Raw genomic sequence first — 50,398 nt, 5'->3', positions numbered from 1 at the left:
GGTCTAGTTTTCGTGTATTTCTCCCTCCCCTCCCGGGGGAGGGCCGGGGTGGGGGTACGACGGCCTCACCCCATTCTCAACGCTCGTTGGGCACTGCCCCCATCCCCGCCTTCCCTCGGGAGGGGAAAGAGCAAAAGCCATCGCTCAAGTATCGGCAGGCTCCATGCCGAAGCGGCGCTTTGCCGCTTCGCTTTCTCTTGAGCGCATGTAGGCGAGCAGGTCAGTCACAGCGTCGTGTTGCGACGTACCCGTGCCGGGCGCGGCACAGAAAGTCGTCGTGATCTGAATCTCCGCCGGCAGCGGCCCCAGCAATGCGATGCCCTCGACCCCCATCAACTCGCTCAGCTGCTGGAACCCCAGCGCGGCCTCTCCTCGCGCGATGAGCGATCCCACCGGCACGCCGGCCGGTGCCTGCACCAATCGTTCCCTGACAGTGTCGGCAATACCCCAGCGTTCGAACAGCGCCATCAGCGCCACGCCGCTCGGCCCGGTCGAGCAGGCGATGCGTTCGGCCTCCAGCACCGCCCGCCGCACCGCGTCTTCGCTGGAGATGTCGGGCCGCGCCGCATTCGCATGCACCGCCACGGCAACGCCGCAGCGGACCACATCGACCTTGCGCGACGCATCCACCTTGCCGTCGGCCGCAAGCTTGTCGATCGCATCCGATGCCAGCACCACCAGATCGAATGACTCGCCCGATGACACGCGACGCGCGGCCTCGACGCCGCCGACCGACTCGAAGGTAACCGCCACGCCGCTCGAGCGCGTGTACGCCGCCGTCAGTTCCAGCATCAGGCCACGCGTGGCCATCGAGCCGATTACCCGGATTGTCCTGCTCATGTGCATCTACCGGAAGGTCAGGCGGCACGGCTTGCCGGCAGAAGAGCGGCCGCTGCTGCCGCAAGGCAGGCCTGGCGACGGGTGATGCTGGTGGACATGGCGTTCGTCAATCGGGCTTGATGCCGGCTTCGCGGATCAGCTTGCCGTAGCGCGCCACGTCGGTTTTCAGCAGCTTGGTGAACTGCTCGGTCGGCCCCGGCAGCGGAATGCCGCCGGCCGCCGCGAGTTGCGCCCGCACCTCTGGCGAGTCGATGGCCTTCTGCACGGCGTCGTGCAGCTTGTCGACCACGGCCCTGGGCATGCCGGCCGGACCGACGAAGCCATACCAGACGCTGGCCTCGAAACCCGGGTAGCCCGACTCGGCCACCGTCGGTACGCCCGGCAGTACGGCGGAGCGCTCGGCGCTCATCACCGCGAGCACGCGCAACTTGCCCGACTTGGCGAGCGGCAGCGCCTCGAGCGCATTCACCGCGACCACGTCGACATGGCCGCCGAGCACGTCGGTGAGCGCCTGTGCGCCGCCCTTGTAGGGCACGTGCCGCAGTTGCAGGCCGGCAGTGTGCTGGAACAGCTCCATGGCCAGGTGCGGCGTCGATCCGTTGCCCGGCGTGGCGACGGTCAGGCCGCCAGGCTTCGCTTTTGCCGCCGCGACCAGCTCGGGCAGCGTCTTGATGGCCGACTCTTCTCGCACGGTGAAAACCACAGGCACGCGGCCGACCGATGCCACCGGTGTCAGTTCGCGCTCCAGGTCGTAGGGCGCGGGCTGGAACAGCGACGGGTTCACCGCCAGCGCATTGGCGGCCAGCAGCAGCGTGTAGCCGTCGGGCGGGCTGGTGATGACCGACTTGATCGCGATGTTGGTGCCCGCGCCGGGCTTGTTCTCGACGATCACCGGCTGCCCGAGGATGGCCGACATCTTCAGGCCCACCGAACGCGCGATGGCATCGACCGCGCCGCCGGCGCTGTAGCCCACGAGCACCTTGACTGGCTTGGACGGGAACGCGTCGGCCGCGCCGGCAGTGCCGAAGTGGCTGGACATGGCCAGCGCGGCCACGCCGAGGAAGAGGCGTCGGGAAAATAATTTCATTGCTTGTTGTCTCCGGATTCGAAATCGGGCGGGGCTCAGCGCCCCGGGCGGTGCGCTGCGTCGTCGTTGTTCCAGGCTTGCGGGGGCGCGTCCTTGCCGGCCACCGAATAAAGCGCGCCGGGCGCGTTGCGGGTCTGCTGGAAATCTTCGAGCGACTGGCCGCGCATGGCGGCATAGATGTGCAGGTTCGACACGCCCACCACCGCGCCCAGCTTCTCCAGCATGAAGAAGATCACGCCGTACTGGATCAGGCTGCGCCAGTCGCGGTGGCGCACCATGTCGCGTTCCTCCGCGGTCAGCGCCGCGGCCTCGAAGGCGGCTTCCTCGTCGGCCAGGAAAGCGGCGCGATGCGCCGGGCGCGTCATGCCGTGCAGGAACTTGTTGAGGCGGTAGGCGCGCACGCTGGTCTCCAGCGTGAACGGATAGGTGCCGCGCAGCGCTTCCACGCCCGCCAGTTCCTCGTCGATGTGGCGGCGATGCCGCTCGACCTCGCCGGCAACCGGCGGGCTCGCCAGGTTCTCGTAGATGGCCGTGGCAATGCCTGTCATCGAGGGCAGGTAGTAGCTCTGGTGCGTCTTGCGCACGTTGGACGACAGCGCGCCGCGCATCACCAGCCACATGATGACTTCGGCGCCTTCCATGCCGCCGAGCGTGGCCAGTTCGGCCTGCGTCATCTCGGTCAGCCGCACCGGGTCGTTCTCGATCAGGTCCAGAAACTGCGCGTCCCATGCGGTGTTGTTGAAGCCCGCGCGTTCGCCATGTACCTGATGCGACAGGCCGCCGGTAGCGACGATCGCCACTTCGATGTCGTCCGGGTAGCTTTCGATCGCGCGGCGCAGCGCCTGGCCGAGCCTGTAGCAGCGGCGCGCCGACGGCACCGGCGACTGCAGCACGCCCACCTGAAGCGGCACCACTGGAATCGGCCATGCCGGCTCGTGCGGGCACAGCAGCGACATCGGCGAGAACACGCCGTGGTCCAGCGCCCGGTCCTGGAAGAAGGACATGTCGAACTCGTCCGCCACCAGCGAGCGTCCGATGTGCCGCGCCAGCGCCGGATGGCCTGCCAGAGCAGGAAGGTCGCGCGCGCCGCCGCCTTCGTCGGCCACCTCGTGCAGTTCGCCCACGCCGAGGGAAAAGGCCGAGTAGTGGTCGAAGAAGAAGGAGCTGACGTGGTCGTTGTAGATGAAGAACAGCACGTCGGGCTTCTTGTCGGCCAGCCATTGCTGCACCGGCGCGAAGGCCTCGAAGATGGGCGCCCAGACCGGGTCCTGCTGCTTGTTCTTGTCGAACGCGAAGCCGATGGTGGGCGTGTGCGAGCAGGCGACGGCGCCGATGATGCGAGCCATGGGTTGTTCCCTCGCTCAGTCGATGTAGCGCAGGCCGGCCTTGGCGAGCGGCTCGCGCATGGCGTACATGTCCAGCCCCAGTTCGCCCGCCGCGAAGCGCGCGCGCTTGCCGGCTTCATTGGCCTCGCGGGCCTGCGCGGCGTCTGCCACGCGCGCTGCAAGCGGCGCCGGCACCACCACCACGCCATCGATGTCGGCCACCACCACGTCGCCGGGCTGCACCAGCGCGCCGGCGCAGACCACAGGCACGTTGACCGAACCCAGCGTGGCCTTGATCGTGCCTTTCGAGTGGATGGCGCGGCTGAACACGGGGAAGTCCATGGCGATGAGGTCGCGCACGTCGCGCACGCCGCCGTCGATCACCAGGCCCTTGCAGCCGCGTGCCTTGAGCGACGTGGCCAGCAGATCGCCGAAGAAGCCGTCGGTGCAGTCGCTGGTGCAGGCGGCCACCACCACGTCGCCCGGCTGCACCTGCTCGGCCGCGACATGCAGCATCCAGTTGTCGCCGGGTTGCAGCAGCACGGTGACGGCGGTGCCGCACAGGCGCGCCTCGGGGTGGATGGGGCGGATGCGCGGCGCCATCAGGCCCAGCCGGCCCAGCGCCTCGTGCACGGTGGACACGCTGAAGCGCGACAGCTTCTCGACGGCGGCCGCATCGGCGCGCGCCACACGGCGATGCACCACGCCGAGTTCCTGCAGTACGGGAGCGGTCGTCATGTTCAGAGTCCTTTTTGCGAGAGGGCGCGGTCCAGGCGCGGATACACGCGGCGCGCGTTGCCTTCGTAGATCTGGCGGCGGGCCTTGTCGTCGAGCATGGGCGTGGCGTCGATGTAGCGGCGCGTGTCGTCGTAGTTGAAGCCGGTCTCGGGGTCGATGCCGCGCACCGCGCCGATCATTTCGCTCGCGAAGAGCACGTTGTCGACCGGGATCACGCGCGTGAGCAGGTCGATGCCCGGCTGGTGGTACACGCAGGTATCGAAGAAGATGTTGTTGAGCAGGTGGTCCTTCAGCAGCGGCTTCTTCATCTCCTGTGCCAGCCCGCGAAAACGGCCCCAGTGGTAGGGCACCGCGCCGCCGCCGTGCGGAATGACGAAGCGCAGCGCTGGGAAGTCCTTGAACAGGTCCGATGCAAGGCACTGCATGAAGGCCGTGGTGTCGGCGTTCAGGTAGTGCGCGCCGGTGGTGTGGAAGCAGGCGTTGCAGCTGGTGCTGACATGCACCATCGCGGGAATGTCGAGCTCCACCATCTTTTCGTAGATCGGATACCAGTGCCGGTCGGACAGCGGCGGGCTGGTCCAGTGGCCGCCCGACGGATCGGGGTTGAGGTTGATGCCCACGAAGCCGTATTCGTTCACGCAGCGCTCCAACTCGGGGATGCAGCTGGCCGGATCGACGCCCGGCGATTGCGGCAGCATGGCCGCGCCGATGAAATGGTCGGGGAACAACTCGCTCACGCGGAAGCACAGCTCGTTGCAGACGGCGGCCCAGGTCGATGAGACCTCGAAGTCGCCGATGTGGTGCGCCATGAAGCTCGCGCGCGGGCTGAAGATCGTGAGGTCGCTGCCGCGCTCCTTCATGAGGCGCAGCTGGTTGCTCTCGATGGACTCGCGCAGTTCGTCGTCGCTGATCTTCAGCTCGGACACCTTGGGCCTCTCCGATGGCGCCGTGATGCCGGCGATCTGCCGGTTGCGCCACGCCTCCAGGGCCTTGGGGGCGGTCGTGTAGTGGCCGTGACAGTCGATGATCATTCGCAGCGCTCCGGGCGGTGTGCAGTGGTGGCTTCAGGCATGAGAGAAGTCTGCGCGGACGCGGCGTCGCGTGGCGTGAGTAAGCGTTGCGCTGCCATCATTCTTTTTTATCGAAAAGGGTTAACCCTCGGAGTGAAAAAGGCATGATCCAGGCGAAAGAGGCAGTCCTTGGACACACCAGCCGCACATCACAAAGTTATCGGGCATGCCGACAGCGTGGCGCTCGGCATCAACCTGCGGCACCTGCGTGCGTTCTCCGCCGTGGCCGCGGCGGGGAGCGTGGCGGCCGCCGCGGAAGCGCTGTACCGGGTGGCGTCGGCGGTGACGCGATCGGTGCTGGACCTGGAAGCCGCGCTCGGCCGGCCGCTGTTCGACCGGCGCGCGCGGGGCATGGCGCTCAACGCCTACGGAGAACTGGTGCAGGTGCGCGCGCTGCGCATCGAGCGTGAGTTCGAGGAGGCGCGCACGCAGCTTGTGGCGCGCGGCGGAATGGACGGCGGCGCGGACGTCCATTCGCTCTTCACCTCGATCCTGAACGGTCGCCGCCTCGCTGTGGTCGCCAGCCTTGCGCAGAAGCGCAACATGCCCGCCGTCGCGCGCGAGTTCGGCATCACGCAGCCGGCCATCAGCAGCGCGCTCAAGGACCTGGAGAGCGGACTGGGCGTGGCGCTCTTCACACGAAAGGCCAGGGGGCTGTCGCCGACGCCGGCCGGCGAGATCGTCGCCTTCTATTTCAAGCGCGTGCTGTCGGAGCTGCGGCACATCGGGCCGGACATCGCGGCCAGCGAAGGCAGCCTGCAGGGCAGCGTGACCGTGGGGGCACTGCCGCTCGGGCGCACGCAGATCCTGCCGCTGTCGATCGCTTCCCTGCTGGCGCGGCACCCGCAGCTGCATGTTTCAACGGTCGAGAGCCCCTACGACGCGCTGGCGGCGTCGCTGCGCAGCGGCGACATCGACTTCATCCTCGGCGCGCTGCGCCACAACCCCGGCGAGGTGAAAGACCTGCAGCAGCAGCCGCTGTTCGAAGACCGCATCTCCGTGATCGCCCGCGCCGGCCATCCGCTGGCCCGCGAAAAGTGCATCGATTTCAGGATGCTGCGCGAAGCGCGGTGGACGCTCTCGCGGCAGGGCTCGCCGTCGCGCGAGCTGCTGGAGCGCTTCTTCTCGAATGCGCGGCAGGCGCCGCCGTTGCCGGCGGTAGAGACGGGCGACCTCGCGGTGCTGCGCGGGCTGCTGCTGGAGAGCGACATGCTGACCGCGATCTCGCCGCACCAGCTTCGCTACGAGATCCGCGACGGGAGCCTGGTGGTGCTGGATTTTCCACTCGAGGAGACGCGCCGCGAGATCGGGCTGACGCAGCGCCTGGGCGCATTTCCGTCACCGGGCGCGCGTGCCCTGATGGAGGAAATCGGCAAGGTGGTGGCGGGGTCCGCGGACTTTCGCTGAGCCCAGCTACGCGGGGTGCGCCCTGGCCACGAAGGCCTGCTTGCCGTGGCGGTCGAAGCCCGCGCCCTCATAGAACCTGAGCGTTGCCTCGTCCTTGCGGCCAGTCATCAGCATGGCCTTGTAGCAGCGCTGCGCCCACGCGAAGGCGAGCGCCTCGTGCAGCACCGCCTTCGCATGGCCATTCTTCCGGTGGTCGGCATGCGTCACCACGTTCTCGATGAGGCCATAAGGCCTGCAGCCCCGCGTGAGATTCGGGATCACGGTGATGGTGCAGCTGCAGACCAGTTGATCGCCGACGTAGCCGCCGAAGTAGCGGCAGCGCGGGTTGCCGAGCAGTTCTCTCCAGACGGCGGCCACATGCGCTTCGTCGGGAAGCGCGTCGTCGGCTTCGTGAAGATGGCGGTAGAGCGCCATCAACGCCGGGAGTTCGGATTCGGAGATCTGGCGTATCTGCATCCCGCCATTCTGAGGGGAGCAGGCCCGGGGCGCGGCTCGGTCTCCCCGAATCCCTGGGCAGGGCCTTACTGGAACCCCAGCTCCGGCATCGCCAGCCCGCGCGAAGCCTTCTTCTGCTCGCCGGCGATGGCGCGAAGGCCCTTGTCCGCCGCGGGCGCGCCTTGACCGCCTTCCAGCCTGAACCGGCCGACGATCTCCGCGAGGCTTCCCGCCTGCTCCTGCAGCGATTGCGCCGCCGCCGAGGCTTGCTCGACCAGCGCCGCGTTCTGCTGCGTGACCTGGTCCATCTGCGTGATGGCCTGGTTGATCTGTTCGATGCCCGAGGTCTGCTCCTGGCTCGCGGCGCTGATCTCGCCCATGATGTCCGTCACTCGCTTCACGCTGCCGACGATCTCGTCCATGGTGCGGCCGGCGTCGGCCACCTGGCGGCTGCCTTCCTCGACCTTCTCGACGGAGTTTCCGATGAGCGTCTTGATTTCCTTGGCCGCCGCCGCCGAGCGTTGCGCGAGGTTGCGGACCTCCGAAGCCACCACCGCGAAGCCGCGTCCCTGGTCGCCCGCGCGGGCTGCTTCCACCGCCGCGTTCAGCGCCAGGATGTTGGTCTGGAACGCGATGCCGTCGATCACGCTGATGATGTCGACGATCTTCTTCGACGACGCATTGATCGAGCCCATGGTCTCCACCACCTGGAACACGACGCTGCCGCCCCGCATGGCCACTTCCGATGCCGAGGTGGCCAGCTGGTTGGCCTGGCGGGCGTTGTCGGCGTTCTGCTTCACGGTCGAGGTGAGCTCCTCGATCGACGCTGCGGTTTCTTCCAGCGAGCTGGCCTGTTGCTCGGTGCGCGACGACAGGTCCTGGTTGCCGCTGGCGATCTGCGTGCTGGCGGTCGACACGTTCATCACCACGCCGTGCACCTGCGTCAGCGAGCCCTGCAGGGCGTCGCGCATCAGGTCGAGGGCGCGCAGGAGGTGGCCGGTTTCGTCGTTGGCGTAGCTCTGCTGGGGCTTGCCGGTGAGGTCCATGGCGGCGATCGACTGGGCGATGGTCTCGGCGTTGTGCAGCGGGCGGGTGATGCTGCGAGCCAGGAACCAGGCCAGCAGCGCACCCAGCACCAGGCTCACCGTGGAACACACGATGAGCAGCGTGCTGGTCTGCGCGCGCAGGTCGTTGGCGCGCGCCGCGGCGGCGTCGAGCTGCTCGCGCTGCTGGTTCACGACCTGTTGCACGCCTTCGATGTAGCTGACCGACGTGGGCTGGAACTGCGAGTCGAAAAGGCGGTTGGCGCCTTCGAGGTCGCCGCTGATCTTTGCCTTGCTCACCGCCTCGCGTGATGCGAGGTAGCTTTTGCGCAGGGCGGCGACCTTGTCGAGCAATTGCTTCTCCTCGGGCCTGACCAGCTTGCTCTCGACGAACTTCTGCAGCTCGTTGGTGTCCTTGATCGAGGCGGCCGTGGCCGGGGCGAAGTAGTCGATCAGGCTGGAGTCGCTGCTCTTGGCGATGGCGGCCGCGCGCTGGACGCCCGCCGTGGTGTGGCGCAGCCAGTCGGCCCCCGCGCGTTCGGTCCTGACGTTGTCCTCGATCATCGTGTCGATCTCGACGCTCAACTGGCGAAGCTTGAATATCGCGGCCACGCTGGTGGCGAGGAAGAGCGCCAGGATGAGGCCCAGCACGATGGCCAGGCGTTTGCCTATTGAGATGTTGCTCAGGAACATGGTCGGTCTCCAATACTCGGGAAATGGCAAGGCGGCCCCGTTGGTCGTGGCGGGCAGCCTTGAAAGGGCAGAAGGGCGGCGGTCGCCGCGCTCCACTTCCGGTTATCGGCAGTCCAATTGCAAACTTTAGGTAAACGATGCGCCCGGCAATGCGATTCAGGCGGCTTCCGAGCTCGGGAGGATGGCCGTGAGGGCGAAATCGATCAGGTAGAGCCAGGTCGCCTCCAGGCCCATGATGTTGTGATGGTCGGAGTCGGGCACCGTCTGCACGCTGATCGGCGTGGGCCAGGCCGCAATGAGCTTCTGCGAGCGCTCGGGCAGCACCACGTCGTCTTTCGCGGCCAGCAGCACCTGGGTCTTGGCCGCCACTTCCTTGCAATGCTCGAGCGAATTGAACTGGTGGCGCAGCAGCAGCGACAGCGGCACCAGCGGAAAGCGGCGCTTGGCGACTTCCAGCATGGAGTCGTAGGGCGTGACCAGCTGCAGGCTCGCGAAGTCCTGCCGCGCCACGAGCTGGATGGCCACGCCGGTGCCCAGGCTGCGGCCGACCACGTGCAGGCGGGCCTGCGGGTAGGCGCGGCGCAGGTGCCTGGCGAACTGGCTCGCGTCTTCCACCGACGCGATTTCCGACGGATGCCCTTGCGAGTCGGCCACGCCGCGGTAGTTGAGCGCCGCGAAGCCGAAGCCTTCCGGCAGCCAGTGCAGCATCTGCGCGGTGGCGCGCACGTCTTCGCCCCGGCCGGCGAAATAGACGAACAGGTCCTGCAGCGCGGCTTCGCCCTGCGGGTGGTACACGTAGCCGCGGACCATGCCGCCGGGCACCGTGTGCGAGTAGGTGGAGAAGTCGTCCGAGAGATGGACGACCGGCAGCTTGCGGGCATTGAAGAGGATCTGGCCCTGGCGCGTGGCCAGCAGGGTCCAGTACGCCGCGATGCTGCCGATGGCCGCGGCAGAAGCCGAGAGCGCGATGCGGGAGACTTTGGATGGCAAGTGATGTGCTCCGAGAGAGGGTGCGAGGTCCGAGTTTCGCTGTTCTTCTAAAGTGTTAACTTGTGTGCTCAAAAATTGAACTGCTGGCCGGTACCCGCGTTGCGTTTTACGATGTGATGCAATTTAAAACAGCCAGGAGGTACCCATGTCATCCGCCGAAGTCATCTCGCCGGCGCAACTGCTGCGCGCGCTCGAATTACAGAGCCACGCGCCCGTCGCGCGAATCGGCGAGGCCTTGGTCTCGCTGGGCATGGTCAGCGATGAGCAACTGCGCGCCGGCCTGTCCCGACAGCGGCGCGAACCTCAGGTGCCGCTGGGCGAGATGCTGGTGCGCATGGGTGTGGTGAGCCGTGCCCAGCTTCAGATCGCGCTGGTGCGCAAGATGGGTTATCCGCTGGTGAACCTGCATCACTTTCCGGCGACGGCCGAAGCGCTGCGCAAGGTCGGCCACGGCGTGGCGCGGCGCCTGCAGGTCATGCCTCTCATGTTGCACGACGGCCGGCTGGTGGTCGCTATCGACGACCCGAGCAGCCGGCACTCGGCGCTGGACGAGATCGAGTTCATCGCGCAGGTCAAGGTGACCCCGGTGGTGGGACAGTGCCTGGACCTCGACGGCGTGCTGAACGCCGCCTACGAAAAGATCGGCGACACCTCCACCAACCCCTTCGCCATCAGCACGGACCCGGGGCGTCCGCTGGAGTTCGACCTGGCCGGCACCAGCGAACTGCTTCAGACCCTCGAGAAAGAAGGTCCCGCCGCGTCTGCGCCCGCGCCCGAGGCTTCCAGCGAGCAGTCCGACAACTCGCTGGTGCGCATGATCAACAGCATGATCCAGGAGGCCCACCGCGAGGGCGCTTCCGACATCCACATCGAAAGCTACCCCGGCCAGGAAAAGACCCGCATCCGGTTTCGCCGCGACGGCCAGCTCTACACCCACCTGGAGCTGCCGCCGAGCTACCGCAACGCGATCGTCGCGCGCGTGAAGATCATGTGCGACCTCGACATCAGCGAGAAGCGCAACCCGCAGGACGGCAAGATCAACTTCGCCAAGTATTCACCGCAGCACCGCATCGAGCTGCGCGTGGCGACCATCCCGACCAACAACGGCCTGGAAGACGTGGTGATGCGCATCCTGGCGTCGTCCAATCCGATTCCCCTGAGCGAACTGGGCCTGTCGCCGAACAACCTCGCGCAGCTGACCAAGGCCGTCGAGCGGCCCTACGGCATGGTGCTGTGCGTCGGCCCCACGGGCTCGGGCAAGACCACCACGCTGCACTCGGCGCTGATGCACATCAACACGCCCGAGCGAAAGATCTGGACCGCGGAAGACCCGGTCGAAATCACCCAGCCCGGCCTGCGGCAGGTGCAGATCAATCCCCGCATCGACTGGACCTTTGCCAAGGCGCTGCGCGCGTTCGTGCGCGCGGACCCGGACGTCATCATGGTCGGCGAAATCCGAGACGGGGAAACCGCCAGGACCGCGATCGAGGCCTCCCTGACAGGCCACCTGGTGCTGTCGACCCTGCACACCAACAGCGCGCCCGAGACCGTGACGCGCCTGCTCGACATGGGCATGGACCCGTTCAATTTCGCGGACTCGCTGCTGGCCGTGCTGGCACAGCGGCTGGTGCGGCGCCTGTGCAGCCGCTGCACCAGCAGCAGCCCGGCAAGCCCCGAGACGGTCGAGGAACTGCTGGACGACTACCTGCATGCCTTCGGCACCCGCGAGGACGACGCCGGCCGGCAGCGCGACGCGGTGCGCGACGTCTGGCTGCGCCGCTTCGGGCGTGAGGGCCAGCTGCACGCCTACGTCAGCGTCGGCTGCAAGCACTGTTCGGGCACGGGCTTCAAGGGGCGCGTGGGCATCCATGAGCTGATGGTGATGTCGAAGACGCTGCGCCGGCTTGTGCAGACCGGCGCGCGCGCCGAAGAACTCCAGCAGGCGGCGCTGCAGGAGGGCATGCGCACGCTGCGCCAGGACGGCATCGAGAAAGTGCTTGCGGGGCACACCACCATCGAGGAGGTGCGCGCGACCAGCAACGTGTGATGGCGTCGCTTGGCCGGGCGGCCTACCGGAATCCGTAGAAATTACAGATTCGCACCGAATCGGCGTTGACCGGGCGGGGTACTGGAGCAAAATCTTTTGCATACATACAACGAGGCAACACCGCCCAAGCGCCATGACACTCGACGAACTGTTCGCCAATGACGAGTCGCTCCCTACCGTCCCCAGGGTGGTGTCCGACCTCATAGAGATGCTGCGCGACGACGACGTGCCCTTCGCGGCCATCGCGCATCGCATCGAGCTCGACCAGGTGCTTGCGGCCAGGGTGCTGCAGATGGTCAATTCGCCGTTCTTCGGGCTGCCGCGCAAGATTTCGTCCATCCAGGGCGCGATCCTGATGCTCGGGCTCTCGGCCATCCGGTCGTTGGTGGTGAGCTCGGGCCTGTCGGGCTCCTTCAGGAAGGTGGAAGGCGTCAATCTGCCGGAGTTCTGGGCCCACAGCCTGCGCGTGGCGTCGGTCTCCCGGTATCTCGCTTCCAAGACCCGCCGCGTCGACCCCAACCTGGCATTCACCGCGGGCAGCATGCATGCCATCGGCCACCTCATCATGGCGCAGGCCATGCCCGGGCGCATGGCCGAACTGAACACCGTCCACCCGTTCGATGCACTGGGGCGCGCCCAGCTCGAACTCGTCGAATTCGGCTACCACTACGGCGACGTGAGCGCCTCGCTGGCGCGGCGCTGGGAGTTCGCGCCCGAGCTGGTCGGTGCGCTCTCCAGCTTCGTGACCCAGGCGAAGGCAGAGCGGCCCGATGCGCTCGGCGGCATTCTTCACATGGCCGTGTGGCGCGTGGCGCTGGAGCGCCAGGGCATGGACCTGGGCAACTTCGGTGCCTTCTGGCCGGCCCAGTCGGCGATGGCCGTGGGCATCACCGAGGACATCGTCCAGGGCATGCCGGCACCGCGCGTGCTGGCCGCCGACCTCGAATCGATGATCGCCTGAGCGGCCGCGTCCTCAGATATCCAGAGGCGCGAACGACTTGACCAAGTCGTCCAGCGCCTTGATCTGCGTCAGGAACGGCTCCAGCTTGTCGAGCGGCAAGGCGCTGGGGCCGTCGCACTTGGCTTGCGCCGGGTCCGGATGCGCTTCCAGGAAGAGCCCCGCCAGCCCCACCGCCATGCCGGCGCGCGCCAGGTCGGCCACCTGCTCGCGGCGGCCGCCCGACGCCGCGGCGCCGGCTTCGCGCTGCTGCAGCGCATGGGTCACGTCGAAGATGATGGGCAGGTTCTGCGTGACCTTCTTCATGACGCCGAAGCCCAGCATGTCCACCACCAGGTTGTCGTAGCCGAAGCAGGTGCCGCGGTCGCACAGGATGAGCCTGTCGTTGCCGGCCTCCTTGAACTTCTCGACGATGTTGAGCATCTGCGGCGGGCTCAGGAACTGCGGCTTCTTGATGTTGATGGCCCGGCCGGTCTTGGCCAGCGCCACCACCAGGTCGGTCTGGCGCGCGAGGAACGCGGGCAACTGCAGAACGTCGACCACCTCGGCCACCGGCGCGGCCTGCGCCACCTCGTGCACGTCGGTGATCACCGGGACGCCGAACGCGTCCTTCACGGCCTGGAGGATCTTCAGCCCCTCGTCGAGGCCCGGGCCGCGGTAGGAGTGGATCGACGAGCGGTTGGCCTTGTCGAAGCTGCCCTTGAAGACGTAGGGAATGCCCAGCTTGCCGGTGACGCGCACGTACTCTTCGGCGCTGCTCAGGGCCAGGTCTCTGGACTCGAGGACGTTGACGCCGCCGAACAGGACGAAGGGGCCGTCGTTGCGGGCGTGGACGTTGGGGGTGATGGTGACAGTGGTCAAGTTTTTCTCCTGGCTAGATGCCGATTGTCGGTCGGGCCGGGCTTTGGCCGTCCCGCCGATTCTCCGGCAGGCATCAACCGCCGGGCGTCACCGTCAGGTAAAGCGTCGTCAGGGTGCCCGCCACGGGCCGCAGCAGCTTCAGCAGCAGCGGCCGCCCGTAGCCTTCGCCGGCCAGCCGCTTCAGCAGGTCCGACAGCTGCGCGAGCGGCGTGCCGTCGCAGCCGATCAGGATGTCGCCGCTGCGCAATCCGTCGCGTGCCGCCGCCGAGCCGGCCACCACCTCCACCACACGCACGCCGGTGGCGACGGGCCATTCGTTCTCGCGCACCCAGCGCCTGGGCAGGGCCATCGCGGCGCACTGCACGCCCAGCTTTCCGCGCCGCACCGCGCCGTGGCGCATCAGCTCGCCGGCCACCCAGCGCGCGGTGTCGATGGCCACCGCGAAGCTCAGGCCCTGGGCCGATGGAATCACCGCCGTGTTCACGCCGATGACCTGCGCGCCGCTGTCGAGCAGCGGGCCGCCCGAGTTGCCGGGGTTCAGCGCCACGTCGGTCTGGATCACGTCCTCGATCATCCGACCGCCGCGCGAGGGCAGGCTGCGGCCCAGCGCGCTCACGATGCCGGCGGTCACGGTGAAGTCGAAACCCAGCGGGTTGCCGACCGCCACCGCCAGCTGGCCGGGCTGCAGCGCCGCCGAGCTGCCCAGCGGCAGGAAGGCGCTGGGGTGCGACTCGATGCGCAGCACCGCCACGTCGGTGGAGGCGTCGATGCCGACCAGGCGCGCCACGCTCTCGGTGCCGTCAGCGAAGGCCGCGCGCAGTTCGCTCGCGCCTTCGACCACGTGGGCGTTGGTGATGGTGAAGCCGTCCGGCGTGAAGAGAAAGCCCGAGCCGCTGCCCAGGCCGCCCGCGTTGCCGCGCTGCGGCTGCTTGCGCACCTTGATGTGCGCGACCGCCGCGCTGGCGGTGTGTGCCACGCGGGTGACGGTGTTGGAGTAGGAATCGAGCAGGAATTCGTCTTCGCGCGCGCCCATGTGAGCACCTCTTTCAGTCGCCGGCATCTCCGGGAATCCAGCAGAAATGGCGGCGCGAAAGAGCTTTTCAAGCGCCCGGGCCGGGGCTCGGGCAGGCTCAGGCGGCCCCTGGGCGCTCCGCGGCCTGCGCAGTCGGCGAATGCTGCAGCGCGGCCGGCAGGCGGTCGTCCAGCCAGTTCATGCGCCAGGCCAGCAGCGTCACCGCGAGCACCAGCACCGCCAGCGCGGCCACGCCCGTCGCGCCGTGGCGGTCGCGGTACGGGTCGCGCACGATGCGCCGTGCGCCCGGCGGCACCCGCGCGGTCTGCGAGAGCATGCCGCCCAGCCGCACATTCACCTTCATGCGCCCGTTGATGGCCCAGCCGCTCGCGTCGAGGATCGGCCCCAGGCTGCGCTGGCGCAATTTGAGCCACGCGATCAGCATGCTCGGCCCCGAGATGGCGAGCACGATGCCCAGCAGGGCCACCGGTATCCATTGGCCCAGGTCGATGAATTTGCCGAAGATGGCCACCAGCACCGCGCTGATGCTCCCCAGCGCCACGCCGATGGCGGCCACCGTGCCCACGTCGACGCGGCCTGTGGGGCGGGTCGCCGTGGCCGGTGCCTTGGCCGCGTTCGCGGCCTGGTCGGCGGTGGTGAGCTTTGTCGCGAAGCTGGTCAGGCTGCCCTGGCCGGCGGCGTCCTGCGCGGCGGCGCGCTTGGCCACCTGTTCCTCGATCACGCGCACGAACTTCTTGTACGGCGCGAAGAAGGCCTGTGCCACGCTCGTCGGGTTCTCGATCAGCTTGGTGATGGTGGCGTCCCAGTCGCGGCCCTGGCGGTCGTAGAACACGCCGTTGCGACCCACGAAAAGGAAGTCGACGTCGCCGGCCGTGAAGGCTGCGGCAATGCTCATCTTCGCGCCCTGGCGCGTGCAGTCGCAGTAGGCCAGGCAGGTCTTGGCCAGGCCCGCGAGCACCGCGTGCCTGGCCGTGTCCTGCACCTGCACCGTCAGCTCGCAGCTGCGGCCGTCGAGGTACAGCGTGCCCGCCTGGAAGATCGCGCCCTCGCGCCGGTAGAAGGCCTTGAACGACACGAAGTTGTCGAGCAGCACCACCAGGTCGCGCTGCAGGCGGATCAGTTTTTCCAGGTCGACCAGCAGCGCGTTATGTTCCTCGGCGGCTTCGTCGTCGCGGATCAGCCCGAGCAGCGCATCGCGCGTCTGCAGCAGCGCGTCGAGCTTGTCGAGCGGGAGCGCGGCGGCCCAGTTGTCGGGCCGCCTGGCCATCAGGGCCTGCAGCGGCGCGAGCTTGCGGCGAATCGCGAGCCAGTCGGCCTCCGCGAGTTCTTCGCGCGCGCCGAGCAGCGGCGCCACGCTGCGTTCGGCAAAGGCAGCCACGGCATCGGCCCACGCGGGATTGAGCGAGGTGCCGCTCAGCGGCAGCACGCAGCGCGGCGTGACCGGGGCCAGCGGCAGTTCGGCGATGGGTTCCGCATGCAGGTCGAGGCTGTTTGCGGCGAGCGCGTCGTAGGCCTTGGCGGAAGGGTTGAGCGCGGTCACGGCCTGGGCGTCGAAAGCGGCCACGCGGCAGCGCGCGAAGAAATCGTCGAGCTTGGCCTGCACCTTGAGCGCCGCGTCGGCGGCCGCCAGCGTGGGCTCGCCCAGCGGCATCAACTCGGCATTGCCGGCGTCGGCCTGGGCATGCCAGTCGCGCGCGGTCTGCACTTCGGCGAAGAAGGCGTCCACGCGGGCGCGGTCCACGCCGGGCGTCTGCTTGTGGCGGTCGGGCACGCTGCCGTGCAGCCGGATGACTTCTGCGATGGTGGCGCGCACGGCCTCGTCCTGCGCCGTGTCGGGCGTGACCACGCCGTCGCCGTTGAAGCGCATGGCGGCCAGCAGCTCGCCCCGGTCGGCGATGTCGGCGAGGGTGAGCGTGTCGGCATCGGGCCTGCCCTTGATCTGCAGCAGGCGGCGCGCTTCTTCCAGCAGCCGCGCGCCGGCGGGGTTGCGGTCGTCAAGGTCGCCCAGCGTCAGCACGTCGCTGCCTTGCAGCAGCACGTCGGGGTTGCGCAGGCGCGCGCAGACCCATTCGCAGGCCGCGACCACTTCGGGCGGGCGCACGCGGCCGTCGCGGTCGGTGTCGATCAGGTCGAGCGTGCGGGTGTCGAAGTCGATGCCACGCGTCGGGCAGGCGAGCGCCACCCAGAGCTTCTGGTCGAGCTCCGCAATGCGGGCGATGTCCTCGCCGGTGCGAAAGATCACTTGGTCGGCGCCGCCCGTGCGGATGAACTGCCAGCGGTGCGGCGTGTGCGAGGGAAGGGCGTCGGGGCTCGATGGATGGGGTAGATTGCTGGGGCTGTTGCGCATGGGCAGCACCCTAAGGGAGCACGCGTGGCGCTTTTGAGGACGCACGGCGCACAGCCATGTCGTCCGAGGCCGACATGGCTGTGCGCGCATGCGGCAGGCGCCGTAGGTCTTGTCTGTCCCGAGGAGGCGGCATTCCCTTTGAATCCGCCGCGCGCGCCCTCTATAACTTGAGGGTCGACGGTTGTACCGTCCCTCGTATTCCTCCCTTTGCGAGGGCTTCGCTGCGTGACAGCAACGAGGCTTGGACCCGGCTCCTGCCGGGTTCTTTTTTGTGAGCCGGCCCGATGCAGGCGGCCGCGCGCGTTAACGAAGGCTTCAGGGGCTGTTTAGGCTTTCTTCAGGCGGGGTGCACACACTGCGCTGCACCCACAACACGAAGAAGTCCGCCCCTTGAAAAACATCCTCATCCTGATTGCCATCGCCACCGTGATTGCGGGCTGCGGCCACGACCACCACCGGCGCGATCGCGACCGCGACCACAACGGAATTCCCGATCGCTACGAGCGCAACCGCGACAGCGACGGTGACGGCGTGCCCGACCGCTATGACCGCCGGCCCTACGACCCCCGCAGGAACTAGCCGCAGCCTGTCGCCGCGAAGGGATCAGGGCGCCTTGGCGGCCTGCGCCGGTCCCTTCGGCCGCGACGACGGCTCCCACGAATCAGGCGTGGTGGCCACCAGCGACTTGAAGTCCTTCCACGGCCGCGCGCCCGGCATGGTGCGTCCGCCGACGATCACCGTCTTCGCGAACAGCACCATGCGCTCGCGCAGGTAGTCGCGGTCGGACGCGGGCCAGGTCTCGATGGAGTGCGGCCCGCGAGCCAGCACGATCTCCTTCACGCCGCGAATGCGGTTGTAGGCGGCCACTGTTCCTTCGAGCGTTTCCGCGCGGTCCCACAGGCCCTTGCCGAAGAACGCGGCCGGCCACCGGTCCATGCCCGCCAGGGTGGACGAGTTAGGATAGAAGACGATGTGATGGTCCGCCGCCATGCCGCCCAGGAACAGGTTGCGGTCGGCCAGGTCGGGCGAGTCGCCCACGTAGCCCGCGCCGCTGGCAAACGACGACAGCAGGATGGCGCCGTGGATATTCTTCAGCCCCTTGGGCGGCGTGCAGTTGGGCTGCGGCATGTCGAAGGTGCATTCGGCCACGTAGTTCTTGGTCATGGCCCAGGCGGTGGACATCGAGCCGCGCGAATAGCCGCCGAGCACCAGCGGGATCTCGTTGGCCTTCATGCCCGCCAGCAGCCGGCCGCGCGCGGTCTCGCCTTCGAACAGTTCGCCCGAGGGCGAGAGCAGCCGCAGGCCGCGTCCGCCTTCCAGCGCCGCCAGCGCGCGGAACACGTCCTCGCCCTGTTCCAGCGTGTTGGTGTCGCTGAAGCCGCCCGACAGGCCTTCGCCGCGCCGGTCGTAGGCCAGCACGTCGAAGCCGGCCTGGTTCAGCGCATGCAGGTTCTCGCGCCACCAGCGCTGGCCCATGGTTTCTGTGGTCGCGTTGGGAAAGCTGACCGGAACGGTCTTGCCGGTCTTCTCGTCGATGCGGTAGGCCGCTTCGTCCGGATGCTGGATGGCCGTGAGCTGGCCGCCGCCGCCCGGCGCCATGATGGCCAGCGCGCGCACCTTCTTGCCCTTGCCGTCGTCGATGCCGGCGCCCTCGATGTACCAGCCGCGCAGCTTGATGTCGCCGGTCATCTTCAGGTCGATGCGCTCGAAGGCGTCGCGCGGCGCGGTGAACTCCACGATCCAGGTGCGGGCGTCGGCCTCGGCGATGCCTTCGCGGTAGGGCGCCTTGGCAAAGAAGGCGGGCCGGCGGATCTGCTTCAGGTCGACGTTGCCGTCCGGATCGATCCTGCCCGACGGGTCGACCACGCCGGTCGAGCGCGTGGCGCGTTCCTTGTTGGGCGGCAGCCAGCGCTGCATCTGCGCGTCGATGCGCTTGAAGCACGCGGGGTCTTCCTTGCAGGCGCGCCAGCGGGCCTTGAGCTTGTCGTCGGTGAATTCGCTGATGTAGTAGTCGCCGCCCGCATAGTCGGGGGGCGGGTGGTTGGCCGTCATGAGCACCGGCACGCACTCCTTGGCGCCGGTTCCCTTGGGACCTTGCCCCAGCAGGTAGCCGCCCATCATGGCGTTGCGGTCGGTGCCGACCCAGGCGGTGCAATCGGTGGGCGGCGGGGCGCTGGCGGTGGCCTGCCTCTGGGCCTCGGTGGGACCGGTGCAGGCGCCCAGCAGCAGCGCGCCGGCGGCCAGGGTGAAGGCCGCGGCGCGGCGATGCATGAGCAGGGTGCTCGGAATCTTCTGTGCAGTCATCGAGGCGGATGTTCCAGGGAAGGTGCGGGAGCGCAGCCTGATCTTCGCCGCATCCGCGCCCGAAAGCCACGGCCCAAGCCGCGTCCGGCTGCAAGCGAAGGCCGCCCTTTCTGTAGGAGATTTCCTGCATGCGCATGCGCGGAATTCCGCTCTTCTTCGGCCTGCGCCGCGCGCTCAATCTGCGCCGAATTAAAGGAGACAAGACAGATGAACTTCGAAGGCATCTACTGCTTCGACATGGCGAGCGTGCGCTTCGCCTTCTATCCCGAGGGCCCCGGCGGCCCGCGCGTGCTTGCGCAGATCTCCGAGGAAACGCTGCACGACAAGTTCGGCGCGCGCGAAATCGGCGAGCGTTTGCTGGAAGCTTGCCGCAAACACTTCCACGCCATCGAGCCCGCCGCCATCGCGCGCTACCGCAACGCGCCGCGCCGGCCGATCACGCTGACCACAGAAGACTTCGCGCTGCACGCCTGAGCCGGCGCGGCGCCTGAAGGGACACGGGCAACTCTCCGACAAGGCGAGGCGGCTCAGGCCGTAACCACGGCCACCGGCATCCCAGCAAATTGGCGTTCAAGCCAAGCGAGAACCGCAGTCGTTCCCCGCGTGGCCGTCGCCCCGACGGCCATGAGCCACTGCCTCGCTGGCCTTCAATCAAGGAATGCCGGTGCCTTTGAACCATTCACTCCCAGGCGAGCGAGACGCCTATCTTTTCCACGAAGGAACGCACGCGCGGCTCTACGACTTGCTGGGATGCCACGTGCAGCCGGAAGGCGGCGCGCGCTTCGCCGTATGGGCGCCCAATGCCGAGTCGGTCTCGGTGGTGGGCGACTGGAACTATTGGTCGGGCGATGCCGACCCGCTGGCGCCCAGCCCCGACCAGACCGGCATCTGGATCGGCCACGTGCCCAACGCGGTGCCCGGGCAGGCCTACAAGTACCGCATCCGTTCGCGCCAGGGCGGCTACACCGTCGACAAGGCCGACCCCGTGGCCTTCAGCGCGGAGCATCCGCCGGCCACCGGCTCGCGCATCTGCGAACTCGCCTACGAATGGGGTGACGACGAATGGATGGCCACGCGCGGCATGCACAACTCGCTCGAGGCGCCGATGTCGGTGTACGAGGTGCACCTGGGCTCCTGGCGCCGGCATGACGGACAGTTCCTCGGCTACCGCGAGATCGCGCACGAGCTGGCCGCATACGTCAGGAAGATGGGTTTCACGCACGTCGAGCTGATGCCCGTGACCGAGCATCCGTTCTACGGCTCGTGGGGCTACCAGACCACCGGCTATTTCGCGCCCACCGCGCGCTACGGGTCGCCGCAGGACTTCATGTACCTCGTCGACCACCTGCACCAGCAGGGCATCGGCGTGCTGCTCGACTGGGTGCCTTCGCACTTCCCCACCGACGAGCACGGCCTTTCTTTCTTCGACGGGACGCACCTCTTCGAGCATGCCGACCCGCGCCAGGGCTTCCACCCGGAGTGGAACTCCAGCATCTTCAACTACGGCCGGCCAGAGGTGCGCAGCTTCCTGGTGTCGTCGGGCCTGTTCTGGCTCGACCTGTACCACCTGGACGGACTGCGCGTGGACGCCGTGGCATCCATGCTGTACCTCGACTACGCCCGCAAGCATGGCGAGTGGATCCCCAACCGTCACGGCGGCCGCGAGAACCTGGAGGCCATCGATTTCCTGCAGACGCTCAACCGTGCCGTCTACCGCGAGTTTCCGGACACGCTCACCGTGGCGGAGGAGTCCACCGCGTGGCCGCGCGTTTCGCGCCCCACCGACATGGACGGCCTGGGCTTCGGCGAGAAATGGAACATGGGCTGGATGCACGACACGCTCGCCTACATGAAGGAAGACCCGGTCAATCGCAAGTACCACCACCACAAGCTGACTTTCTCGCTGGTGTATGCCTTCAACGAGAACTTCGTGCTGCCTTACTCGCATGACGAGGTGGTGCACGGCAAGGGCTCGCTCATCAACAAGATGCCCGGCGACAGCTGGCAGCAGTTCGCCAACCTGCGTGCGCTGTTCGGCTTCATGTGGGCGCACCCGGGCAAGAAGCTGCTCTTCATGGGCGACGAGTTCGGCCAGCGCCGCGAATGGACGCACGACGGCGAGCTCGAATGGTGGGTCACCCAGCAGCAGGGCCATGGCGGCCTGCAGCGGCTGGTGGCGCAGCTCAACCGGGTGTACCGCGAATCGCCCGCGCTGCACCAGCTCGACTTCTCAGCGGCCGGCTTCGAATGGATCGCGGCCGACGACGCCGAGCGCAGCGTGTTCGCCTTCCTGCGCAAGGCGCGCGACGGCAGTCCGCCGCTGCTGGTGGTCAGCAACATGACGCCCGTGCCGCGCACCAACTACCTGCTGGGCGTGCCCGGCGGCGTGGGCAGCGGATTCTGGCGCGAACTGATCAACACCGACGCGGCCGAGTTCGGTGGCGCCGGCTGGGGCAACTTCGGCGGCGTGGAAGCCGCGCCGGTGCGCTCGCACGGGCGCATGCAGTCGGTGTCCCTGACGCTGCCGCCGCTGTCGACCCTGATCCTGGAACAACGCCCGTCACCATGAAGAACATCTTCTCCACCCGTCACGCGGCCAGCGTGGCTCCCGACATTGCAACCGGCACCGACAACCCCGGCGGCGACGTCCGTGCCGTGATCGATGCCGTGCTGCCCGCCGTCGACAACGGCCGCTTCGCCGTGAAATGCGTGGCCGGCGAGCGGGTGTGCGTGCGCGCGCACTGCTTCACCGACGGCCACGACGTGCTTCGCGTGCAGCTGTGCTGGCGCGCGCACGACCAGGCCGAGTTCCGCGAAGTGCCGATGAAGCCGCTGGGCAACGACGTGTGGGAGGCCGGCTTCTCGCCGCCCGCGATAGGCCGCTACGTTTACACCGCCGTGGCCTGGGTCGACCCGTTCGAGTCGTGGCGCAGCGAGATGACGCGCCGCGTCGACCCCGACGACGTGCGCATCGCCTCGGAAGTCGGCGCGGCCGAAGTGGCTGCCGCCGCCGCGCGCGCCGAGGGTGCCGACCGCATCGCGCTGCAGCGCTGGGCCACCGAGCTCCAGGCCTCGGCCGCCGCGCCGGGCACCGATGCGGTGTCGCTCAAGGCATTGGCGCTCGACGAGGAACTGGCCGAACTCGCGCGCCGCCACCCCGACCGGCGCCACCAGGTGCGCCACCCGGTCGAGCTGCCGCTGGTGGCCGACCGCGAGCGCGCCCGCTTCAGCACCTGGTATGAGCTGTTCCCGCGCTCGGCCGGCACCGAGCCGGGGGTGCACGGCACTTTCAAGGACGTGGAAGCGCGCCTGCCGGCCATCGCCGAGATGGGTTTCGACGTGCTGTACTTTCCGCCGATCCACCCCATCGGCCGCGTGCAGCGCAAGGGCCCCAACAACAAGCTGGTGAGCGGACCCGAAGACGTGGGCAGCCCCTGGGCCATCGGCGCCGCGGAAGGCGGCCACAAGGACATCCTGCCCGCGCTCGGCACCGCGCAGGACTTCCGCCGCCTGCTGGCGCGCGCGGCCGACCACGGGCTGGAGATCGCGCTGGACATCGCCTTCCAGTGCGCGCCCGACCACCCCTACGTGAAGGCGCACCCCGAATGGTTCCGCTGGCGCCCCGACGGCACCGTGCAGTACGCGGAGAACCCGCCCAAGAAGTACCAGGACATCTATCCCTTCAACTTCGAGAGCGAAGACTGGCGTGGCCTGTGGGCCGAACTCAAGAGCGTGATCGACCACTGGGTGGGCGAGGGCGTGCGCATCTTCCGCGTCGACAACCCGCACACCAAGGCCTTCCCGTTCTGGGAGTGGGCCATCGGCGAGGTCAAGCGCGAGCACCCCGACGTGATCTTCCTGGCCGAGGCCTTCACCCGGCCCAAGGTGATGCACCGGCTGGCCAAGCTGGGCTTTTCGCAGAGCTACACCTACTTCACCTGGCGCAACACCAAGGAAGAACTGGTCGAGTACTTCACCGAGCTGTCCACCGCGCCGGGCATCGACTACTTCCGCCCCAACGTGTGGCCCAACACGCCCGACATCCTGCACGAGCAGCTGCAGCACGGCGACGCCGCGACCTACATGGCGCGGCTGGTGCTGGCGGCCACGCTGTCGGCCAGCTACGGCATCTACGGCCCCGCCTACGAACTGCGCGAGCACCTGCCGCGCGAGCCGGGCAGCGAGGAATACCTCGATTCCGAGAAATACCAGCTGCGCCACTGGAACCACGACAACCCCGAAAGCCTGGCGCCCTTCATCGCGCGGGTGAACCGCATCCGCCGCGAGAACCCCGCGCTGCACCAGGACCGCACGCTGCGCTTTTTGCACATCGACAACCCGCAGCTGCTGGCCTACGCCAAGGCCTCGGCCGACGGGGCCAACGTGATCGTGACCGTGGTCAACCTCGATCCGCACAACGCCCAGTGGGGCTGGCTGGGGCTCGAACCCGGCAGCGTGGGTGTGAACCCGCCCTCGCGCGTGTTCCAGATGCACGACCTGCTCAGCGGCCAGCGCTTCCAGTGGCAGGGCGACTGGCACTACGTGCGCCTGGATCCGCAAAGCTGCCCCGCGCACGTCTTCGTCGTTCGTCGGCGTCATGGCGACGAGCGCGACTTCGATTATTTCCTCTGAGAGGTCGCCCGCCCATGAATGCACCCGTTTCGCACATCGCACTGGAAACCGTAGAGATCGACAACAGCGACGACCCCCTGTGGTACCGCGACGCGGTCATCTACCAGCTCAACGTCAAGGCCTTCTTCGATTCGAACAACGACGGCATGGGCGACTTCCAGGGCGTGACCGCCAAGCTCGACTACGTGAAGGACCTGGGCGTCAACACGATCTGGCTGATGCCGTTCTATCCCTCGCCGCTGCGCGACGACGGCTACGACATCTCCGAATACGAAGACGTCCACCCGCAGTACGGTTCGCTCGCCGACTTCCGCCAGATGCTGGCCGAGGCGCACAAGCGCGGCCTGCGCGTCATCACCGAGCTGGTCATCAACCACACCTCGAGCGAGCACCCGTGGTTCAAGGCCGCGCGGCTGGCGCCGCCGGGCTCCCCCGAGCGCGACTTCTACGTGTGGAGCGACACCGACCAGCTCTACCAGGGCACGCGCATCATCTTCACCGACACCGAGACCTCGAACTGGACCTGGGACCCGGTGGCCAAGCAGTACTACTGGCACCGCTTCTTCAGCCACCAGCCCGACCTGAACTTCGACAACCCGGCGGTGCTGGAGGCCATCTTCAAGACCATGCGCTTCTGGCTGGACATGGGCGTGGACGGCTTCCGCCTCGACGCCATTCCCTACCTGGTGGAGCGCGACGGCACCAGCAACGAGAACCTGCCCGAGACGCACGCGGTGATCAAGCGGCTGCGCGCGGCCATCGACGCGCAGTACAAGAACCGCTTCCTGCTGGCCGAGGCCAACATGTGGCCTGAGGACGTGCGCGAGTACTTCGGCGACGGCGACGAATGCCACATGGCCTACCACTTCCCGCTGATGCCGCGCATGTACATGGCCATCGCGCAGGAAGACCGCCACCCGATCGTGGAAATCATGGCGCAGACGCCCGACATTCCCGAAGGCTGCCAGTGGGCCATCTTCCTGCGCAACCACGACGAGCTCACGCTCGAGATGGTGACCAGCAAGGAGCGCGACTACATGTACAACATGTACGCCGCCGACATGCGCGCGCGCATCAACCTGGGCATCCGCCGGCGCCTGGCGCCGCTGATGGAGAACGACCTGGACCGCGTGAAGCTCATGAACGGCATGCTGCTGTCGATGCCGGGCTCGCCCATCATCTACTACGGCGACGAGATCGGCATGGGCGACAACGTGTTCGTGGGCGACCGCAACGGCGTGCGCACGCCCATGCAGTGGAGCCCCGACCGCAACGCCGGCTTCTCGCGCGCCGACCCGCAGCGCCTGTACCTGCAGCCCATCATGGACCCGATGTACGGCTACGAGGCGCTCAACGTCGAGACGCAGGCGCGCGACGCCAGCTCGCTGCTCAACTGGACCAAGCGCATGCTGGCCGTGCGCAAGACCAGCCACGCCTTCGGGCGCGGCAAGCGGCGCTTCCTGAAGCCGGGCAACCGCAAGATCCTGGCCTACCTGAGCGAGTACGAAGGCGACGTGATCCTCGCCGTGTTCAACCTCTCGCGCGCGGCCCAGCCGGTGGAGCTGGACCTGTCGGAGTTCCGCGGCTTCGTGCCCATCGAGATGCTGGGCCGCTCCCCGTTCCCGCCCATCGGCGAGCTGCCTTACCTGCTCACGCTGTCTTCGTACGGCTTCTACTGGTTCAAGCTCACCGCGGAGGCCGACGCGCCGAGCTGGCACGAACAGGGCGTCGCGCTGCAGGAGTGGCCCACGCTGGTGCTGTTCGACGGCTGGACCAGCTTCTTCCGCGACCGCGTGATGCCGTGGCGCATCGGCATGTCCGAGCGCATGCGCAACCAGTTCGAGCTGGAAACGCTGCCGCGCCACATCGAGATCCAGCGCTGGTACGCCTCCAAGGGCACCGCCATCGAGCGTGCGCGCATCGTCGACCACGCGGTGTGGGAAGTGAACGGCCTGAGCTGGATGCTGCCGCTGCTCGCGCTCGACGGCCCGCCCGGCGGCGCCACCTATTTCATGCCCCTGGCCCTTGCCTGGGAGGAGCGCGACGAAGAGCGCATGGCCGGCGTGGCGCAGGCCGCGCTTGCCAAGGTGCGCCAGCAGGCGCAGGTCGGCCTGATGGGCGACGCCTTCTATGACGAGGCCTTCTGCCGCGAACTGGTCCGCGCCATCGGAAAGGGCGCCGAACTGCCCACGGCCGGCGGCAAGCTGGTGTTCACGCCGACGGCGGCGTTCGCCCAGCTCGGCATCGATGTGGACGCGCTGCCGGTCGGGCGGCCCAGCGGCGTGAGCAGCAACACGGTGGTCACGCTCAACGAGACGCTGTTCCTCAAGGGCTACCGCAACGTGCGCGAAGGCATCAACCCCGAGCTCGAGATGGGCCGCTTCCTCACCGAAGTGGCGCACTACCCGCACTGCGTGCCGGTGCTCGGCGCACTCGAATACATGGGCGCCGACGGCCGCACCATGACGCTCGCCCTGGTGCAGAGCTACGTCGCCAACCAGGGCGACGGCTGGGACTACACCCTGGGCTATCTCGAACGCTTCCTGCGCGACGTGGCCACCACCGACGGTGCCGTCGACGCGCCCGACGTGCTGGCGGTGCACGGCGGCTTCCTCGCGCTGATCGGCACGCTGGGCCGCCGCACCGCCGAGCTGCACCGCGCGCTGGCCACCCGCACCGGCGCGGCGGCCTTCGACCCCGAGCCGCTGTCGGCCGAAGACGTGGCGGGCTACCGCACCCATGCCGCCGGCGATGCCACGGCCACGCTGGCACTGCTGCGCGAACGCCTCGGCGCGCTGCCTCCCGGCGCGCAGGCCGACGCCGAGAGCCTGCTGCGCGCCGCCGACACGCTGCAGGCCAGCATCGCCGAGCGCCGTTTCGTGGGCGAGGGCGGCAGCGGCGCCGCGCTCAAGAGCCGCTACCACGGCGACTACCACCTGGGCCAGGTGCTGGTGAAGGACAACGACTTCGTCATCATCGACTTCGAGGGCGAGCCCGCGCGCAGCTTCGAGGAGCGCCGCGCCAAGAGCTCGCCGCTGCGCGACGTGGCGGGCATGCTGCGCTCCTTCAACTATGCGCGCTGGTCGGCCTTGCGGCGCGTGGCGCAGAGCCCGGAAGAAGCCGAGAAGCTGGCCGCGCCCGCAGTCGCCTGGGAGCAGGCCACGCGCAACGCCTTCATGAAGGGCTACGCCGGCACGCTCGCGCAGCCGGACGGCGCGCCCATCGACGCCGAACTGCTCGCGCTGTTCGAGCTGGAGAAGGCGCTCTACGAACTTCGCTACGAACTCAACAACCGCGCCGACTGGGTACAGGTGCCGCTGCACGGCGTGCTCGCGCTCATCCAGCCGAACGGGGCCTGAGGCCGCCGTCGTCATTCACTCGGGGAAATACACATGGAAAACTTCGGCATTCACCTGGAGCCACTGCGCGCCATCCTCTACCAGGTGGGGGCGTTCGTTCCGCGCCTGCTGGTGGCGCTGGTGGTGGTGTTCGTGGGCTGGCTCATCGCCAAGGCGGCGCGCTTCGCCGTGACCAAGGCCTTGCGCGCCATCAACTTCAACGTGCTGACCGAGCGCGCGGGGCTCGACAACTTCCTGCGCCAGGGCGGCCTGGCGGGCGACACCAGCAGCCTGTTCGGCATCCTGGCTTACTGGCTGGTGATACTGGCGTCGCTGCTCATCGCCTTCAACGGCATGGGGCTGAGCTACATCGCCGACCTGCTGGGGCGCATCGTCTGGTTCGTGCCCAACGTGTTCGTCGCCTTGCTGGTGCTGGCCTTCGGCTCGTACTTCGCCAAGTTCGTGGGCGATGCCGTGGGCAGCTATTTCCGCGGCGTGAAGATGCAGGACGCCACGCTTTTCGCCAAGGTGGCGCAGTACGCGGTGATGGCTTTCGTGATCCTGATCGCGCTGGACCAGATCAAGGTGGGCGGCGACATCGTGCGCGAAAGCTTCCTGGTGATCCTGGCGGGCGTGGTTTTTGCGTTGGCCCTGGCATTCGGGCTGGCCGGCAAGGACTGGGCGAAGGCGCAGATCGAGCGCTGGTGGCCCCGGCAGCAGCAACTGACGAAGACGGGCACCGGCAGGGAAGTGCCGGGCGTGCCCATGCCACCGCCGCCGCCAGCATCGCGTTTCGACGACCGCCCACCCCGCTGACCTGCATTTCTCCCAACGCAAGCAACCGCCCGACGCCTGAATGACAAGAAAAACCAACCCGACCATCACCGCCGTCTGGCCCGGACGCCCTTACCCGCGCGGCGCCACCTGGGACGGTGAAGGCGTCAATTTCGCGCTTTTCTCGCAGCATGCCGACAAGGTCGAGCTGTGCCTTTTCGACGAGCGCGGCCGCCACGAGCTGCAGCGCATCGTGCTGCGCGAGCGCACCGACGGTGTGTGGCACTGCTACCTGCCCGAAGCCCGGCCCGGCCAGGCCTACGGCTTTCGGGTGCACGGCGCGTACAAGCCCGAGGAGGGGCACCGCTTCAACCCCAACAAGCTGCTGGTCGACCCCTACGCCAAGGACCTGGTGGGCCAGTTGCGCTGGGGCGACGCACTCTATGGCTACACGGTCGGCAGCAAGCGCGAAGACCTTTCCTTCGACCGCCGCGACAGCGCGCCGCTGATGCCCAAGGGCCGCGTGCTCGAAACCGCCTTCACCTGGGGCGACGACCGCCGCCCCTCGGTACCCTGGCAGGACATGGTCATCTACGAGATGCACGTGCGCGGCTTCACCATGAACCATCCCGACGTGCCGCCCGAGCTGCGCGGCACCTACGCCGGCCTGGCCAGCGCGCCGGTGGTCGACTACCTCAAGCGCCTGGGCGTGACCACCGTCGAGCTGCTGCCGGTGCACAGCTTCCTCAACGACCGGCACCTGGCCGAGAAGGGGCTGCAGAACTACTGGGGCTACAACACGCTGGCCTTCTTCGCCCCCGAGATGCGCTACAGCGCCTCGGGCAAGGTGAAGGAGTTCAAGACCATGGTCAAGACGCTGCACTCCGCGGGCATCGAGGTGATCCTGGACGTGGTCTACAACCACACCTGCGAGGGCAACCAGCTCGGCCCCACGCTGTCGATGCGCGGCGTGGACAACGCCTCCTACTACATCGTGAACTCCGACAACCGGCGCTACTACGACGACTTCACCGGCTGCGGCAACACCGTGAACCTGGAGCATCCGCATGCGCTGCAACTGGTGATGGACTCGCTGCGCTACTGGGCCGAGGAGATGCACGTCGACGGCTTCCGCTTCGACCTGGCATCGGCCCTGGCGCGCGAGGCGGGCAAGGTGGAAAACCTCGGCGGCTTCTTCGACGCCATCCGGCAGGACCCGACGCTCAACCGCGTCAAGCTCATCGCCGAGCCCTGGGACCTGGGCCACGGCGGCTACCAGGTGGGCAACTTTCCGCTGGGCTGGGCCGAATGGAACGACCAGTACCGCGACGGCATGCGCGGCTTCTGGAAGGGCGACGGCGGGCTCATCGGCGAAGTGGCCAAGCGCGTCACCGGCTCCGAAGACCTGTACGGCTGGTCGGGCAAGCAGCCCAGCGCGAGCATCAACTTCGTCACGGCGCACGACGGCTTCACGCTGCACGACCTGGTTTCCTACAACGACAAGCACAACGAGGCCAACGGCGAGGACAACCGCGACGGCAACAGCCACAACGTGTCGTGGAACTGCGGCGTCGAAGGCCCCACCGACGACCCCGAGGTGGTGAGCCTGCGCGAGCGCCAGAAGCGCAACCTGCTGGCCACGCTGCTGCTGTCGCAGGGCGTGCCGATGCTGCTGGCGGGCGACGAGCGCGGCCATACGCAGCAGGGCAACAACAACGTCTACTGCCAGGACAACGCGCTGGGCTGGCTCGACTGGACGCCCACGCCCGAGCGGCTGGCGCTGGTCACCTTCGTCGAGCGCATGGTCGCGCTGCGCCGCGCGCATCCGTCGTTCCGCCGCCGCACCTTCTTCGCCGGCAAGCCGGCCGAGGGCGAGACCGTGACCGACGTCTATTGGCTCAAGCCCGACGGCGCCGAGATGCGCACGGAAGACTGGAACGACACCAACGCACGCTGCATCGCGATGTACATCCCCGGCGGCGGCATCGCCGACCGCGGGCCGCGCGGCGAGCACCAGCACGACGACGACTTCCTGATCCTGATGAACGCCCACCACGACGAAATTCCTTTCACGCTGCCGGCCATGCCGCACGGTGCCTGGCGCCTGCTGGTCGACACCGCCAGCACCACCCCGCCCCCCACCACCGAGGACGCCGCCGCGCTGGCGCCCGCATGGTCGGAGCCGGCCTATCCGCTGCAATGCCGCTCGCTGGTGGTGTTGAGCCGGCCGGACGTGCGGCCATGAACCGCGCGCACCGCATGCCCTTCGGTGCCACCGTCCTTGAGGACGGCGGCGTGGCCTTCGCACTGTGGGCGCCCTCGGGCGGCGACGTGCGGCTGGAACACCGCCCGGTCGGCGGCGAGAACACCACGCACCCGATGGCCCGTGACGCGCAGGGCTGGCACACGCTCACGCTGCCCGAGGCCGCCCATGGCGACGGCTACCGCTTCCACCTGCCCGACGGCACCGCCGTGCCCGATCCGGCCTCGCGCTTCAACCCCGAGGACGTGCACGGCCCCAGCGTGGTGATCGATCCGCGCCGCCATCAATGGCGCGACGACGCCTGGCGCGGCCGCCCGTGGGAAGAGGCCGTGGTGTACGAACTGCACATCGGCGCCTTCACCGCCGAAGGCACCTTCAACGCCGCGCGCGAGCGGCTCGGAGACCTGGCCGAGCTGGGCGTGACCGCCATCGAGCTGATGCCGCTCGCCGACTTTCCGGGGCGCCGCAACTGGGGCTACGACGGCGTGCTGCAGTTCGCGCCCGACGCCTCCTACGGCACGCCCGACGAACTGAAGGCGCTGGTCGACGCGGCGCACGGGCTGGGGCTGATGGTGCTGATCGACGTGGTCTACAACCACTTCGGGCCGGAAGGCAACTACCTGCATGCGTACTGCCAGGAGTTCTTCAATCCGGCGCATCGCACGCCCTGGGGCTCGGCCATCAACTTCGACGGGCCGGGGGCGCGCACGGTGCGCGACTTCTTCAGCCACAACGCGCTGTACTGGGTGGAGGAATATCGCTTCGACGGGCTGCGCATGGACGCGATCCACGCCATTCGCGACGACTCGCATCCGCACATCGTGCAGGAGATCCGCGACGCGCTGCAGGCCGGCCCTGGCCGCGAGCGCCACATCCACATCGTGCTGGAGAACGACACCAACCAGGCCTCGATGCTCGCGCGCGACGGCCACGGCGTGCCGGTGGCGGGCACCGCGCAATGGAACGACGACCTGCACCATGCGGTGCATGTGCTGGCGACCGGCGAGCGCGACGGCTACTACGCCGACTACGCGGACGACCCCGTGTGCAGCTTCGCGTGCGCGCTGGCCGAAGGCTTCGTGTACCAGGGGCAGCCATCGGCCTTCCGCAACGGCGAGCGGCGCGGCGAGCCCAGCACGCGGCTGCCGTCGCAGGCCTTCGTGTCCTTCCTGCAGACGCACGACCAGGTCGGCAACCGCGCCTTCGGCGAGCGCCTGCATGCGCTCGGCGACCCGGTGCTCACGCGCGCGGCCATGGCCTGCCTGCTGCTGTCGCCGCATGTGCCGATGCTGTTCATGGGCGACGAGTTCGCGGCGTCGACGCCATTCCTTTACTTCTGCGACTTCGGGCCTGAACTGGCGAAGGCGGTGTCGGACGGACGGCGCTCCGAGTTCGGCGGCTTCGCGGCGTTCAAGGACGAGGCGGCGCGTGCGCGCATTCCCGATCCGAATGCCGAGTCGACCTTCCTGGCGTCCAAGCTGAACTGGCGTGAGCGGGGCTCGCGTGCCCACTTCGCGCGGTTCAGCGAGGTGCAGCAGTTGCTCGAACTACGCCACCGGCTCATCGTGCCGCACCTGGCCGGCTCGACCGGCGCGGGCGTGTTCCTGTGCGAGAACGGCACGCTGCGGGTGCACTGGGACCTGGGGCCGCCGCGCGAGGGGCACGAAGGGCGCACCGCAACGCGCCTGCACCTGCTCGCGCACTTCGGCGACGGGCCCGATGCAGCGGCGGTGTCGCCGCCCGGCACGCTGGTCTACAGCAGCGGCGCGCGGCAGGCCGAGCCCGGCGCCTTGCTGCTCGAACGCGGCGCGGTGCACGCGACGCTGGAGGACATGCGCGGTGGATGAGGTTTTTCATCACGACACGGCGGGCGTGCTGGCGGCGCTGTGCGAACACTACGGCATTGCCACCGCCTACCACGACGCCTTCGGCACGCGCCGGCAGGCCACGACGCAGAGCATGCTCGCGCTGCTGGCGGAATTCGGCGTGCGCATCGGCACCGCGCAGGACGCCCACCGCGCCCTCGAAGCGGCGCATGCCATGCGCTGGACGGAAGCCCTGCCTCATGTGCGGGTGGTCGATGCATCGGCCACCGAATGGAGCGTGCCCCTGCGCCTGCCGCTGGCCATGCGCTCGCTGCGCTGGCAGCTCACCGACGAAGCCGGTCGCACGCGGCACGGCGAGGCCGATGCCTCCACGCTGCACGAGACGGCGCGCAGCGAGCGCGACGGCATCTGGCTGAGCGAACGCGTGCTGCCGATGACGCTCGCGCTCGACGCGGGCTACCACCGGCTGCGCATCGACGGGCTGGCTGGCGAGACGCTGGTGCTTGCGTCGCCGGGCCGCTGCTACAGGCCGCCCGCGGTGCGGGACGGCGGCCGCGTCTGGGGGCCGGCGGTGCAGCTGTACAGCCTGCGCTCGCAGCACAACTGGGGCATCGGCGACTTCAGCGACCTGCAGGATCTGGCAGCCCGCATGGCCGCGCAGGGCGCCGACATCGTCGGCGTGAACCCGCTGCATGCGCTGTTCGCGGCCAATCCGGCGCATGCGAGCCCGTACAGCCCGTCGTCGCGCCAGCAGCTGAACGCGCTCTACATCGACGTCGAGGCGGTGGATGAATTCGCGCAGTGCGAGGCCGCGCGAAAGCTGGTCGATTCGCCCGCGTTCCAGGCGCGCCTGGCGGCCCTGCGCGCCGAACCGCTGGTGGACCATGCGGGCGTTGCATCCGCCAAGTTCGAAGTACTGGAGCTGCTGTTCGCGCACTTCCGCGAGCGCCATCTGCCGGAAGACGGCGCGCCGGACGAAGAGGGCCTGGCGTTCCTGTCATTCGTGGCGGAGCGCGGCGAGGGCTTGCGGCAGCATGCGCTGTTCGAGACGCTGCATGCGCACTTTCTGGCGGCAGACTCCGCGATGTGGGGCTGGCCCGTGTGGCCCGCCGCATACCGAGACCCCGATTCGGCCGAGGTCACCGCATTCGCCGTGCAGCATGCGCAGCGCCTGCAGTTCCACCAGTACCTGCAATGGCAGGCCGCGCGGCAACTGGCGCGGGCTGGCGAACGCTGCGCCGCCCTGGGCATGGGCGTGGGCCTCTACGTGGACCTGGCGGTGTCGGTCGACCGTGCCGGCTCTGATGCCTGGACGGCGCAGTCCGTGTTCGCGGCCGGTGCCAGCATCGGCGCGCCGCCTGACGAGTTCAACCCCGCCGGCCAGAACTGGGGCCTGCCGCCGCTGCGTCCCGACCGGCTGCGCGCGGACGGCCACCGCTTCTTCATGCAGACGCTGCGCGCGAGCATGCACGGCGCGGGCGCCTTGCGCATCGACCACGTCATGGGGCTCATGCGCCTGTTCTGGATACCGCCGGGCCGCGGCGCGCACGACGGCGCGTATGTGTACTACCCGCTGGACGAGCTGCTCGCCATCGTCGCCATCGAGAGTCATCGGCACCGCTGCATGGTGATCGGCGAAGACCTGGGCACGGTGGAAGACGCGGTGCGCGAGGCGCTGGGCAAGGCCGACGTGCTGTCTTACCGCCTGCTGTACTTCGAGCGTCTCGACCGGCACCAGGGCAGCGGCTTCAAGCCGCCGGCCGCGTATCCGCCGGCCGCGCTGGTGGCCGTGAGCACGCACGACCTCGCGACATTCGCCGGCTGGTGGGCCGGCCACGACCTGCGCACCCGCCTGTCGCTGGGCCTGTTCCCCGACGAGCGCGTCTTCGACAAGCAACTGCTCGACCGCGCGCAGGAGCGCATCGAGCTGATGCTGGCCGTGCAGCAGGCCGGCCTGCTGTCGCGCGAGGAGATCGCCGAGGCCGCGGGCCTCGCGCTGCCCACGGCGCGCGTGGTGGAGGCGGTGCACGCCTGGCTCGCGAGGACGCCGTCGGCATTGATGATGGTGCAGCTCGAAGACGTGGCGGGCATGGTCGAGCAGGCCAACATGCCCGGCACGGTGAACGAGCAGCCCAACTGGCGGCGCAAGCTGCCGGTGCCGCTGCACGCGCTGGCCACGGGCGAGCGCATGCAGGGGCTGGCCGTGCAACTGCGCGCCGTACGCCCCGCGAGCCGACCCGATGCGCCGCAGCACGCGCCGCAAGACCTGCGCGCCCGCGTGCCGCGCGCCACCTACCGGCTGCAGTTCCACAAGGACTTCGGCTTCGACGACGCGGTGCGCGTGCTGCCGTACCTCGCGCAACTGGGCGTGAGCCACGTCTACTGCTCGCCGATCCAGCGCGCGCGCGCCGGCAGCATGCACGGCTACGACGTGGTGGCGCACGACGAGATCAACCCCGAGCTGGGCGGCGAAGAAGGCTTCGCGCGCTTCGTCGCGGCGCTCAAGGAGCACGGTATGGGCCAGCTGCTGGACATGGTGCCCAACCACATGGGCGTGTTCGGCGCCGACAACGCATGGTGGATGGACGTGCTGGAAAACGGCCCGGCCTCGCTCTACGCGCAGCACTTCGACATCGACTGGCAGCCGCTGAACGTCGAGCTCACGGGCAAGGTGCTGCTGCCGGTGCTCGGCGGGCACTACGGCGAGGTGCTGGGCAGCGGCGAGCTGGCGCTGCGCTTCGAGGCGGAAGAGGGCGCCTTCGCGATCGGCTATTTCGGCCACCGTTTTCCGCTCGCGCCCGAGAGCTATCCCGCGGTGCTGGCGCGAGCCCTCGCGCAGCTCGACGAATCCGCCGACGACGCGGCGGCGCTCGCGAGCATCGCCACCGCTTTCGGCCACCTTCCGGGGCGGCAGGCGGCGCAGCCGCAGTTGCGCACCGAGCGCGCGCGCGACAAGGAACTGCTGAAGGCTCGTCTCGCGCGCCTGGCGCAGCGCCATCCTTCGGTCGCGAAGGCGGTGGCGACGGCCGTGGCCGAGCTGAACCTGGCCACGCCCGAAGCGCGCGACGCCATGCATGCGCTGATCGAGGCCCAGGCCTACCGGCTGGCCTACTGGCGCGTGGCCTCGGACGAGATCAACTACCGCCGCTTCTTCGACATCAACGACCTCGCGGCCGTGCGCATGGAGCGCGACGACGTGTTCGAGGCCACGCAGTCCTTCGCGCTCGAGCTCGCGGCGGCGGGCACGGTGGACGGCTTGCGCATCGACCACCCCGACGGTCTCTACGACCCCGCGCGCTACTTCGAGAAGCTGCAGCAGGGCTACGCGCGGCGCGCGGGGCTTGCATTGCCCGCGCACGATGCGCAAGGCAGGCCGGCCCGGCCGCTCTACGTGGTGGCCGAGAAGATCGCGGCGGACAACGAGGAAGTGCCCGAGAGCTGGCACGTGCACGGCACCACCGGCTACCGCTTCGCGAACGTGGCCAACGGCGTGCTGGTCGATACCTCGGCCGCCGAGACCATCGGCCATGCATGGCGCCGCTTCACCGGCGAGACCCAGGGCTTTCATGCGCTCTCGCAGGCCGGCCGGCGCGAGGTGATGCGCAATGCGCTGTCGTCGGAACTCAACGTGCTTTCAAGCGAGCTGCTGCGCATCGCTCGGGCCGACCGTGCCACGCGCGACTACACGCTCAATGCGCTGCGCCGCGCGCTGGCCGACGTGGCGGCCAACATGCCGGTGTACCGCACCTACATCGTCGAGAAGCCCTCGGCGCAGGACGAACGCTTCATCGACGAAGCCACGCAGGCGGCCGAACGGCAGAGCGGCGATGCCGACCGCTCGGTCTTCGCCTTCGTGCGCGGCGCGCTGCGCGGCGAAGCCGTGGCGGGTGCGCCGCGCGAGCTGGCCGAGCGGGTGCGTCGCTTTGCGGTGCGCTTCCAGCAGTTCAGCGCGCCAGTCACGGCCAAGGGCGTGGAAGACACGGCGTTCTATCGCTTCTTCCCGTTGAGTTCGCTCAACGAGGTGGGCGGCGAGCCCGACCACTTCGGCTTCGAGGTGGACGAGTTCCATGCGCTCAGCGCCGACCGCGCGCTGCGCTGGCCGCACACCATGCTCGCCACGTCGACGCACGACAACAAGCGCTCCGAAGACGTGCGCAACCGCATCGACGTGCTCTCCGAAATGCCCAACGACTGGGTGCTGGCGCTGACCCGCTGGCACGGCATGTGCCGCGACACGCGGCGCAAGCTGGAGACAGACGACGCACCGTCGCGCGCCGACGAATACCTTTTCTACCAGACGCTGCTGGGCACGCTGCCGGCAGGCGGCCTCGACGCCGCCGAAGCGCCGGCCTTCGCCGACCGGCTCTGCCAGTACATGCAGAAGGCCGCGCGCGAAGCCAAGCTGCGCACGCGCTGGACCCAGCCCGACGCGGCCTACGAGGCCGCGCTCGAAGGCTTCGTGCGGGGCGTGATCGGCAACATGGAAGAGGGCGGCTGCCTGGCCGACATCCAGCTCTTCGCGAAACGGCTTGCCTGGTTCGGCGCATGGAACGGGCTGACGCTTACGCTGCTGAAGTACGCATCGCCGGGCGTGCCCGACCTCTACCAAGGCAGCGAGCTGATCGAGCTGAGCCTCGTGGATCCGGACAACCGCCGGCCCGTGGACTACGCGGGGCGGCAGCAGCGGCTCCATGAACTGCAGGCCATGGCCGCCGATGCGCCTAGCCTCGCCGCGCGGGTGCGCGCGCTGGCTGCGTCGCCGCACGACGGGCGCGCCAAGCTGTGGTTCATCTGGCGTCTGCTGTCGCTGCGGCGCGAGCATGCGGAGCTGTTTCGCGATGGCGGGTACGAAGGGCTGGCTGTGGAAGGCGCGTTGTCGCGCCATGTCGTGGCCTTTGCGCGGCGGCATGGAGACGAGATGCTGGTGGTCGTGTCGGGGCGGCTGTTCGTCGGGTTGGCATCCGGCAGCGGCGGCATGCCTTCGTTGCCCGAGGCCGGCATCTGGAGCGACACGGCGGTGCAACTGCCGGCGGAGCTGGCAGGCGCGCAGCTTCAGAACCTGCTGACCGGCGAAACGCTGCACGCGGGCAAGGATGCATCGCTGCCGCTGGCCCAGGCGTTCGGAAGCATCCCGTGGGCCGCTTACAAGGTGCGCACTCCTAAGCATGCGAGCCGCATTCCTACATGAGCGGCGATCGGCAACCCCGAATCTCCTTCGCTGACCGCCCCTTCCGGGGTTTTTTATCCAGGAGATCTCCAATGACGAAATCTGTGTCCGTGTTTTCCGTGCTTGTGGCAGGCTTGATCGCGACCGTGGCGCATGCCCAGTCGAACCCGCCCGGCGCGGCCGTGCCGCCCAACTCGCCCGGCTACGCCACGGGCAAGTCGGAAATGGCCGGCGAAGCACGCAAGGACCGCCGGCCGCAGAAGGGTGTCGCACCCGCTGCGGGTGACGAAGCCAAGACCCCGGAAGGCGGCGCCATTGGCACGGACCGCGCGGCCAGGGCCGGTGAGCGCCGTGCGGAGACGCGCGACGCCCGCCGCCCGGGCAAGCCGGTGCCGGTGCCCGGCGGTACGCCGAAGTAAGTCAAGCCGCAGTAAAACGGCCTGAGGCCTTGAGCCTCAGTGCTGACGTGGGCTCGCGCGCTGGCGGATCTCGCTGCGCAGCGCGCGCTGGCCCGCTGAGAGGGCGGTCTCGTAGCTGTCTTCGGCATCGAATGCGCGCCGCAGCAGGCGAGGGCTCTCGCCCTTGTCGTCGGTTTCGAGCAGTTGCCAGACATAGGCGCCCGGCAGCGGCTCCACGATGGTGAGTTCGATCGGGTGGTTCATGCATTCACCATGGACCTGCCCGAGCGGCCTGTCTGTAGGCCGAATTCCACGGGTCGGATGGCGCATCCGAGGTCATGTTTCTTCCGTCTTGAAGAGACCGCGCACGTTGAGTGCCGCCAGGCACACCTGCAACGCGATCAGCGCCCACGCATCGGTGTGAACGCCCCACACCACCCACAGCACATTGCTCAGCAGGAAGATCCAGAAGCCGACATTGCGGCGGGATTTGTCGCGCGACGCGACCAGCCAAGCGGCGGCCAGCGAAGCCGCGAAGGCGGGCCATTGGATGAGTGCAAGAAGCTCCATGTGGATGTGTGTGCAGGCAAGTGAATTGATGAGACCGACCTTGGCACGCAGCGCATTGCCCGCACAGGTGCTGCCAGCCGACGCATGGCGTGGGCCGGTTCCCACGCGCAGGGCCGGCCCTGCACCGCAGGCTCGATATCAGCCAGGAATTTCAACGAACACACAGGAGCAACCATCATGGATGCCAACACCCCAACACCCGCCGTGGAGGAACGCCTCGTCACCTTCACCTACCTCGGCCGGTTTTTCCTTTGCCGCGCCGAGCGGCTGGACAACCAGACCTACAGGCCCGTGGTGGTCTGCCGCAGCCGCGTGGCGGACCAGCCCGACGTCGAACTGCCCCCGGACACCGACAACGTTTCCTACGCCACCGAGGCCGAGGCGCTGCGCCACGCGGAGCAGCAGGCGATGCGCTGGGTGCACGACCGCACGGGGGACGGACAGGGCCGGCTCTGACGTAGAGCCCCGGCACGCTCACGATCAGATAGACAGCCCCATGCGTTGAAGCCCGCCATGGCACCTGACATATGTCAGGTGTCGCGCGGCTTCAAGGCGCCGATAGCCATAGGCCGGCGGGAGTCGGCGCCGTGGGCCGTTCTTATTCTGATTGTGGGTTCTATGAAATTTCCAGCGAAGCTTGGAATCGCCAAGCGTCTCTATTGCGTTCTTGCCATCCTGGTCGCCAGCCTGACCGGTCTTGCGAGTTTTTCGTGGAGCGACCTGTCGCGTGTGAGCGATCTTGCTGCCGCCACCGAAGACCTGCGCGTGCCGCAACTCCAACGCATTGCAGCCATAGAACTCAACGTGATCCGCGCGTCGCTGCAGATCAGGCACGCGATGCTCGTGAAGTCGCCCGAGGACCTTCAGGCCACGCTGGCCGACATCGGGCAGCGGCGCCAGCTCATCGAGAAAAGTGCGTCGGACTATCGCGCGGGCCTCACGGACACCGCGGACCTGAACGACTTCAAGGAGTTCGAAAAACTGGCGGCCGAATTCTGGCCGATTGCCGACACGAACGTCGCGCTGGCCAAGCGCGCGGACATCGATGCGGCTTTCAACCAGCTCGTGCGGGAAACCATTCCTGCCCGCAACCGGCTTCTGGTGTGGCTCGACCGCGCGAAGAAGCGGCAGGGCGACGAACTGAAAACCGAACTGGCGGCAATACGCACCAACGCGGATCAGACCCGGCTGCAGCTCGCGGCCCTGGTCGCTGCCGTGGCCACCGGCATGACGTTGTTCTTCCTGCACATCGTCAGGCTGGTGCGCCGGCGCATCGCCGCCGCGCAAGCCGTTGCCAACCGCGTGAGCCGGGGCGATCTCACGGTGGCCATTGCCGATCCCCATCGCGATGAGTTCACGCCGCTGGTCGATGCCCTCGCCGACATGCAGCACAGCCTGGTGCGCATCGTGAGCGGTGTGCGGCAGGGCACGGAAGCCATGCTGTCGGCGTCTTCCCAGATTGCAACCGGCAATCAGGATCTGTCGGCCCGCACCGAGCAGCAGGCAAGCTCTCTGCAGGAGACGGCCGCCTCGATGGTCCAGCTGACATCGACGGTGCGGCAGAACGCGACGAGCGCCATGCAGGCGAATCAGCTCGCGGTGTCGGCCTCCGACGTGGCGCGCCGCGGGGGCAGCGTCGTGAACCAGGTGGTCCACACCATGGGCTCGATCAACGAGGCCTCCGGCAAGATCGTCGAGATCGTCGGGGTCATTGAAGGCATCGCCTTCCAGACGAACATCCTGGCGCTCAATGCGGCCGTGGAGGCCGCGCGAGCGGGAGAGAAAGGGCGCGGGTTCGCCGTGGTGGCGTCGGAGGTGCGCAATCTCGCGCAGAGGTCTTCGGCCGCCGCGAAGGAGGTCAAGAGCCTCATCGACGATTCGGTCAGCCAGGTCAGGGCCGGCACGCGCCACGCGGCGGATGCCGGGGCAGCCATGAAGGAGATCGTGAGCGGCGTGCTCCGCGTGACCAGCATCATCGGAGAGATCACGAACGCCAGCCACGAGCAGACTACCGGCATCGAGCACATGAACCTCGCGCTCGCCCAGATCGAGGGGACCACCCAGCAGAATGCGTCGCTGGTGGAGCAGGCCGCCGCGGCTTCCAGTGCTCTGCAGGACCAGGCGGGCAGGTTGATGCAGGAGGTCGATGTGTTCAGGCTCATGGAGCGGCAAGTCCGGACAAGCTAGTGCTTGTTGGAGCGCTCCGAACGGGGCGGGCGGTGGTTCGAAGCCGGCAGCCATGCGAGGCCGTCGGCGACGTTGACTGCGCAAATCTTTGACGGACGTTAACTATCGAGCTTCTCAGTGACCCGCAGTTAATTCATACGTATCGACCGCGAAATAGGAATTCGGAGGAACAATCGGTGCCACCGCCAACGTAGGCGGCCAACTGTATGGCAATGGAGCAACCAAGCTTGTTGCCCGGAATAGGTGGCACCAGCGTTGGCAGCTTCCTGCAGGAACTCGGGAATGCCGGAGTCAATGGCCAAGGTGCTTCGCCCAGCACTGGCAATCCGAATAGAGGTGGTAGATGATTCAAGCAAAAAGTACAGGTTTGAGGATGTTGGGAGTCTTGTTCCTGACATTCCTCTTCATCATTGGCGTCGGGTTTTCCGTGGGGGCCTTACTTGCGATGCCCCTGATTCGCTGGGCGATTCACCGTGTACTTTATTTTCCTGTTGCGCCATCTGAGCTGCTCAGTTTGTTGGCAGTGATCCTAGGCGTGACTGTTTTTGCAACGCTCGTCATGTGGTCGGCTGGACGGTCCAAGGGGCAGTGGTGAAACGAGGCCATGTAATCTGCGCCATCGCGCTGGCATGCATCGCGCTGGCAGCCTGCCGAACCGCGCCGTTGTATGAACCGAGTCGCCGAGCATTGGTGGCTGCAGAGGAGGACGAAGAGCGCACTGTCGTCGGTCATCCGGTGCCGGGCACCGCGATCGCTCAGCTGCATGCCGGAATGACCTACGCGCAGGCCGTCAAGATCATGGGCAAGCCGGATGCCGAGACGGTGAACAACACTGGCAAGGCCTGGATCCCTACATACAACGGGACGGACCGGTGGCGCCACTACCTCGCCTACAAGGGGCAGGGCGTATTGGTTTTCGCGGGCGCCGCAGGAGGGGAGATTGCCGAGATCTCCCGCACGAAGGCTTACACGCCTGATGTGCTGATTCAGATCGTCCACAACCCCAAAGACACCGGCCGGTTCTGACATTTCAATCGCAGCGTGCACGACGGATGTCCGTGCCAGCAGTAGTCATCAATCAAAAATTTTCCATGCGCATTTATTTCCTCACCGCTCTCGTTGCATTCGGTCTGCTATCAGGTTGCGCCCGATCTCCGGTCGTCCCTCAGCAGCAGGCCCCCGTTAAACGCGTCATGGTGGTCCCAGTGACGCCCATCGACAAGCTGCATACCGAAAACAAGGGCATCCCGCTCGGCGTGCTGTGGCAGTCCGTTGCAGACCGCATCAAGAGTTCGGACTTCAACGACCGCATGGAGGCGACTCGAAAAGACATGGGGCCGAAGCTCACTGCAGCGTTGGTTCGGCAGCTGGCAGCTCAGGGCTTTGAAGCGAAGGTCGTCGAAGGCGCTTCGAGCCGCTCGGCGGAATCTGCGATCGATGAAAGCAAGCTGCCTCCGACCGATGCGGTGCTGCGCATCTATCTCAACGAAGTCGGCATGTTCTCCGCCCGCTTCTCGAAAGACTATGTTCCGCGCGTCAATCTGAGTGCCTATCTGGTTCGAGGCGAAACGGAAGACAGCCTCTACAGCGAAACGCTTTACTACGGGGCTGATGCGACGAGCGAGAAGGCTTCGTGGAGCGTGCCGGCGAACCCTGAGCATCGTTGGTCGAGCTTCAGTGAATTGGTGGAGCGTCCGCAAGAGGTCGTTCAGAGCTATGACCATGCGGTCGATGCGCTGGCGACGAGGATTGCTCAGAACATTCGCGCACAGGTTGCGCCGAGCTCGGTCGCGGTGCGGCCGGCAATGCCTTGAGTCCAACGATTCGCGCGCCAGGTTGGCCGGCGCAGGCTGCGTACGGAATGACAACGATGGTCTTCGCCGTCTGAACTGCTACCCACCGACAGTCAGTGCCCGGCCCCACCGGCCGGCGCCACCATCCGCTGCAACAGCGGCTGCCGCGCCAGCACCGCATCCCGCGGCCCGTGGTCGACCACATGCCCGGCTTCCATCAGCACCACCGTATCGAAGCGCTCCAGCAGGCTCAGCCGGTGGATCGACGCCACCACGCAGGCATCGGGAAACGCACGGGCGATGCGCTCCAGCACGCGTGCTTCGGTGCCCGCGTCGAGCGCGCTGGTCGGTTCGTCGAGCAGCAGCAACGAGCTGCCCTGTGCGGCCAGCACGCCGCGCGCCAGGCACAGTCGCTGCCGCTGTCCGCCCGAAAGATTGAAGCCCCGCTCCGACACGGCGGTGTCGAGGTCGCCGTGGTTCGCCTTCAGCACTTCGTCGAAGGTGCTGGTGTGCAGCGCTGCCAGCAGCAGCGCGTCGTCGCGCGGCTGGCCGAAGGCGAGGTTCTCGCGCACGCTGGCTTCGAACAGTTCGGTCTCCTGCGGGATCAGCGTGGCAAGGCGGCGCAGTTGCGTCCAGTCGACGGGCTTTCCGTCGAGCGACAGGGCGCCGCTGTCCGGTGGATACAGCCCGGCCAGCACGCGCAGCAGGGTGCTCTTGCCGCCGCCGCTCGGCCCGACCAGCGCGACCCGCTCGCCCCGGCGCAGGCTCAGTTTCACGTCGTGCAGGCCGCTGCTGCGCTTCACGGGTTCGGAGGGCTCCGCTTGCGGCTCCCCGCGCGCCGCATAGCGCCATTGCAGCCCGTCGACATCGAGCCGGCGCCACACCGCCGATGCGTCGATGCGCTCGCGCTCCGGCACCTGCTCGGGCACGCTCGCGAGCACGTCGCCCGAGGGTGCCTGCCATATCGGCTCCGCGCTGCTGTAGTCGGTGTGCATGCGCGCGAAGAAGCTGAAGTTGGCGGCCACCGAGGTGACGACGCCGGCGGCCTGCTGCGCGTACTGGTAGATCATGAACACGGCCCCCAGCATCACGGCCTGCCCGGGTGCGCGTGCCTGCCACACGTACACCACGACCAGGCCCCAGGTCAGCGCCAGCCCCATCAGGTCGACCGCGAACCACTTGCCCTCATTGAGCACCACGGTGCGCTTCAGCGGCAGCGATATCGCTGCCATGCGCCTGCGCAGCAGCAGGCGTGAAGCCCCCTGCAGCCGCAGGCCGATGACGGTCGATGCATTGCCCAGGAAGTCGAGCAGCGCGGCCACGTACCGGCGGTCGGCGTCGTTCTCGGCGCGCGCCAGTTTCATCAGCGCGCGGTCGATGCGCACGATGACGAGGCCTATCAGCACATAGCCCGCGAGCGCGGTCATGCCGCTGGTGCGCGACAGCAGCGCCAGCGCGACCAGCGGCCCGACGAAGTTGACGGCGTTGGTGAGCCAGATGAACTGGTTCTGCGCAAAGTCCGACAGCGCGCGGCTGGCCTGGTGCACGCGGTGCTGCAGCTCGCCCGAGTGGTGGCCGTCGTGCCAGGCGAGCGGCGCGGCGGCGATGCGCGCATAGAGCTGGTCGGCCAGCGTCTCGCGCACCCGCATGCCCACGTTGCGCTCCAGAATGCGCCCCGGCCCGTGCAGCGCCCATGCACCCACGTACACGCCTGCCAGCGCGGCGATCCAGCGGCCGGCGCCGCTCAGCTCGCCGCGCTGCAGGGCATTGATGGCCTGCCCGGCAAGGTAGGGCAGCGCCAGTCGTATGAGCTGCGACACGGCGAGCAGCGCCGTGGCGCCCAGCAGCTGCGCACGCGCACCTGCTGCGAAGTGCCAGAGGGCCGCATAGAGCTCGCGGATCGCGTTGCCGGGGCTGTTGCTCTTCTTCGTGCCGGTGGTCGTGGTGGTCGCCTGCATGCGTTTTCAGTCAGTCGGTCGGTCAGTCAGTCAGCCCGCCTTGCGGAATGTGAGGTTGATGCGCTGCGCGCCCAGCAGCGGGTGGGGCGCTTCCTTGAGTGGCAGCACGCCGTGGTAGCGCAACCGGTCTTCGCCGCCCCAGACCACGACGTCGCCATGCACGAGCGGCACGCGCACGGCCTTGTCGCCGCGCGCGAGACCGCCGAACAGGAACACGGCCGCCATGCCGAGCGACACCGACACGATGGGCGCGCCGTAGTCATGCTCGTCCTTGTCCTGGTGCAGCGAAAGCCGCGCGCCGGGCGCATAGCGGTTGACGAGGCAGGCGTCGGGCACGAAGCCGTCGAAGCCGGCGGACCCGGCCGCCTCGCGCGCGAGCCGCATGAAGGGCTCCGGCATCGCGGGCCACGGCAGCCCGCTGCCGGGGTCGGTGGGGCTGTAGCGGTAGCCGCGCCGGTCGCTGGTCCAGCCCAGCGCGCCGCAGTTGGTCAGCGCCACGGACATGGTGAAGCCGCCCGGGGTGACGAGATGGCGGAACGGCGCGCGCTCTTCCACGGCGCGGATGGCGGGCAGCAGTTCGTCGACGAAGGGCAGCGCGAAGCCGGGCAGCACGAACGCGTCGGGGCCGAGCGGTTCGCGCGCTGGGCGGGGCGGGTCGTCGAACAGGGCGAGCGTCATGCACGACATTGTCGCCATCGCCGCGCCCCGCGCCTGCGGGCGGCGATGGCCGGGCCTCAGGCCGAGGCGCGCAGCGTCTTGGCGGCCGCCACCATGTTGGCCAGCGCGGGCAGCACTTCCGCCCACTGGCGCGTCTTCAGGCCGCAGTCCGGGTTGACCCACAGGCGCTCGGCGGGCACGCGCTCGGCGGCCTTCTTCATCAGTTGCACGATGTGCTCCTGGCTGGGAATGTTCGGCGAGTGGATGTCGTACACGCCCGGGCCGATCTCGTTGGGGTACTTGAAGTCGTCGAAGGCGTCGAGCAGCTCCATGTCGGAGCGAGAGGTCTCGATGGTGATCACGTCGGCGTCCATGTCCGCGATCGACGCGATGATGTCGTTGAACTCCGAATAGCACATGTGCGTGTGGATCTGGGTCTCGTCGCGCACGCCGTTGGCGGTGATGCGGAACGACTCCACCGCCCAGTCCAGGTACTCCTGCCATTGCGATTTGCGAAGCGGCAGGCCCTCGCGCAGCGCGGCTTCGTCGATCTGGATCACGCGCACGCCGCCTTTTTCCAGGTCGAGCACTTCCTGTCGGATGGCCAGCGCCAGCTGCTTGCACGACGCCGAGCGCGGCTGGTCGTCGCGCACGAAGGACCAGTTCAGGATGGTGACGGGGCCGGTCAGCATGCCCTTCATGGGCCGCTGCGTGAGCGACTGCGCGTACCGGGTCCACTCGAGCGTCATCGCCTTCGGGCGGCTGATGTCGCCGAACAGGATCGGCGGCTTCACGCAGCGCGAACCGTACGACTGCACCCAGCCGAACTGGCTGAAGGCATAGCCCTCGAGCTGCTCGCCGAAGTACTCGACCATGTCGTTGCGCTCGGCTTCGCCGTGCACCAGCACGTCCAGGTCGAGGGCTTCCTGCTCGCGCACGCTGCGGGCGATCTCGGCCTGCATCGCGGCCTTGTAGCCGGCGTCGTCCAGCCGGCCGGCCTTGTGCTCGCTGCGCGCATGGCGGATTTCCGCGGTCTGAGGGAACGAGCCGATGGTGGTGGTGGGAAACTTCGGCAGCTTCAGGAATGCGGCCTGCTTGGCGGCTCGATGGGCATAGGCGCCTTCGCGCTGGCCCAGTTGGCTGGAGAGCCCGGCAACCGCTGCCTGCACTACCGGGTTGTTGACGCGGGGCGACGCCCGGCGCGCGGCGAGGGCGGCGCTGTTGGCGGCGAAGGCGTCCTTCACGGCGTCGCGGCCGTCGCGCAGGGCGGTGGCCAGCACGCGCAGCTCCTCGAGCTTCTGCAGCGCGAAGGCGAGCCACGACTTGACCTCTGCGTCCAGCTTCTGTTCGCTGGCCAGGTCCACCGGCACATGCAGCAGCGAGCACGAGGGCGCGATCCACAGGCGGTCGCCCAGGCGCGCGGCCAGCGGTTCCAGCCAGTCGAGGATAGAGGCGAGGTCGCTCTTCCAGATGTTGCGGCCGTTGATGACGCCCAGCGACAGCACCTTGTGCGCGGGCAGCATGGTCAGCAGCGGAACGATGTCGTCGCGGCCGTTGACGGCGTCGACGTGCAGGCCGGCCACCGGCAGGTTGGCGGCCAGGTACTTGTTTTCCTGCAGCTGGCCGAAGTAGGTGGCGACGAGGATCTTGATGCGCGCGGCCTTGAGCTGGTGGTAGGCCGTGTTGAAGGCGTGCTGCCAGTCGGCGTCGAGTTCGGTGACCAGCAGGGGCTCGTCGATCTGCACCCATTCCACGCCTTGGGCGGCCAGTGTTTCGAGCAGCTCGGCATACACCTGCAGCAGGCGCGGCAGCAGCGCCAGCTTGTCGGAATCGTCCTTGGCCTTGCCGATGGACAGGTAGGTGACGGGGCCGACCAGCACCGGCTTGGTCTTCACGCCCTGGGCCCTGGCTTCGGCCAGTTGTTCCAGCAGGCGCGAGGCGTCGAGCCTGAATTCGGTCTGCGCGGTGAACTCGGGGACGATGTAGTGGTAGTTGGTGTCGAACCACTTGGTCATTTCGCCGGCGGCCACGCCGCCGCAGCAGCCGGCGTGGTCTTCCGCGCCCTGGGCCGAACGGCCGCGCGCCACGCGGAAGTAGTTGTCCAGCGCGTCGCCGTGGAAGCCGCGCACGCGCTCGGGCAGGTTGCCGAGCGTGAAGCTCATGTCCAGCACCTGGTCGTAGAAGGCGAAGTCGCCCACGGGCACCAGGTCGATGCCGGCCTGGTCGCTCCAGTGGCGCTGGCGAAGCTGGGCGCCGAGGGCCTTGAGCGCGTCGCGCGAGGACTCGCCCTTCCAGTAAGACTCCAGCGCGAACTTCAGTTCGCGCCTGGCGCCGATGCGGGGAAAGCCGAGGTTGTGAGTAGTGGTCATGGGGTAGCGGAAACGTCCGGCAGTCAGGAAAGGGCTGGATCGTAGGTTTGCCGACCTGTGAAGTAAAATGGTCTTATTTCACGTATCGATGAATTTCACTCATTAGTCATGCTGGAACGCGCCCATCTGTCGATCGTCCAGGAAGTGGACAAGCAAGGCTCGCTCACGGCCGCCGCCGAGGTGCTGCACCTCACCCAATCGGCCCTGAGCCATTCGATCCGCAAGCTCGAAGCCCAGCTCGGCACCGAGATCTGGCAGCGCGAAGGGCGCAGCCTGCGGCTGACCCAGGCGGGGCAGTACCTGCTGGCGGTCGCCAACAGGGTGCTGCCGCAACTGGACCTGGCCGAGGAGCGCCTGCGCCAGTTCGCCCAGGGCGAGCGCGGGTCGCTGCGCATCGGCATGGAATGCCATCCGTGCTACCAGTGGCTGCTGAAAGTGGCGTCGCCCTACCTGGCGAGCTGGCCCGACGTGGATGTCGACGTGAAGCAGAAATTCCAGTTCGGCGGCATCGGCGCGCTCTTCGGCTACGAGATCGACCTGCTGGTCACGCCAGACCCGCTCTACAAGCCGGGCCTGCACTACGAGCCGGTGTTCGACTACGAGCAGGTGCTGGTGGTCCCGCGCGGCCACGCCCTGGAAGGCGTGCCTTACGTGAAGCCCGAGCACCTGACGCAGGAAGTGCTGGTGACCTACCCGGTCGCCACCGACCGGCTGGACATCTACAACATGTTCCTCATGCCCGCCGGCGTGACGCCCAGGCGCCACAAGGCCATAGAAACCACCGACATCATGTTGCAGATGGTCGCCAGCGGCCGGGGCGTGGCGGCGCTGCCGCGCTGGCTGGTGGAGGAATATGCGGAAAAGATGGACATCGTGCCGGTGCGGCTCGGGCCTCGCGGCATCGCCAAGCAGATCTTCCTGGGCGCGCGCGAGGCGGACATCGAAGTCGACTACCTGAAGGCATTCGTCGAGCTGGCAAGGCAATCGCGCGAATTGCTCGAAAAAGGGAAAAACTCGCTGACTTGAGCCTGAAAGGACTTGAAAAGTAGTCCTTAGGGTTTCAATTCTTTGAACTGCGGAACAAAAGAGTTATGGTGTTTACATCATGGACACCGCCCGGCTCGACCTCCGTGTGCCAGCAGGCTGGAGCTGCTGGGTCGAGCTCATGCGCACGCCGCGCGGCACCTACGTCGGCTTCGCAGAGCTGAGCCAGAGCGGCATTCCGCGTTGCGCGCTGGTGATCACGCAGCAACTCTCATGGGACGCGGCCGTGGAGCGCGCCACGCTGCGGGCCGACCATTTCGTTCGGCAGTGGGGCGCGGCGCGGGGGCACTGAGCAGGCGTCGGCGACAGCGCCGCCGGGCGCGGGCGTGGTAGAAACCGCGAGCGTTTTCAACCCCCCACGTTCCGCTTCCGATGCCGCACTCTTTCCGCCGGGCTACCCCAATACCGCGCGCAAGGTGGCTGGCTTGGCTGCTGGCCGGCGTGACCATGCTGTTCCTGGCCGGCTGCGCGGGCCTGCCGGCCGACGTGCAGCGCAAGCCCTCCACGGCCATCGCGGACGGCGCGGACACCACGCTCGGGCGCCTCGTGCAGGCTGAGGCACCGCCCGGCGAGCCGCTGAGCGGCTTCCGCCTGCTGCCGATGCCGCAGTTCTCTCTGCATGCGCGCGTCGAACTCGCGCGCCGCGCCCAGCGCTCCATCGACGTGCAGTACTACCTGGTGCAGAACGACGAGACCGGGCGCTACCTGCTGCGCGCGCTGCGCGACGCTGCCGACCGGGGCGTGCGCGTGCGGCTGCTGGTGGACGACCTCTATACGGCCGGCGCCGATCCGCTCTTCACCAGCTTTGCCGCGCATCCGAATGTGGAGGTGCGGCTGTTCAACCCGTTCCCGGCGGGGCGGGACCGTCTGGGCACGCGCTGGGCCTGGTCGATCCTCGACTTCGACCGCGTGCATCGGCGCATGCACAACAAGCTCTACGTGGTGGACAACGTGGTCGGCGTCATGGGCGGGCGCAACATCGCCAACGAGTATTTCCTGCGCGACGGCGGCTCCAACTTCATCGACATCGACACGCTCGTGGCGGGCGCGGTGGTGCCCAGGCTGTCGTCGCTGTTCGACGTGTACTGGAACAGCCCGTACGTGTACCCGATCGAATCGCTGGTGCCCGCCACCGGCGAAACCCAGGCGCAACTGCGCGAGCGCTTCGACAGGCTCACCACCGGCCCGGCCCAGCTGCACCCCGAGGAGCCCGGTTCCACCGACCTGCTCGGCAACAACCCGCTGGCCAAGGACCTCGACGCCGGCGCGCTGAAGCTGGTGTGGGCGCGCGCCGAGGCCTATGCCGACGCGCCCGCCAAGGCCCTCGCGCCGACCGAGGAGGCGCGCGGCCTGCCGGCGGACGAATCGAGGGACAGCGTGCTCTACAACGTGCGCCGCTACATTCGCGGCGCCGAGAACGAGGTCCTGCAGACCACTCCCTACCTGATACCCGGGCGCGGCGGCATGGAGAGCATCCGCATCGTGCGCGGCAACGGCGTGAGCTACAGCATCGTCACCAACTCGCTGGCGGCCACCGACGAGTCGCTGGTGCACATCGGCTACCGCCGCTACCGGCCCGAGATGCTGCGCCTGGGCGTGGAGCTGTACGAGCTGAGCCCCAAGCGGGTGGAGCAGACCAAGCGCTTCGGCATGTACGGCTCGGCCAGCGGGCGGCTGCACGGCAAGTCGGCGGTGATCGACCGCAGGATCGTGTTCATCGGCTCGATGAACTTCGACCCGCGCTCGATGCTGCACAACACCGAAGTCGGCATCTTCATCTTCAGCCCGCAGATCGCGCAGCAACTCACCAGCCTGATCGGCTTCATCCGGCTGGACGGCGCCTACCAGTTGCAACTGGGGGCGACGGGTGCCATCGAGTGGGTGAGCCCGGCCTCGGGCGACGCGGCCGACACCATCCTGCACCAGGAGCCGGAGACGGACTTCTGGTCGCGCTGGAAGCTGGACCTGCTGGCGCCGCTGGTGCCGGAGAGCCTGCTCTAGCTGCCGCCGAGCCGCATCCTCAAAACAGAGGATGGTGGGTGGAAGGGGTCCACAGAAGAATCACACGGCTCGTAACGAGTTGATTCTTCTGTTTACTCCCTCTCACCTGAAACCATCCATGAAAACACCCTCCGTGGCCCCGGCCGCCTCCATCTCGTTCTTCAAGACGACGCGCTCCGCTTGCGCAGTGGCGCTCCTGATCTCGCTCGGTGCCTGCGGCGGGGGCCACGGAGGGTGTTTTCA

Annotated in this window: 38 protein-coding genes; 21 read left to right on the top strand and 17 right to left on the bottom strand. The window is 68.0% G+C overall.

The genetic code is table 11. The annotated features are described in order from the left end of the window. Positions 1–144: 144 nt before the first annotated feature. The 5 genes from AC1RVW_RS22785 to AC1RVW_RS22765 form a co-directional block, all read right to left on the bottom strand. On the bottom strand, positions 145–840 hold the full coding sequence (locus tag AC1RVW_RS22785; RefSeq protein WP_106937412.1) for a substrate-binding domain-containing protein: 696 nt from the start codon (positions 838–840) through the stop codon (positions 145–147). Between the two features lie 106 nt (positions 841–946). Continuing rightward, on the bottom strand, positions 947–1,927 hold the full coding sequence (locus AC1RVW_RS22780) for a Bug family tripartite tricarboxylate transporter substrate binding protein (protein ID WP_493202661.1): 981 nt from the start codon (positions 1,925–1,927) through the stop codon (positions 947–949). Between the two features lie 35 nt (positions 1,928–1,962). Then, positions 1,963–3,273 (bottom strand): gallate dioxygenase, encoded by a 1,311-nt coding sequence (locus AC1RVW_RS22775; RefSeq protein ID WP_106934099.1) that lies wholly within the window; start codon positions 3,271–3,273, stop codon positions 1,963–1,965. Between the two features lie 15 nt (positions 3,274–3,288). After that, on the bottom strand, positions 3,289–3,990 hold the full coding sequence (gene ligK / locus AC1RVW_RS22770) for a 4-carboxy-4-hydroxy-2-oxoadipate aldolase/oxaloacetate decarboxylase (protein WP_285411133.1): 702 nt from the start codon (positions 3,988–3,990) through the stop codon (positions 3,289–3,291). A gap of 2 nt (positions 3,991–3,992) precedes the next feature. Further along, positions 3,993–5,021: an amidohydrolase family protein gene (locus tag AC1RVW_RS22765; protein WP_493202659.1), complete on the bottom strand. Its 1,029-nt coding sequence runs from the start codon at positions 5,019–5,021 to the stop codon at positions 3,993–3,995. A gap of 168 nt (positions 5,022–5,189) precedes the next feature. Here AC1RVW_RS22765 and AC1RVW_RS22760 point away from each other — a divergent pair, with 168 nt between their 5' ends. Then, entirely contained in the window at positions 5,190–6,467 is a 1,278-nt protein-coding gene (locus AC1RVW_RS22760; protein WP_493202657.1) for a LysR family transcriptional regulator, read from the top strand. A gap of 6 nt (positions 6,468–6,473) precedes the next feature. Here the strand turns inward: AC1RVW_RS22760 and AC1RVW_RS22755 are convergent, their stop codons facing one another. From AC1RVW_RS22755 to AC1RVW_RS22745, 3 genes are all read right to left on the bottom strand, one after another. After that, entirely contained in the window at positions 6,474–6,923 is a 450-nt protein-coding gene (locus tag AC1RVW_RS22755) for a GNAT family N-acetyltransferase (RefSeq protein WP_493202655.1), read from the bottom strand. 65 nt (positions 6,924–6,988) lie between these two features. Then, positions 6,989–8,638 carry a methyl-accepting chemotaxis protein gene (locus AC1RVW_RS22750; protein ID WP_493202653.1) on the bottom strand — a complete coding sequence of 550 codons (1,650 nt, stop codon included), beginning with the start codon at positions 8,636–8,638 and terminating at the stop codon, positions 6,989–6,991. Between the two features lie 156 nt (positions 8,639–8,794). Next, the gene (locus tag AC1RVW_RS22745) at positions 8,795–9,628 is read right to left on the bottom strand and encodes an alpha/beta hydrolase (protein WP_106934104.1); all 834 of its coding nucleotides are present in this window, start codon (positions 9,626–9,628) and stop codon (positions 8,795–8,797) included. 145 nt (positions 9,629–9,773) lie between these two features. Here AC1RVW_RS22745 and AC1RVW_RS22740 point away from each other — a divergent pair, with 145 nt between their 5' ends. Next, positions 9,774–11,675, top strand: coding sequence for a GspE/PulE family protein (locus AC1RVW_RS22740; RefSeq protein ID WP_493202650.1), 1,902 nt, complete (start codon positions 9,774–9,776; stop codon positions 11,673–11,675). A 133-nt stretch (positions 11,676–11,808) separates the two neighbouring features. Continuing rightward, entirely contained in the window at positions 11,809–12,636 is an 828-nt protein-coding gene (locus AC1RVW_RS22735) for an HDOD domain-containing protein (RefSeq protein WP_106934106.1), read from the top strand. 12 nt (positions 12,637–12,648) lie between these two features. Here the strand turns inward: AC1RVW_RS22735 and kdsA are convergent, their stop codons facing one another. The 3 genes from kdsA to AC1RVW_RS22720 form a co-directional block, all read right to left on the bottom strand. Next, entirely contained in the window at positions 12,649–13,494 is an 846-nt protein-coding gene (gene kdsA, locus AC1RVW_RS22730; protein WP_493202648.1) for a 3-deoxy-8-phosphooctulonate synthase, read from the bottom strand. A 73-nt stretch (positions 13,495–13,567) separates the two neighbouring features. Then, positions 13,568–14,527: a S1C family serine protease gene (locus tag AC1RVW_RS22725; protein ID WP_493202646.1), complete on the bottom strand. Its 960-nt coding sequence runs from the start codon at positions 14,525–14,527 to the stop codon at positions 13,568–13,570. A 97-nt stretch (positions 14,528–14,624) separates the two neighbouring features. Beyond that, entirely contained in the window at positions 14,625–16,874 is a 2,250-nt protein-coding gene (locus AC1RVW_RS22720) for a hypothetical protein (RefSeq protein WP_493202644.1), read from the bottom strand. 390 nt (positions 16,875–17,264) lie between these two features. Between AC1RVW_RS22720 and AC1RVW_RS22715 the strand changes: the two genes are divergently transcribed. Beyond that, entirely contained in the window at positions 17,265–17,453 is a 189-nt protein-coding gene (locus tag AC1RVW_RS22715; RefSeq protein ID WP_493202643.1) for a hypothetical protein, read from the top strand. 24 nt (positions 17,454–17,477) lie between these two features. Here AC1RVW_RS22715 and AC1RVW_RS22710 read toward each other — a convergent pair whose 3' ends face one another. Then, a complete protein-coding gene (locus AC1RVW_RS22710; protein ID WP_493202641.1) occupies positions 17,478–19,178 on the bottom strand; it encodes an alpha/beta hydrolase in 1,701 nt (566 codons plus the stop codon). A gap of 207 nt (positions 19,179–19,385) precedes the next feature. Here AC1RVW_RS22710 and AC1RVW_RS22705 point away from each other — a divergent pair, with 207 nt between their 5' ends. The 9 genes from AC1RVW_RS22705 to AC1RVW_RS22665 all read left to right on the top strand — a co-directional run bounded on the left by AC1RVW_RS22705 (position 19,386) and on the right by AC1RVW_RS22665 (position 37,597). Then, positions 19,386–19,652 (top strand): hypothetical protein, encoded by a 267-nt coding sequence (locus tag AC1RVW_RS22705; RefSeq protein ID WP_081269608.1) that lies wholly within the window; start codon positions 19,386–19,388, stop codon positions 19,650–19,652. A 184-nt stretch (positions 19,653–19,836) separates the two neighbouring features. After that, positions 19,837–21,747: a 1,4-alpha-glucan branching protein GlgB gene (gene glgB / locus AC1RVW_RS22700; protein WP_081269607.1), complete on the top strand. Its 1,911-nt coding sequence runs from the start codon at positions 19,837–19,839 to the stop codon at positions 21,745–21,747. Next, positions 21,744–23,810, top strand: a complete 2,067-nt coding sequence (locus tag AC1RVW_RS22695; RefSeq protein WP_081269606.1) for an alpha-1,4-glucan--maltose-1-phosphate maltosyltransferase — start codon at positions 21,744–21,746, stop codon at positions 23,808–23,810. The genes glgB and AC1RVW_RS22695 overlap by 4 nt, the downstream gene beginning before the upstream one ends. Before the next feature lie 14 nt (positions 23,811–23,824). Next, a complete protein-coding gene (gene treS, locus AC1RVW_RS22690; protein WP_493202638.1) occupies positions 23,825–27,169 on the top strand; it encodes a maltose alpha-D-glucosyltransferase in 3,345 nt (1,114 codons plus the stop codon). Positions 27,170–27,202: 33 nt separating this feature from the next. Beyond that, positions 27,203–27,964, top strand: coding sequence for a mechanosensitive ion channel family protein (locus AC1RVW_RS22685; RefSeq protein ID WP_493202636.1), 762 nt, complete (start codon positions 27,203–27,205; stop codon positions 27,962–27,964). 40 nt (positions 27,965–28,004) lie between these two features. Further along, positions 28,005–30,167, top strand: a complete 2,163-nt coding sequence (glgX, locus tag AC1RVW_RS22680) for a glycogen debranching protein GlgX (protein WP_285411118.1) — start codon at positions 28,005–28,007, stop codon at positions 30,165–30,167. Then, complete coding sequence (gene treZ / locus AC1RVW_RS22675; RefSeq protein ID WP_493202633.1) at positions 30,164–32,032, top strand: malto-oligosyltrehalose trehalohydrolase; 1,869 nt, start codon at positions 30,164–30,166, stop codon at positions 32,030–32,032. Before glgX ends, treZ begins: the two co-directional genes overlap by 4 nt. Further along, the gene (locus AC1RVW_RS22670; RefSeq protein ID WP_493202631.1) at positions 32,025–37,199 is read left to right on the top strand and encodes a malto-oligosyltrehalose synthase; all 5,175 of its coding nucleotides are present in this window, start codon (positions 32,025–32,027) and stop codon (positions 37,197–37,199) included. The genes treZ and AC1RVW_RS22670 overlap by 8 nt, the downstream gene beginning before the upstream one ends. 71 nt (positions 37,200–37,270) lie before the next feature. Beyond that, a complete protein-coding gene (locus AC1RVW_RS22665) occupies positions 37,271–37,597 on the top strand; it encodes a cell envelope biogenesis protein TolA (RefSeq protein WP_106934116.1) in 327 nt (108 codons plus the stop codon). A gap of 36 nt (positions 37,598–37,633) precedes the next feature. Here the strand turns inward: AC1RVW_RS22665 and AC1RVW_RS22660 are convergent, their stop codons facing one another. Further along, on the bottom strand, positions 37,634–37,840 hold the full coding sequence (locus AC1RVW_RS22660; RefSeq protein ID WP_285411115.1) for a hypothetical protein: 207 nt from the start codon (positions 37,838–37,840) through the stop codon (positions 37,634–37,636). A 72-nt stretch (positions 37,841–37,912) separates the two neighbouring features. Then, positions 37,913–38,146, bottom strand: coding sequence for a hypothetical protein (locus AC1RVW_RS22655; RefSeq protein ID WP_493202629.1), 234 nt, complete (start codon positions 38,144–38,146; stop codon positions 37,913–37,915). 177 nt (positions 38,147–38,323) lie between these two features. Between AC1RVW_RS22655 and AC1RVW_RS22650 the strand changes: the two genes are divergently transcribed. The 5 genes from AC1RVW_RS22650 (at position 38,324) to AC1RVW_RS22630 (ending at position 42,147) form a co-directional block, all read left to right on the top strand. Continuing rightward, positions 38,324–38,602: a hypothetical protein gene (locus tag AC1RVW_RS22650; RefSeq protein WP_106934119.1), complete on the top strand. Its 279-nt coding sequence runs from the start codon at positions 38,324–38,326 to the stop codon at positions 38,600–38,602. Positions 38,603–38,659: 57 nt separating this feature from the next. Further along, on the top strand, positions 38,660–40,333 hold the full coding sequence (locus tag AC1RVW_RS22645; RefSeq protein WP_493202627.1) for a methyl-accepting chemotaxis protein: 1,674 nt from the start codon (positions 38,660–38,662) through the stop codon (positions 40,331–40,333). A gap of 343 nt (positions 40,334–40,676) precedes the next feature. Continuing rightward, positions 40,677–40,928 carry a hypothetical protein gene (locus AC1RVW_RS22640; protein WP_493202625.1) on the top strand — a complete coding sequence of 84 codons (252 nt, stop codon included), beginning with the start codon at positions 40,677–40,679 and terminating at the stop codon, positions 40,926–40,928. After that, positions 40,925–41,359 (top strand): hypothetical protein, encoded by a 435-nt coding sequence (locus AC1RVW_RS22635; protein WP_493202623.1) that lies wholly within the window; start codon positions 40,925–40,927, stop codon positions 41,357–41,359. Before AC1RVW_RS22640 ends, AC1RVW_RS22635 begins: the two co-directional genes overlap by 4 nt. Before the next feature lie 179 nt (positions 41,360–41,538). Then, positions 41,539–42,147, top strand: coding sequence for a hypothetical protein (locus AC1RVW_RS22630; protein WP_253819950.1), 609 nt, complete (start codon positions 41,539–41,541; stop codon positions 42,145–42,147). A 92-nt stretch (positions 42,148–42,239) separates the two neighbouring features. Here the strand turns inward: AC1RVW_RS22630 and AC1RVW_RS22625 are convergent, their stop codons facing one another. From AC1RVW_RS22625 to metE, 3 genes are read right to left on the bottom strand one after another with little or no spacing between them, the layout of a single operon-like run. Further along, entirely contained in the window at positions 42,240–44,084 is a 1,845-nt protein-coding gene (locus AC1RVW_RS22625) for an ABC transporter ATP-binding protein (RefSeq protein WP_493202620.1), read from the bottom strand. Between the two features lie 30 nt (positions 44,085–44,114). Continuing rightward, complete coding sequence (gene alkB, locus AC1RVW_RS22620; protein ID WP_493202619.1) at positions 44,115–44,762, bottom strand: DNA oxidative demethylase AlkB; 648 nt, start codon at positions 44,760–44,762, stop codon at positions 44,115–44,117. A 56-nt stretch (positions 44,763–44,818) separates the two neighbouring features. After that, positions 44,819–47,110 (bottom strand): 5-methyltetrahydropteroyltriglutamate--homocysteine S-methyltransferase, encoded by a 2,292-nt coding sequence (gene metE, locus AC1RVW_RS22615; RefSeq protein WP_493202617.1) that lies wholly within the window; start codon positions 47,108–47,110, stop codon positions 44,819–44,821. Between the two features lie 108 nt (positions 47,111–47,218). On the opposite strand from metE, the gene AC1RVW_RS22610 reads away from it, so the two are divergent. The 3 genes from AC1RVW_RS22610 (at position 47,219) to AC1RVW_RS22600 (ending at position 50,155) form a co-directional block, all read left to right on the top strand. Beyond that, the gene (locus AC1RVW_RS22610; RefSeq protein WP_493202615.1) at positions 47,219–48,136 is read left to right on the top strand and encodes a LysR family transcriptional regulator; all 918 of its coding nucleotides are present in this window, start codon (positions 47,219–47,221) and stop codon (positions 48,134–48,136) included. A 79-nt stretch (positions 48,137–48,215) separates the two neighbouring features. After that, positions 48,216–48,446, top strand: a complete 231-nt coding sequence (locus AC1RVW_RS22605; protein WP_081269590.1) for a hypothetical protein — start codon at positions 48,216–48,218, stop codon at positions 48,444–48,446. 80 nt (positions 48,447–48,526) lie between these two features. Then, a complete protein-coding gene (locus AC1RVW_RS22600) occupies positions 48,527–50,155 on the top strand; it encodes a phospholipase D family protein (RefSeq protein WP_493202613.1) in 1,629 nt (542 codons plus the stop codon). Positions 50,156–50,398: the final 243 nt, after the last annotated feature.

This window comes from Variovorax sp. MPBD4-3 (genome assembly GCF_058809745.1).
The sequence above is the reverse complement of the archived record's forward strand: the minus strand, read 5'-3'. Positions and strand labels throughout refer to the sequence as shown.

Excerpts from the sequence above, each read along its gene's own strand:
- AC1RVW_RS22765 (WP_493202659.1), bottom strand. The coding sequence starts at position 5,021 with ATGATCATCGACTGTCACGGCCACTACACGACCGCCCCCAAGGCCCTG.
- glgX (WP_285411118.1), top strand. The coding sequence starts at position 28,005 with ATGACAAGAAAAACCAACCCGACCATCACCGCCGTCTGGCCCGGACGC.
- AC1RVW_RS22660 (WP_285411115.1), bottom strand. The coding sequence starts at position 37,840 with ATGAACCACCCGATCGAACTCACCATCGTGGAGCCGCTGCCGGGCGCC.
- glgB (WP_081269607.1), top strand. The coding sequence starts at position 19,837 with ATGCCGGTGCCTTTGAACCATTCACTCCCAGGCGAGCGAGACGCCTAT.
- AC1RVW_RS22625 (WP_493202620.1), bottom strand. The coding sequence starts at position 44,084 with ATGCAGGCGACCACCACGACCACCGGCACGAAGAAGAGCAACAGCCCC.
- AC1RVW_RS22785 (WP_106937412.1), bottom strand. The coding sequence starts at position 840 with ATGAGCAGGACAATCCGGGTAATCGGCTCGATGGCCACGCGTGGCCTG.
- AC1RVW_RS22685 (WP_493202636.1), top strand. The coding sequence starts at position 27,203 with ATGGAAAACTTCGGCATTCACCTGGAGCCACTGCGCGCCATCCTCTAC.
- AC1RVW_RS22640 (WP_493202625.1), top strand. The coding sequence starts at position 40,677 with ATGATTCAAGCAAAAAGTACAGGTTTGAGGATGTTGGGAGTCTTGTTC.
- ligK (WP_285411133.1), bottom strand. The coding sequence starts at position 3,990 with ATGACGACCGCTCCCGTACTGCAGGAACTCGGCGTGGTGCATCGCCGT.
- AC1RVW_RS22740 (WP_493202650.1), top strand. The coding sequence starts at position 9,774 with ATGTCATCCGCCGAAGTCATCTCGCCGGCGCAACTGCTGCGCGCGCTC.
- AC1RVW_RS22705 (WP_081269608.1), top strand. The coding sequence starts at position 19,386 with ATGAACTTCGAAGGCATCTACTGCTTCGACATGGCGAGCGTGCGCTTC.
- AC1RVW_RS22665 (WP_106934116.1), top strand. The coding sequence starts at position 37,271 with ATGACGAAATCTGTGTCCGTGTTTTCCGTGCTTGTGGCAGGCTTGATC.
- AC1RVW_RS22710 (WP_493202641.1), bottom strand. The coding sequence starts at position 19,178 with ATGACTGCACAGAAGATTCCGAGCACCCTGCTCATGCATCGCCGCGCC.
- AC1RVW_RS22775 (WP_106934099.1), bottom strand. The coding sequence starts at position 3,273 with ATGGCTCGCATCATCGGCGCCGTCGCCTGCTCGCACACGCCCACCATC.
- treZ (WP_493202633.1), top strand. The coding sequence starts at position 30,164 with ATGAACCGCGCGCACCGCATGCCCTTCGGTGCCACCGTCCTTGAGGAC.
- AC1RVW_RS22600 (WP_493202613.1), top strand. The coding sequence starts at position 48,527 with ATGCCGCACTCTTTCCGCCGGGCTACCCCAATACCGCGCGCAAGGTGG.
- AC1RVW_RS22780 (WP_493202661.1), bottom strand. The coding sequence starts at position 1,927 with ATGAAATTATTTTCCCGACGCCTCTTCCTCGGCGTGGCCGCGCTGGCC.
- AC1RVW_RS22750 (WP_493202653.1), bottom strand. The coding sequence starts at position 8,638 with ATGTTCCTGAGCAACATCTCAATAGGCAAACGCCTGGCCATCGTGCTG.
- treS (WP_493202638.1), top strand. The coding sequence starts at position 23,825 with ATGAATGCACCCGTTTCGCACATCGCACTGGAAACCGTAGAGATCGAC.
- alkB (WP_493202619.1), bottom strand. The coding sequence starts at position 44,762 with ATGACGCTCGCCCTGTTCGACGACCCGCCCCGCCCAGCGCGCGAACCG.
- metE (WP_493202617.1), bottom strand. The coding sequence starts at position 47,110 with ATGACCACTACTCACAACCTCGGCTTTCCCCGCATCGGCGCCAGGCGC.
- AC1RVW_RS22725 (WP_493202646.1), bottom strand. The coding sequence starts at position 14,527 with ATGGGCGCGCGCGAAGACGAATTCCTGCTCGATTCCTACTCCAACACC.
- AC1RVW_RS22610 (WP_493202615.1), top strand. The coding sequence starts at position 47,219 with ATGCTGGAACGCGCCCATCTGTCGATCGTCCAGGAAGTGGACAAGCAA.
- AC1RVW_RS22735 (WP_106934106.1), top strand. The coding sequence starts at position 11,809 with ATGACACTCGACGAACTGTTCGCCAATGACGAGTCGCTCCCTACCGTC.
- AC1RVW_RS22695 (WP_081269606.1), top strand. The coding sequence starts at position 21,744 with ATGAAGAACATCTTCTCCACCCGTCACGCGGCCAGCGTGGCTCCCGAC.
- AC1RVW_RS22655 (WP_493202629.1), bottom strand. The coding sequence starts at position 38,146 with ATGGAGCTTCTTGCACTCATCCAATGGCCCGCCTTCGCGGCTTCGCTG.
- AC1RVW_RS22650 (WP_106934119.1), top strand. The coding sequence starts at position 38,324 with ATGGATGCCAACACCCCAACACCCGCCGTGGAGGAACGCCTCGTCACC.
- AC1RVW_RS22755 (WP_493202655.1), bottom strand. The coding sequence starts at position 6,923 with ATGCAGATACGCCAGATCTCCGAATCCGAACTCCCGGCGTTGATGGCG.
- AC1RVW_RS22605 (WP_081269590.1), top strand. The coding sequence starts at position 48,216 with ATGGACACCGCCCGGCTCGACCTCCGTGTGCCAGCAGGCTGGAGCTGC.
- AC1RVW_RS22720 (WP_493202644.1), bottom strand. The coding sequence starts at position 16,874 with ATGCGCAACAGCCCCAGCAATCTACCCCATCCATCGAGCCCCGACGCC.
- AC1RVW_RS22645 (WP_493202627.1), top strand. The coding sequence starts at position 38,660 with ATGGCACCTGACATATGTCAGGTGTCGCGCGGCTTCAAGGCGCCGATA.